The following is a 57671-nucleotide window of genomic DNA, read 5'->3' on the forward strand; positions in this document are numbered from 1 at the left end:
TGATGCAGTACCTTAATTTTACGACAGGGATTATGGCTACAGATGACAATACAACGATCACTGTTACAGGATATGATGCGGGTGTTCAGTTTACCAATGGTACAACAGGAGCTACTGTTCCCACGATGAACATCACTCTTAATAAAGGGCAGTCCTACATCATTGAAGGACAGATGAACAACGGAACCAATGCAGCCGGATTTATCGGTGCCAAAATAGAATCCAACAAACCGATTTCTGTCACCAACGGAAATTTCAATGGTCAGTTTGCCCTTCCGGCGACTTCCGCTCTTTCATCAGATATTGTGATGGACCAGTCTGTTCCCGCAGACCGATTAGGAAATGAATTCATCATGGTAATTGGAAATGGTGGAACCACTAAAGGAATAGAAGACGCACTTATTGTAGCCACAGAAAATAACACCGAAGTTTACCTGAACGGATCAACATCTCCTGTTCAGGTTCTTAATGAAGGACAGTGGATGAGAGCAGGGCAGGGTCCAAACGGCACATTTGTTAACCCTTATATCGATCAGGGAAGCGGGCACCTGAATATGCACATCAAAACGTCAAAAAATGTATACGTATACCAGATGCTTGCCGGGCTTCTCAATACTGAGGCAACGGTAGGATTCAATTATATTCCACCGTTAAACTGTTTCCTTCCAAGAAGAATTGATGAGATAGGAAAAATAGAAGAACTTCCGGAAACCAGCAGTAGCGGGGCTAAAAATGTAAAATTAAATATCCTGACTGAAGCGGGAGCTACCGTTACCGTTACAGCCAACGGAGCCCCTCCTACCAACCCAACAGCAGCACAGGGACCTTTCCCTGTAGCCGGAACTACAGCATGGGTATCTTACTCCATTCCTAATGTTACCGGAAATGTCACCGTTACTTCTACAAAAGCCGTTACTGCAGGGATTGCTGCAGGAAGTGGAGCTGTAGGATATGGAGGTTATTTTGCAGGATTCTCTTCAATTCCTGTTATTACAAAACGTTCCGGAGAATGTGCCCCGGGAATCATATTGGAAGTGGATGACAGCTATGAAGGATACCAGTGGTACCGAAATGGAAATATCATCGTTGGAGCAACAACCAACGTATATGCTCCAACGCTTTCAGGAAACTATACTGTAAGAGTAAGCATGGGAACATGTCCACCTCTTACCACCCCAATTTATAAAGTATTCAGCTGTTTAAAAGAAACTACACAGGCTCTTAATATTTGTGCAACCAGAGTGATTACTCCTGCATTCACAGCATCTTCACAAACTCCGGTGCCTGGTACTGTAGTGATTGTTACTCCGCCTACCAATGGTACTGCAGTTGTTAATCCTAACGGAACGATCACTTACACTCCTACAGCAAATTATAACGGACCGGATAAAATTGTTTATAAATTCTGTGGTAACGATACTGAATTTACAGATTGCGAACAGATCACTTTAAATCTTACTGTAGTTCCGTTCGTCGTAAAAGATGCAGAGATCAAAGCCTGCTGGTATGACGTAGCTCCTTATGCTTATTTTGATCTTACAAAAGCTGACATCACAGATTATACTTTAGCTATTAAAAAGTATTATCGTACAATGGCAGACCTTAATGCCGGAACCAATGAAATTACCCCTGCTGATAATTTCCCTGCTACCGGAGGTATCGTTTTTGTTAAGGTAACAACTCTTGAAGGATGTATGGCCATTTCAAAAATTACGCTTACCCCTCTTCCTATCAGAAAATCACCAATTCTGGTAGATCAATATATCTGTATCGATAGCAGAACCAACCTGGATGCAGGTCCTGGATATGATTCCTATTTATGGAACACCGGAGCAACAACATCATCTATTCAGGGTGTTGGAGTTGGAGAATATTCTGTAATACTGGGTAAAAACGGATGTTTCTTAACACAGATTGTAAGAGTTAGAAAAGCTGAAGATCCGGTGATCTCTCAGATAGAAATTTCGAATACCACTGTAACAGTAATAGCCAACGGAGGTAAAGCTCCTTATAAATATGCAGTAGACGGACAATCCAACTGGCAGGATTCTAATATATTCACAGGATTGACCAGAGGACAGCATACATTCTATGTAAAAGATGCTTACAACTGTAATCCTACTTCTGTAGAAATTACCGTTCCGAACCTGATCAATGCCATTACGCCAAACGGTGATAATAAAAATGATTATATTGACTACAGTGAATTATCTTACAAAGAAAATCTTTCTTTCATGATCTATGACCGATATGGAAATAAGGTATTCACCGGAGATAAATTCAACAACTACAAATGGAACGGAAGACACTTTGACAAGAAAATACTAACCGGAACGTACTGGTATCACATCAACTGGAATGAATCTAACAAAGAGAAGACTCCAATTAAGTATACCGGATGGGTTTTAGTGAAAAATATAGAGTAAACGAAACTTTACTATGAATTTCAACCACGATTATAAATCGTGGTTTTTTTATGTATTAAATGTAAACTCAATAATAAAAACAGACAGCCATAAAATATACAGGCTGAAGCTTGGCCAAAACAGGGAATAGCAGATAAACAGTAAAACTTTCAAAACCACGAACTTAAAATCGTGGTTTTTATTATTTTTTAAGGCATTAATACAATTTATTATTAAATTTGTGATAAACCTGTAATCTGAATGAAGAAAATTCTATCTTTTTTATTTATATTTTATATTTTCACCTCTATTTCCGGCCAGCTGGACAGAGAGCATTGGTTTGCCCCTATGGTTGACAGAACAGGTAATCCTGATCGATATCAGAAGCTCTATTTATCAACAAACAGAACTACCTCTTTTCCAGTCAGCATCTACAATAATAATATCCTGATAGGTACTGTAGATATCAGCAAAAATAATCCTCAGAAGTTCGACGTATTAAGGTCGTACATCATTACTACCCAACAGGCGGATTTGTTTACGCCTACCTCTAAAGGCCTCTATCTGAAAGCCGAATTTCCTTTTTATGTCAATTTAAGGTTTTCAGTTTATAATCATGCGGAAATCATTACCTCAAAAGGGATTCCGTCTACGGGAAAAAACTTCTATGTAACCACTGCTCCCATCTCCGTTTCCAATCCCATACTGAATTTTATGACCAGTATTCTTGCCACAGAAGACAATACCACAGTTACAGTAAACGGATATAAACCTACAGTACAATTTTCAAACGGAACAACCGGAACAACCAATCCTACGATGACTTTCACGCTGAACAAAGGGCAGTCCTATATTATAGATGGTCTCGGTACCGTAAATACGGATGGATTTATTGGTGCAAAGATTACTGCTAATAAACCCGTAAATGTCACCAATGGAAACTTTAACGGTCAATATTCCGGAAATATAACAACCAGCTCCGATATTTTAATGGATCAGTCGGTTCCTGTTGAAAGGCTGGGAAGTGAATTTGCTTTGGTAAAAGGAAACGGTGGTATAGGGGCTAATATGGAAGGTGCTATTATTGTTGCTACTGAAGATAACACGTTAGTATATGTCAATAATGAAATTCCGCCTGTAGCTACTTTAAATACCGGGCAGTATTTTGTTATTCCTGATACCAAATACCAAAACCAGGGAAACAACCATTATAACCTTTATATCAGAACGTCCAAAAATGCTTATGTTTATCAGATTCTTGCCGGAGACTCCACAACCGGAAATGAGTCAGCTACCGGAGGTTTCAATTTTATTCCGGCTCTGAACTGCTATCTACCCAAACAGATCAACGAGCTGGGTTTCATCAACGAAAATTATGTTCTTTCTAACAACAATCCTCTGGGTATTCTCAATATTCCTACCAAACTGAACCTTATCACTGAAAGAGGGGCCAGTGTTACAGTAAACGGAGGAGTTCCTCCCGCAACAACAGGACCATTCAACATGACTGGAACCACCAACTGGGTTACCTATGGCATTCCCAATGTTTCAGGAAATATTACCATTGTTTCGGACAAAGCTATTACTGCTGGGATTACAGCAGGAAGTGATGCTGTGGGATATGGAGGATTTTTTGCTGGTTTTCCCACACAGCCGGTTATTCTCAAATCCGGAGGTGATTGTGTTCCCGGTATTGTACTTACAATAGATCCTATTATTTATGACTCCTACCAGTGGTATGTCAACGGTGGGATTATTCCCGGCGCTACCGGATCATCCATTACGCCTACACAATCAGGATACTACACCTGTTCCGTAACGATGGGCAGCTGTGCACCTTTGATTACAGAACAATTTAAAGTACAGAATTGTACAAAACTGACTACCGTATCTTATAATGTCTGTACTCCACTGACAATAACTCCTACATTCAGCAGCTCGGCACAAACTCCTGTAGTCTCTACCATTGCTATTACTACAGCTCCTGCGCTAGGAACCGCAACAATAAACCCAACAACCGGAGCAATTACCTATACCCCTACCCCGGGAGCTTCCGGAACGGACACCTTCACGTACACGTTCTGCGGCAATGATCCTGTTTTTACAGATTGTGAAACGGTAACGGTTACCATTAATATAGAATCACTAACTGTTAGCAATGTACCCCTCAGAGCCTGTAATATCAACGGGCAGGGAACTTTTAACCTGACAACCGCGAATGTTACCAATAACTCACCAGTAACCATTACTTATTATCCAACTCTTATCGACGCGCAGACTGAAAATGCAGCCGCCCTTATTACAGCACCTAATACCTATACTGCACCTGACGGAACCATTGTATATGCCGTTGTAAAAAATTCGATAGGATGTAAAAGTATAGCACAGATCACTCTTTCATTATATAATCTGGCCATTGTTCAGGATAATTATACAGGGGTTTTCTGTGATGATAATTTCGATGGAACAGTTAATATCACCTTATCCGCTATCACTGCCATTGTATTGAATAACCCGACCTATTTTACCAATGTAAGGTATTATGCTTCATTGACTGATGCCAATGCGGGAAATAACAATACACTTCCGAATAACTGGAGCTACACCGCTGCTACAACGATTTATATAAGAGTGGATTCTCCCGATGGATGTGCTGCAGTGATTAAGCCGTTAAAATTCAGTATCGGAGCAAGGGTTCCACTGATTACTACAGCTGCATCTGTTACTCTCTGTGATGACGATCTGGATGGAGTAAAAACAGTCAGTTTAGCTTCACTTATTCCGTCATTTACATTAGACCCAAGTGTTACGTATACTTTCTATGCTACTTTAGCTGATGCACAGAATAACACCTCTCCGATAGCCGCATCGGTGACCGTTACCACAGCTGCCCAGACGTATTATATCCGGTTTGAAAAGAACGGAGTGTGCCCTGAAGTCGGCTCGATTAGAATTACTCTTAAAGTACCTAAAAAATCAGATATTTTAAAAGATAAGATCATTTGTCCTAAAGCCACCACGACTTTAGATGCAGGCCCCGGATTTGAAAGTTATCTGTGGAGCACAGGTGCTACTTCACCTTCCATTACCAATGTTCCTGCGGGAAGTTATTGGGTAGACCTTGGCTTCAATGGTTGTGTTTACCGTCAGAACGTTACGGTGTCAGAATCTCCACTGCCTATGATCACTTCAATTGAAATTAACGGATCTACTGTTACAGTAGGCGTAAGCGGAGGAACTCCTCCTTATGAATATTCTCTGGATGGAGTTAGCTGGCAGAGTTCAAATGTTTTCAATAATGTACCGAGAGGCAACCACACTGTTTTTGTAAAAGATTCCAACTACTGTGCGGAAGTTAAAAAAGAGTTCGCCTTGATCAACCTGATCAATACAATTACTCCAAACTATGACGGTCATAATGACCAGATTGATTATTCAGCCTTAATGGCCAATGATAATCTGGAATTCAGGATATTCGACCGGTATGGAGCAGAGATCTTCAGAGGAACTCCAAGCAACCGGTACATCTGGGACGGAAAACTGGGCGGAAGACCTGTACCTACGGCTACCTATTGGTACTTCATCAGCTGGACAGAATACGGATCCGCTATTTCGGTGAAATATTCAAGCTGGCTTTTGGTAAAACACAAATAGCCTGCATTCGATATAATGAAAATAAGATGAACGGACCGGAAGAAGGAAGAGAAAGATTAGAAATTATTGTTGGATATATACTTTCTGAAAGTTATCCTAAAAATGATACTATTCAATGGGGTTTTCTTCCCTCTTCAAACCCTTAATTTCAGCATCTGGCAGGTAAAACCGTCCTTCTTCTGTTAGTCATTTCTTCATTTGTAAAAGCTTATAACATTCATTAACAGTTTACTATAAAAGTTTAATATAACTTTAACCTGTAATCGTCATCTTATAAGGTATAAATTGCTGTATTTCTGCGTAATTTTGCCCCCATATATGAATAAGCTATTTACCCTTTTTCTGTTGATTTTTATAGTAAAGATCAATGCACAGATATACTCCGGAGAGGTGTTTTTAAAAGATAACTCGATTCTGTATCTCAACCAGGTCTACGTTACCAATCTGAATACCCAGAAAACCGTGCTTACCGATTATAACGGAAACTACAACATTCCTGCAGCGCCCGGAGATGTGATCCGTTTTACCTCTATTGTTACAGAACGGAAAGATGTAAAGCTTACTTCTCAAATGCTTCAGCAAAAAAATCTCATCGAACTGAAGATTGCTTATTATGAAATTCAGGAGATTGTGATCAGCAGATTCAAACCTACGGGAAATCTAAGATATGATGTTAATTCAATAAGAAAAGAAGATAAAGGACTGGCTCTTAAAAAAGTGATCGGGCTTCCTGAGCCTAAAGGAGACGGAACTTCTCCGGAACTTCCGGTTGCTGGGCTTAGAGACGGCGGACTTACCTTCAGCTTAGGCAGCATCTATGATCTTCTTTCAGGCGAAAGAAAGAAAAAACAACGTTATATGGCTTATGAAAGGATGAATAGTTCTGTAACCCAGATTAAAAATTACCTGGGAACAGACTACTTTCTTAAATTTAAAATTCCGGAAAACCTGATCGATAACTTCCTGCAGTTTGTATATACCTCTGAAAATATACAGGGCTATGTACTGGCAGGCAATTTTGAAGCCATAAAAGTTCCGATTGAAAAATACCTTCCGATCTATCAAAAAAGGCTTAAAAACTCTAATCTTCTGGAAGTTGTTAAATAAAAATAAGGCAGGTCACCCGATGGAATGACCTGCCTTTTCAATATTTTCATTGATTTTTTCAAATGCAAAAGCCATATCTGAAGATAGCAGGCTGACCAGGATTAGCTACCTCTGATTATTATGCATTTTAAAAATCCATAGTATATATTTTTAAATATTCAAAAATATGTTTATTTTTATCTCACGATAATGTGTTTAAAATAAACATAATTCTATTTCGTTATCATATTAAAAGCTAATTACCCCCAAACACAAATTAAGAGGAAAACATTTTTTTTAAATTTAAAATTTGTTAATGAAAAAATTACTTTTATTTTTTGGTTCGGTTCTCTTCATCAACCTGTCTGCCCAGAAAAAGGGAAAAGACTATGCGGATATTCTAAAAAGCAAAAATATCTATGAAATCAATGCTTTTTTAAGAGATGCTCACCCTGATGACCCTAAAAGATCCGTTCTGAAGCCGCGGGTAATGGAAATGATGAAAGAATACATTAAAAACGCTCATCCGGCAGACCAGAAAGTAAAAGATATGCAGGAAATGCTGGCTCTGCTCAGAAGAAGACCTTCTACCAAAATCAGTTTCGATGAGATGAATGCCATTATCAAGCAGAAACAGATTGCAAAATATAAAGCTGAACTTGCCGCCAAACAGCCGACAACGGTATATATCCCAAGTACTGCCCAAAATACGTATGTGGTAAATACAACAGCCAATACTGCCATACCTAATGCAGAAGCAGAAGAATTCAATATGCTGATGGCCGTAAACCCGGTAGAACATCAGAACCGTACTGTAAAAATATTAAATTCATTATTTGATAATGATCCGAATAGCAAAGAGAGCATTGTACTGATTCAAAATAAATCAGACTGTAATATCATCGTGAGAATGGAGGGCGTAGGAAACACCAAATACAGGCTTGCTGTTCCTGCTCATGGTGAAAGTTCCATTGTTATAGACAAAGGCCAATATCTCTTCACCAGTTTGGTATGCGGGGCACAATATGCTTCACAAAAGACGATTCAGAAAGCGATTATGGTGGCACTAGGAAGCTCAGGTACGCAATAAAATCATTATAAATAACCTGAGATTTCGGGTTAGGAAGTTTGAGCATAAAGGTTGGAAAATAGAAGTTACTTTTAGTTATAGATACTGAAAACCACTGTAAAATCAAATTAACTAAAAAAGGATAACCAAATATTATTGATAACCTTCAGAATTTCCTTCTTTCATCTCTCAGCTTCAAACCTGTATCAATCAGATATTCTTACCCCAAACTGAGGCTAAATACGCTCATTGCATGTCTTTTAAAGATAAAAGGCAAGGTATTCTGTGCAAATTTTGTTACTTTTGCAGGATTTTATAAATGACTCGATGGGCAAAAATAAATTAGCAAGATTCGCAGAAAACAAAATATTACCAAACGTTATTCAGCCAACAAGAGAAGAAGCTTTAGAAGGCTTCCCGCTTAAAGGAAAATGGAGAGATGATTTTTTTAAAAACGAGAACCCTATCGTTCTGGAGCTTGGCTGTGGAAAGGGAGAATATTCAGTAGGTCTGGCCAGAACATTTCCTGAAAAAAACTTTATCGGAATTGATATCAAAGGAGCAAGATTCTGGTTCGGCGCTAAGGAGGCTGTGGAAAACGGTATGAATAATGTAGCCTTCCTAAGATCACAGATTGAACTTGTAGATCATTTTTTTGCAGAAAACGAAGTAGACGAAATCTGGATTACGTTTCCCGATCCACAAATCAAATACAAGCGTACCAAGCACAGACTAACCCATCCTGATTTTCTTAACCGTTATAAAAAATTCCTAAAACCGGGAGGAATCATTCATTTAAAAACTGATTCCGAGTTCCTTCACGGCTATACATTGGGATATTTGCAAGGTGCAGGTTATGAGATTATCACTGCTCACCATGACATCTATGGCGCTCCGGAATACGATCCGAACACAGAACATTTAAGAGATATTAAAACCTATTATGAAGAATTGTTCTCTTCTAAAGGTAAAACAATAACTTATATAAAATTCCGTATAACCTGATGAAATAAAACATTGATGAAAAAAAAATTTCTGACCATCCTTCTCTTCACATTTCTAATCCCTAGCTTTGCTTACACACAGAAAAAAAGCAAAGAAATCCTCAAAAGCACAAATATCAAGGAAATAGAAGAGTACCTTAAAAACGCCCACCCTGATGATCCAAAAAGAAGTGTCCTGAAACCCAAACTCATTGCACTAAAGAATTCTGAATGGACCAAAGGGGCTAAAAATGCCAAACCTATGGAAGCCAGACCTGTCATTACGGATATTCCCAACAGGTTTATGAGAAATTCAAGCTCTGCAGATGCCGAAGAATTTAAAAAGCTCATCGCAGAAACCTCAGATCAGCACAAGGAAAAAACAGTAAAGCTTCTGAACGCGATGTTTGATGAGGACATTACCCGCAAAGAAGCCGTATTGCTCTTCAGAAATAATTCAGACTGCAATATTATCCTCAGAATTGAAGGAAAAGATTTTTACAACCTTGCTGTTCCTGCACATGGGGAAAACTTTATTGTTATCAATAAAGGCTCTTACAGCCTCAACAGTAATGTGTGTGATGTAAAATACACTTCACAGAAAGACATAAAAAAAAGTATATTTGTAGTGATTGAAAATCCGGGGGCACGCCAGCCTGAAGTTAATCAGAATCAGGAGACAAGCTCTAAGGAAAGCTCCCAGGCTAAACCTTCAAAAAAGAAAAAATCTAAAAAATAACCGGCATGAAAAAACTGTTCATACTTTCCGGAATCTCAATAATCCTTGCCAGCTGCAGTGTGAATTACGGCAGCTATCCAAACCGAAATCCTTATCCTTCTTCAGGGTCAGGAAACAGCAACAGTGCTGCCAATACCGAAAGAGAATACAATGAGCTTATCAAGACCTATAAGCCTGAGACTGCTGATGTTCTGAATGATTTACTTAATTCAGATTCTCCATCCAATCCTAAAACTTCAATTTCTGTACAAAATGGTTCACGATGTAATATGGTACTTACCGTAAGCAGCAACGGATTCTTTAAAAAGATCCCCATTGCTTCCGGGAAAATGGGCTATACAATGGTTCCCAAAAATCAGAATTATAAACTCTCCGGAATGCTGTGTAATTCGCCTTATCAATCAACAAAATACATAACGAGCTCTTATTCTATAAAGCTTTCCAACTAAAAATAAGCCCACATTGTTCTGTGGGTTTTTCTTTGTACTGATTTGCCCTACAAAAGATTAATCGAAATAAAATAACAAAAAAAACGCTGGACCTGAATCCAGCGTTTTTCCTATATTAAAGAAAATCCTTAATTATTCTGCATCAAAATCAGCATCTGTATCAGCAGATACTTTTTCTCCTTCTTCTTTAGATTTTTCTTTATCAGCTTTTCTTTGAGACTGACCTTCTTTGATAGAATCAGAAACAATACTCAAGATCATATCGATAGATTTAGAAGCATCATCGTTTCCTGGGATAACGAAATCTACTTTTCTAGGATCAGAGTTTGTATCAACGATACCGAAAACTGGAATACCAAGTTTCTTAGCTTCAGTTACCGCGATGTGTTCTCTTAAGATATCAACTACAAAAATGGCAGAAGGAAGTCTAACCATGTCAGAGATAGATCCTAAGTTCTTCTCTAAGTTAGCTCTTTGTCTGTCAACTTGTAATCTTTCTTTTTTAGATAAAGTTTCGAACGTACCGTCTTTTTTCATTTTGTCGATAGAGTTCATCTTCTTTACCGCCTTTCTGATAGTAACGAAGTTCGTTAACATACCTCCAGGCCATCTTTCTGTAATATAAGGCATATTAAGTTCAGAAGCGTGTTTTGCAACAACTTCTTTCGCTTGCTTTTTAGTTGCTACGAAAAGAACTTTTTTACCTGCAGAAGTTAATTTTTCTAAAGCGTTACAAGCTTCATCCAATTTAACTGCTGTTTTATGTAAGTCTACAATGTGAATACCGTTTTTCTCCATAAAAATGTATGGAGCCATATTTGGGTTCCACTTTCTGGTCATGTGACCGAAGTGTACGCCAGCCTCTAAAAGGTCTTTTACATTTGCTTTTGCCATGTTTTCTGTTTTTGTTAGTTTACTTTCCGTCTTTTAAACAATCAACAACTTCTTTAGATGGGAGAAGCGTTTGGATGCTAAACGTAACGGGCAATTTTTGCTTTAAGCTTCAGGCATTAAGCCGTAGGCTTTGAAGCGAATTAAAAATTTTAATAAGTTTTTCAAAAAGCTTATTGCATATTGCTTTAAGCTTACCGCAATTCTTAACGTTTTGAGAATTGGAATCTCTTTCTTGCTTTTTTCTGACCTGGCTTCTTTCTTTCCACCATTCTTGCGTCTCTTGTAAGTAAACCAGCTGGCTTTAATGCTAATCTGAACTCAGCGTTGATTTCGCATAAAGCTCTTGAAATACCTAATCTGATAGCTTCTGCCTGACCTGTATTACCACCACCGAATACGTTTACGGTAACGTCATACTGACCAACAGTCTCAGAAAGGATAAACGGTTGGTTTAATTTGTAAACCATCACGTCTGTAGAGAAATATTCTTTAGCATCTTTACCGTTTACTGTAATGTTTCCAGAACCTGGTCTTACATAAACTCTTGCTACAGAAGTTTTTCTTCTTCCGATTTTGTGAACTATAGACATAATTAATTATTTAAATTCGTTAACATTAATTGTTTTTGGCTGTTGAGCTTCATGTTTGTGCTCAGTTCCTTCATATAAATAAAGGTTCTTAAGGATAGCAGCTCCTAATCTGTTTTTAGGTAACATACCTTTTACAGACTTCTCTAATACCTTTAAAGAATCTTTCTTTTGAAGTTCAGCCGCAGTCATAGACTTCTGCCCACCAGGATATCCTGTATGCCAGATATAAGTCTTATCAGCCCACTTGTTTCCGGAAAGTGTAATTTTCCCAGCATTCAAAACGATTACATTATCACCACAATCTACGTGAGGTGTAAAATTCGTTTTGTGCTTACCTCTCAAAATCTTTGCAACCGTAGAAGCTAATCTACCTAACGGCTGTCCTTCAGCGTCTACCACAACCCATTCTTTATTCGCAGTAGCTTTGTTCGCTGAAACAGTTTTGTAACTTAATGTATTCACACGTTTTAGTTAAAGATTAAACATAATTTACCCCTAAAAGGGTGTGCAAAGGTACAAATAATTTTTGTAACAGAAAAACATATTTTATTTTATCTATATAATGTGGCCTAACTTACGGTATGTTAATCGCTTTTATCATAGAAAATACCTTTGGCATAAATCTTGTAAAATGATTGGGCGTTGAAAAAATGTTCCTAAGATTCTAAAAACACAGATTTAAAGCAAAGAGTTTCTTCCCTCAACTCTTTTTTATTGCTTTTTCTTTAAAGATTCCCTCAAAAACTTATCAATATAATTATTATATCCCTGAAATAATTATATTTGTTTCCACCATATTTCACTTTATGAGCCACGGAAAATTAAGAGAAGACAAAACCTGCCTGAACTGCGGACATCAGGTTGAAGAAAGGTTTTGCCCACATTGCGGACAGGAAAATATTGAACGCAGACAACCTTTTCATTTTCTCTTCACCCATTTCATTGAGGATTTCACACACTATGACGGACAGTTCTGGAAAACCATACAATACCTGTTTACCCGCCCCGGAAAACTTACCCAGGAATATCTGGCTGGTAAAAGACAGGTCTATGTAGCTCCTGTGAAATTGTATATATTTATAAGTTTCATCACATTTTTTCTACCCAATATCTTACCTCATCCAAAAGAGGAAAATGAAAAAGCCGATCTTATCGAAGTAGAAACAAAGTCAAAAAAAGAAAAACAGAAAGCTGCCACAAAAAACATTGTAAGTGAATTACAAAAGGAGGGTGTTATATCCCATGAGACGGCCAATGCAACTCAAAAAGCATTAGACACATTAAAGATAGAAGATGTTGAAGAAAAAAAGGACATGTATCACCTTACGTTCGATACCAAAGAGGAATCTATTATGAGTGCTTATACAATAGAACAATACGATTCCATTCTCGCTAAAGACAACTCAAACGCCCATAAACTGATAAGACCAATTGCAAAAAAGGTGTTTGAATTAAAGAAGGAAGGACTCAGCAAAAAACAGATATGGGAGAAATATAAAAAAAACTTTATCCATACAATACCTAAAGCCCTTTTCGCTTACCTTCCTGTATTTGCATTCTTTCTTTGGCTATTTCATAATAAGAAAAAATGGTGGTACTTTGACCATGGCATATTTACGCTTCACTATTTCTCTTTCCTGCTATTGACAATACTGATTTTAATAGTAATAGAAAGAATTATGAGTTTTTTACCGGACTATTCACTACTAAACATACTCGATGCATTAACAACCTTAGGTCTTCTTGCCTATATGACGGCTTATTTCTTTGTAGCCCATTACAGGGTATATGAAACGAAGAAAAGAGTAAGCATATTCAAAGGTTTCCTACTATTTCTTGTCAACAACATAGGGTTACTTCTCATGTTTTTAATCTTAACATATCTAAGCTTTGTAATGCTTCATTAAAATTAATTTTACTTTAAAGATATCCGTAAAAGCGTACTGATATAATTCATTTATTTCCTGAAATAATTATATTTGCGCCAAACTCAAAACTATGAGCCACGGAAAACTAAGAGAAGATAAGACATGCCTGAATTGCGGAAACCAGGTGGAAGAAAGATACTGCCCACACTGCGGACAGCAGAACATCGAAAGCCGGCAGCCTTTTTATTATCTTTTTACTCATTTTATAGAAGACTTCACTCATTATGACGGGCAGTTTTGGAGTACCGTAAAAAACCTCCTGTTCAAACCGGGAAAACTTACCACAACTTATCTCGAAGGAAAAAGACAAAAATTCGTTCCTCCGGTAAAGCTTTATATATTTGTCAGCTTTGTCACCTTCTTTATGTTTGCTATTTTCCCTCCTTTCAATCTCAAAGATTTTGATAAAGACAAAAAGGAAAATAAAACAACCCAGACAAGCCAGCCTCAAAAACTGGCCCTGCAGGAAGCTATTAAAGCCATTGAAGCGCAAAAACGGGAGCAAAAAGACTCTGCTAAAATTGCCCAGCTTACTGAAGGACAAAACTATCTTAAGGATTCTCTGAAGTTACAGAGTTTCCAGGAAGGCCTTGAAAGCACGATAGATACAGACAAGAAAATATCTGATAGCAGCAGTTTTTTGGGCTACAAGACCCAGGAAGAATATGATAAAGGAATGGCCGGTAAAAAACGCCCGTTCGGTTTTATAAATGATGCTTTTGCCCATAAGTTTTTCAGCCTGAAAAAAGAGGGGGTAAAAAAAGGAGATATTATAAGAAATCTGGCAGAGACCTCTTTTCATCATCTACCCAAAGCTTTATTTATCTATCTTCCGGTTTTCGCCTTCTTTTTATGGATATTCCACGGCAAGAAAAAATGGTGGTACTTTGATCATGGTATTTTTACCCTGCACTATTTTTCATTCTTATTGGTAAGCATCTTGATTTTTGCCATCTTAAACAGAATTACAAATGCATTGGATAATGCTTTTCTGACTACATTAATCCGAATAGTGATGATCGCAATTATAATTTATGGATGGGCCTATTTCTTTGTTGCTCACCACCGGGTATATAAATCCCACGGCGTTGTCAGCATTATCATCGGGGGAATTATATTCTTCCTCAATATGTTTGCATTCTTGTTTTTAGTGACCGGATTAGCCTTGATCAGCTTCCTGATGCTCCATTAAAAGGAAAATATTTTGTCTGAATCCAAAGGTTTACTGGCGAAGCGATTTGCTTCCTCTGAAACTGGCAATTAAATAATACGCTACAAAGACCGTAGAAAATTTCAGAATAGACGGAATAGCAAGCTGAAGATTAAAGAGCAGACTTCCTATCAGAACCAGAACTCCCATTGCCGCAAAAGACAATCCCAGTTTTTTAGGCAGCGAGAAATCGGGAGTATCCAGATAGTAAGCAAGCCCCCATGCACACCCGAAAGCAACAGCATAATAAGCGTCCACTGCCATATCCTGTGAGCTCAGAAAAAAATAATTAATAAGGAAACTCACAACGGTTCCCAACGCGAAATAAATCAAAGCTTTCTGCATATCCTTAAAATATGGTGCAAAAGTAGAGAATTTAATTTTGAGAAGATGAAAATACCGTGATTTTGAAAATAGAATCCAATAACCAGCTCTTATACCTGTCACTTTTCCGATCCCAAAACCTTAATTTGGAAAAAATTAATTAAATAGCATTATTTAATAATTTAAAAATCAATAAACTATAATCAAACATAGGTTCTTATTTTATTATTATATTTGAAAATTCAGAAAATTTTCTATTTTTTTATGGAAACCCAAAAATATACTCCAACCAACAAAGTCAGAATCGTAACAGCCGCATCTTTATTTGACGGCCACGATGCTGCGATCAATATCATGCGCCGTGTGATCCAGGGAACCGGATGCGAAGTTATTCACCTTGGCCACGACAAATCTGCAGAGGAAGTTGTTAATACAGCCATCCAGGAAGATGCTAACGCCATTGCCTTAACATCCTACCAAGGCGGGCACAATGAATATTTTAAATATATCTACGATCTTTTAAGAGAAAAGAATTCACCGCAGATCAAAATTTTTGGCGGCGGCGGTGGAGTAATCCTCCCGGAAGAAATCAAAGATCTGATGTCTTACGGAATCGACAGAATCTATTCACCGGATGACGGCCGTGAACTTGGTCTTCAGGGAATGATTGACGATCTTGTTCAGAGATCTGATTTTGCTACCGGAAAAGAGGTTACAGCGGCAGATCTTGAAACCATCAGCTTTGAAAACCCTACGAGTATTGCCCAGATCATCTCTGCTGTTGAAAACTTCTCAGAAGAAAAACCAGAATTAGTAAAAGCTATTGACGAGAAATCCAAAGATCTTATTATTCCGATTATCGGGATTACAGGAACCGGAGGAGCCGGAAAATCATCTTTAACAGACGAACTGGTAAGACGCTTCTTACGTTCCAATACCGATAAAAAAATTGCCATTATCTCAATTGACCCTTCGAAAAAGAAAACGGGTGGAGCATTACTGGGTGACAGAATCCGTATGAATGCCATCAACGATCCGAGAGTTTACATGAGATCCATGGCGACGAGAGAAAACAACGTTTCGGTATCGCCATTCATCCATTCTGCATTGAATGTTCTGAAACTGGCACACCCTGATGTCATTATTCTTGAAACTTCCGGTATCGGGCAATCCGGTTCAGAAGTATCTGATTTTGCAGATGTATCCATGTATGTAATGACTCCTGAATATGGAGCTTCTACCCAGCTTGAAAAGATCGACATGCTAGATTATGCAGATCTTGTGGCTTTAAATAAATCCGACAAGCGCGGAGCTCTGGACGCCCTTCAGGCTGTAAGAAAGCAGTTCCAGAGAAACCACCTTCTATGGGAAAGTCCATTGGAAGATATGCCGGTTTATGCTACCAAAGCATCCCAGTTCAATGATCACGGAACAACAGAACTTTACAATAGACTGGTTTCAAAAGTGAATGATAAATTTGCAGGACTTGATCTGAAAAATTTCGTTGAACAGGAAGTTACTGAAGAAGTAACGATCATTCCTCCAAAAAGAGTACGTTATCTTTCGGAAATCGTAGAAAATAACAAACAATATGATGCTGTAATCGAAAAGCAGGCTGAGCTTGCCAGAAAAATGTATCATATCGAGGGAGTGAAAAGCTTCCTTTCCAATGAAGTTCTGGAAGCGGAATATCAAAAGGCAGAAAAAGACCTTCAGCAGGAAAATATTGACTTCCTGAAGACATGGGAAGATACAAAAAAGGCTTTTCATGAGGAGTTTTATTCCTATTATGTTCGTGGAAAAGAAATTAAGGTGGAAACCTCAACAGAATCTTTATCCCATTTAAGAATTCCGAAAATTGCCCTTCCGAAATACAATGACTGGGGAGATCTCATTCAATGGAAAGGCCAGGAAAATCTTCCGGGAAGTTTCCCTTACACTGCAGGAATTTACCCATTCAAAAGAACCGGTGAAGATCCTACAAGAATGTTTGCGGGAGAAGGAGGTCCGGAAAGAACCAACAGAAGGTTCCATTATGTATCTGCAGAAATGCCTGCAAAACGTTTATCTACAGCTTTCGACTCAGTAACGTTATATGGCCAGGACCCTGCTCTACCACCGGATATTTATGGAAAAATCGGTAACGCGGGAGTGTCTATTGCCACGTTGGATGATGCAAAAAAACTGTATTCAGGGTTTGACCTTGTGAATGCGCTGACTTCTGTATCCATGACGATCAACGGACCTGCTCCAATGCTGCTTGCGTTCTTTATGAATGCTGCCATTGACCAGAATGTTGAAAAGTACATCAAAGAGAATGGCTTAGAAGCTAAAGTAGAAGCTAAGCTTAAGGAAAAGTTTGACGATAAAGGTTTGGAAAGACCTCAATATAACGGAGAGCTTCCACCATCCAATAACGGGCTGGGACTTCAGCTTTTAGGCTTAACAGGAGATGAAGTAATCCCTGCAGAGGTATATGCCGAAATTAAAGCCAAAACAATTGCTACTGTTCGAGGAACTGTTCAGGCTGATATTTTAAAAGAAGATCAGGCTCAGAATACCTGTATTTTCTCTACTGAATTTGCCCTAAGATTAATGGGTGACGTTCAGGAATATTTCATCACGGAAAAAGTAAGAAACTTCTACTCTGTTTCCATTTCAGGATACCACATTGCAGAAGCAGGTGCCAATCCGGTTTCCCAGCTGGCATTTACACTGGCTAACGGTTTCACGTATGTGGAATATTACCTGAGCCGTGGAATGGACATCAATGATTTTGCACCGAACTTATCCTTCTTCTTCTCCAATGGTATTGATCCTGAATATTCAGTGATCGGACGTGTGGCCAGAAGAATCTGGGCAAAAGCAATGAAACTGAAATACGGAGCAGATGAAAGAAGCCAGATGCTGAAATATCACATCCAGACTTCCGGACGTTCGCTTCACGCTCAGGAAATTGATTTCAACGATATCAGAACAACGCTTCAGGCATTATATGCAATCTACGACAACTGTAATTCTCTTCACACGAATGCCTATGATGAAGCGATTACTACTCCTACTGAGCAATCCGTAAGAAGAGCAATGGCAATCCAGTTGATTATCAACAAAGAATTAGGTTTAGCGAAAAATGAAAACCCACTTCAGGGATCGTTCATCATTGAAGAGCTGACTGATCTTGTAGAAGAAGCCGTTTATGCTGAGTTCGACAGAATTACAGAAAGAGGCGGTGTGCTGGGAGCTATGGAAACCATGTACCAACGTTCTAAAATCCAGGAAGAATCCATGCATTACGAATGGCTGAAACATACAGGTGAATATCCAATTATCGGGGTGAATACTTTCCTTGGAAAAGATGGTTCACCAACGGTGCTTCCGGGAGAGGTGATCCGTTCCACTGAAGAAGAAAAGCAGGCTCAGATTGAATCGCTTCATAACTTCCAGAAAGCGAATGATGATAGATCTGAAGAGGCATTAAAACAACTTCAGCACGCAGCGATTAACCAGCAGAACTTATTCGGAGTGATGATGGATGCTGTAAAATACTGTTCTCTGGGACAGATTACCAACGCTTTATTTGAAGTTGGGGGTAAATACAGAAGAAATATGTAACAGACCTCTGTAAAAATAATTTTAAGACCTCATCATTGTATGAGGTCTTTTTTTATGCCGTAAACCCTCTGGGAGAAACCCCAAACTGTTTTTTAAAATTCTTGCTGAATGATGAAAGATCTGCAAAGCCACAGGCAACAGCAATATCAGTAAGGGAAAATCCTTTATCTTTTAACAGTTGGAGCGCCAGGTTCAGTTTTTTCCGGGTGATGTACTGATAAGGGCTTTCGTTGAAAAGCTGCCTGAACAAACGGAAAAAATGATACTCCGAAACTGAAGATGCTCTTGCTACTTCTTCAATATTTTCTATCGAAATGAAATGTTCATCTATATAATTTCTGGCAGCAAGCATTTTCCGGTAAAGCATTTTCCGGGTCTGTATTTTAGAAACATTCAGCTTTTGCACCTTGTAAAAATCAGGAGCATAAACGGAAACAAGATTTTCCGCCAGCAGATAGTAAAACTCTTTGTTAAATTCAAACTGATGGTCTGTCTGATAGGAGATCTGTCCTGAAATCTGCTGCAGCTGCCTTCCGATACTATTATTAGAAAAATGACTTTTATTTTCCACAAAGCTCTCCGAAGTAAAAAAAGTAACCAGCTCCGGGTCTTGCTCTGTTATTTCCGGACAGCGGAAACCGTTAGCCACATCCGACATGATCTCCGGGGCAATATCGATACACAATCCTTTAACTGCTTTATCACTTTGAATCAGCAGTTTTCCGTTAGAAAAATGATTCCCTACAAGAAACTCTCCCTTAGATACTTTAAACAGGTTTCCGTCAATCAGGTACTGCTCACAGCCTTCCGTTACAAATTTCAGACTGAAACTCCGGAACAGGACATCCGTCTTCAGCTCACGAAAAGATGAAAAGTTGACCAGGCTGCTTTCCCTAGGCAGTTTAAGCTTCCTAAAATTATCCTCTGAAAGACGGTTGAACATATGATGTGTTTTTGTTCAGAATAAGTCGGATGGTATATTAGAAAAGTTACAGTTCCTTTATCTATTCCTACTGTCTTATTCTTTGCCACTAATACACAATTTTTTTATTTTTCAATCGCTCTCAGACTCTACAGATTGAGTTGATTTTTTGAATTTTTTATAAGATCTCAAAATAAAAGCCGGACATGAATGCCCGGCTTTGTTATCTGGTTTTAAAATTTAAATTTTCACACGTTCTTGTTCTGTTTCCGAACCTCCACTTTCACGTACTTTCAGGTTTTCTCCTTTACTGAAACGGTAGCTGAACGATAATGAGATCACCCGCGAATCAAAGGTGCTGTACCATGACGCATTAGCATTCTGAATATTCCGGATCTGCCCTTTAATCTGATTGGTATAAAAAATATCAGACACATTCAGCTTTAATGTTCCTTTATCCTTCAGAATTTTGGTGGATATCCCTGCTCTTACTGAACCTACCGGAGAAATCAGGAACTGTCCGGATAATGCTGCAGACTGGTACTGTCCTGATAGCTCTGCAGTCCATTTTTTACTGATTGCAAACTGATTGGTAGGCATGATCACCCAGTTCCATTTGGAATCATTCAGGCTTTCGGTATATACCTGGCTGCTGAAACGGTTGGAAGAAAGTGCGGTGTAACACTGCAATGTCCACCATTTTGTAACAGAAACGGTTCCGTTGAATGATACTCCGTAAGAAATCTGTTTGGCAAAATTTCCGGGACGGCTGTAATAAATATTGTTTCGCTGCTCATTGGTTTCCGAGATCAGATTATCAATATAGCTGTAGTTCAGTCCGAAAATATATTTTTTATTCCATGTGTAATTGAATTCTGCATTGTAAGAAAATGTAGGTTCCAGAAACGGATTTCCTCCATAGAACGTAAATTTATCCATAGGGTAAGTAAACGGATTCAGATCCTTATAATTCGGACGGTCTATTCTTCTTCCCAATGAAAGCCCGAATACATGATTCTGCAGGGAATCTGCTCTGTACTGCACATAAAATGTAGGGAAAAGGCTTGTGTATTTTTTACTGAACGCGGAATCCCTGACCATTGGATTTCCTTTCTGGTATCCTTTGATATCGGAGTATTCCATACGCAGCCCGGCCTGAACAGAAAACTTACTAAAGTCTTTTGAATAGTTGGTATATACGGCATGAATGTTCTCTTTATAGGTAAAATCATTAGAAAACTGATAGTTGGGTATTTTAATCCCGTTCATCACATCTCTGAAATCTGCCACATTATTCGTTTTCACAAAACTTGATTTTGCTCCGAAGCCTAAATTACCTCCTAATGCTTCTACTCCACTATAGTCTGCTTTGATCGCTTTGATTCTGATATCTGAAGGGAGCTCAGAATCCATTTGGGTCTGCTCTATGACACTTCTGTCCGGATTCAATATGGCATTGTACAGGTTCTGGGAAACCCTGGAGTGATAATTAATATGGTCGAAATTCACACTCAATTCCTGTTTATCGGTGAACTTATGGTTCATATTCAGGTTGATGGCATCATTTTTAAACCGGATCTTCATCGGGTTTTGGGCCTCCACCAGGCTTACCGTTTCATAATCCGCATTCTGAATAACTGCATTGTTCGCAATATTCCGGTCTGACGGATTGATAAAACCGCTCAGTACAATTCCGAGGGTAGTTTTGGGAGTTGCATAGAAATCTGCTCCGATTTTTGCGGAATGGGTTCTGCTACTCGGTGTGATATAGGAATTCTGGGTAAATGTTGAGCTTCTGTCTCCATTAGGGGTAAAGTATTCTCTTGTAATGGTAAGGTCCTGGTAGGTTTCATTTTTATTCAGGCTGAAATTGGAGAAAAAATTCCATTTTTTGATTCGATAATTGAAATTGGCGCTGTTGTTGGTCCTCATGTGCTTTCCTTGTCCATAGGCAAGATTTATCCCGCCATTGAACCCTTTTGCAGCATTTTTCTTAAGCCTGATATTGATAATTCCGGCATTTCCTGCGGCATCATATTTTGCAGGGGGATTGGCAATCACTTCAATGGTTTCTATACTGGAAGACGGGATGGAACGCAAATAATCAGCTAGATCTGAAGCAGAAAGGTAAGAAGGTTTATCATCAATAAAAACCTGTACTCCGGATTTGCTTTTCATCGAAATATTACCGTTCATATCTACACTTACGGATGGTGTTTTTTCCAGAACTTCTAGGGCTGTTGTTCCGGCATTGCTGATCAACGCATCGGGATTTACTACAATCCTGTCTATTTTCTGGGTAACAAAAGGTTTTTTGGATGTAATTGTCACTCCTTCTATTTCTTTTGTCCCCAGGTTGAGGCGGATTTCGGGAAAAGTAATTTTTCCTTCAGAAGAAGTGAGTGTTTCGGAAATAAATTTTTCATAGCCTGGTTGTTCAATCACCAGCTTCACCGGTTCTGAAACGAAATCTTCAAATTCAAAATTCCCGTTCTGATCGGTAATTGTTGTTTTCAGCACCTCATCCCGATCCGCTTTCATAAGCATCACTGTGACATTAGACATCGGCTGCCCGTTTTTCCCGTAGATACGGCTGCTTAAAGAAGATTTCCCCTGGCTGTAAAACCAGGAAAAGCTCAACAATAATAGTAAAATGCATATTTTTCTCATAGTGTTCAGATTAAAATTCAAGATTCATGGTTTATGGTTCAACGTTTAGAAACTCTGCAGCCACTGACCGAAACTGAACCCTTTTCTAAAAATAAACAATGCTGCTGCTACGATCATAATCCCCAGCAATATTTTCGCCGGTGTGGATTTCCAAAAATTCTGAGATTTCATAATGATTTATTTTATTCTCAAAGGTAATATGCGGGAAAGAATATGACTTGTCAAATTCTGCTAATTTTCCATATAAGAAAAACCCGCAAACATGATATGCGGGTTTATTTCTGAATTTAAGTATGCAATTTATTTCTTGTTAAAATCTCCTGCAAACACAGATGTAAGCTTATCTTCGCTGATATATTTTCTAAGTACATCATTTACCTGGCTTACTTTCAAGGCAGATACTTTTGCTTCTAAAGTATCATAATCCTCCAAAGGAATACCGTATTGAAGCTGGCTGTTAACAAGCCCCATTAAAGTATTGTCATTTCCTAATCCTGTTTTTCTTGAGGTCAACCAGGAATTCAGATTCGATTTCAGTTCTTCTTCGCTAAAACCTTCTTTTACAGCCTTATTAACTTCTTCTTTCAGAGCCTTGTTTACCGCATCTTTTTTCGTAGGATTAAAGAATGCGTACCATCCCCAGGATGAAACGTTATTATCCGAAGGTACATTCATATAAGATCCGGCTCCGTAACTGATCCCTTCTTTTTCACGAAGTCTTGTAGGAATTCTGGAGGTAAGGAATCCTCCGCTGCCCAACATTTCATTAGCAATGATTAACGCCGGATAGTCAGGGCTTTTTCTATCCATAGAGAAGCTGATTTTTCCTACAGCCGCTCCGTTCTCTTTATCCGGAGTCAAATATTCCTTATCCTGTTTTTTAGTGGCAAAGAGTTCAGGTTTGATTTGCTCATAATTGGATTTTGAATTCCATTTTGCAAACGTACTTTCAAGTAACGAAGATACCGTCTTGGAATCCAGGTCTCCAATCACAGTCCCTACTCCATTATTGCTTCCTAAAATCTTATTATAAAAATCTACAAGTTCTTGTCTTTTAATGGTTTTATTGGTTTCAATCTGCTCTTTAAAAGAAGGAGTATAGAAAATACTTTCTTTAGGATAGCTTGCTGTAATTTTTTCAATTTCGGTGAATGCCAGAGCCTGAGGATCATTTAAAGAGCCTTCCAGATAAGTATTATATTCATTGACTGTTTTAACGAGCTCTGCTTCAGGGAAGCTGGATTCTGTAAGAATTTCTTTCATTAATCCCATTACTTTTGGCAGATACTCTTTATACGTATTCACATTAGCATATAAAGTCTGTCCTCCAAATGAAAAATTGATGCTGGATTTCCACTGATCGAGCATATCCTGAATCTGTTCTTTTGTATGAGATTTTGTTCCTGTTTTCATGACCTGCGCCATTAAAGCACCAATCTGGGATTTTCCACTCAGATCTTTGGCGTTACTTACCGGGAAGCGGAAGCTTGCGGCTACTTTTCCGCCCTTAATTTCTTTCTTAATAACGCCGTATTTCATTCCGTTGCTTAATTTTCCTTCAGAAAGATTAGCCTTCAGGTTTTTAATACTGGCTTCAAAAGGAGCCACTTCTTTTTCAAGAGCTTTGCCTTTATAATCTTTCGTCAGTGTGGCGATCTGATCATCAGAATATTCCAGATTTTTAACCCTTACTTCGTCTTTGGTTGGGATGAATACCCCTACAGTCCGGTTATTGGTTTTAAAATATTTATTCGCCACCTTCTGGATATCTGCCAAGGTAAGTTTCTCAATATTATCACGGTACAGCATTCCCAATTTGTAGCTTCCCGCTCCTACAATCTCCGTTAAACCAATTGCAAAATTGATGGTATTGTTTTTATTATTCTCAATTTGCTTTAAAATTTTGGCTTTTGCCCTGTTGACATCCTGTTCTGTATATTTAATGGCAGCCACTTTATCCAGTTCAGCTCTGAAATCACTTTCCACCGTCTTCACATCTTTATCTGCCGGAACTTCCAGGCCGAAATACATAAAAGCAGCATCTCTCACGGTTGGCTGGTAAGAATATACTGAAGCTGCTTTATGGGAATCAATCATCGCTTTATACAAGTAGCCGGAAGGGTCTGCTGTCAAGATTTCTGACAACGCATCCAATGCTGCATAATCTTTATCTGCATAAGGTGCTGTATGGTATAGAGCTCCTACAATTTTACTGTCTCCCGAACGTTTCAATTCTACAAAACGCTCTCCATCCTGTGCCGGCTCAACCGTATAAGTCTGATCTAAAACTCTGGAAGGTCTCGGAATCACCGAAAAATATTGAGAAATATAGTTCAGAGCCTGCTTTTCATCAAATTTACCGGCTACAATAAGAGTGGCATTATCAGGCTGATAATGTTTTTCATAGAACCGCCTCAATGTTGGAGCTTTTACTCTTTCAATATCTTCTTTGCTCCCGATGGTGCTGTTTCCGTAATTATGCCACAGGTAGGCCGTTGATACAATCCTTTCCATCAGAACATCTCCGGGTCTGTTTTCTCCTATCTCGAATTCGTTCCTTACTACGGAGAACTCTTTGTCCAGATCAGTCTGCAGAATCGTAGCGTTCACCATCCTGTCCGCTTCCATTTCCAGGGCCCATTTCAAGTTGGCATCACTGGATGGAAAGATTTCGTAATAATTTGTTCGGTCATACCAGGTGGTCCCATTGGCGTCACCTCCTTTATCAGACAGCTGTTTTTTTATATCACCTAATTTTTTAGTGCTTTTAAATAACATATGCTCAAGCAAATGGGCCATTCCTTTTTCTCCGTATCCTTCATGTTTGGACCCGACATTATAAACAATATTTACCACCATATTACTCTGGGAAGGGTCTGGAATCAAAAGAACTTTCATTCCGTTAATGAGGGTATACTCTTTTACCCCTTCTGTATTGCTTATGAATTTTGGAGTTTCTCCTTTTTGTGAAAATACGGGATTTACCATTCCCGTAAAAAACAAGACCGCGGTCCCAATGAGCAGGTTTTTCATGTGTTCTTAATTTTAGTTCTGTTAAATTTAAAACAATTACATCTTCTAATCAAAAATAAACTCTGTAAATCAACAGAATATTCTATTTTTTATCATAAAATTGCAGGGTAAAACAGAATCAGCCTGTATGAATCCCAAAGCCATTTTCAACTGGAGCAGCGGAAAAGACTCCGGTCTTGCGTTATTTAAAATTATTCAGGAAAACAAATATGAAGTAACCGCTTTATTAACAAGCATTAATAAGGAGTTTCAGCGTATTTCCATGCATGGTGTTCATGTATCTCTATTAGAAAAGCAGGCAGAAAGTTTAGGATTTCCTTTAATTAAAATGGAACTTCCCAAAGAACCTTCCATGGAGGAATACAGCGCTATTATGGATAAGACCATGTCACGCGTAAAATCTATGGGAGTTACCGCTTCTATTTTCGGAGATATTTTTCTGGAAGATCTTCGCCAATACCGTGAAGACCAACTGAACGCTATCGGAATGGAAGCAGTCTTTCCGCTTTGGAAACAGAACACCACTGAGCTTATCCATGAATTTCTGAACCTTGGCTTTAAAACCATTGTAACCTGTGTCAACGGAAGTTATCTGGACAAAAGTTTCGCAGGACGGATTATAAATCAGCAGTTTCTTGATGATCTTCCTGAAAATGTTGATCCCTGTGGCGAAAACGGAGAGTTTCATACATTCACTTTCGATGGTCCGATTTTTAAGAAACCGATTCTTTTTGAAATCGGGGAAACGGTAAAGAAAACGTATCCCAAACCCAAAACAGACTCTGAAGAAGAAGGAGAATATGTTTTCTGGTTCTGTGATTTGAAATGAGAAAGGAAGCTCTTTTTTAAAATTTTTCTCAGGTAATGATCTTTTCTTAAAAATTCTTTTTTTGTGACAATCCGATACGCCAGAATTGCAGGCCGTAGATAATCTTTATCCATAAAACCACTTCTTTGATAAACCGGAAGTTCTGTGAAAGTTTTATCCACGGTTTTGATTTTTCTTTTCTATTCTTTTTGATTATTTTTAGCCTAAACTTCAATACAAATGCCGAAAATTTTCAATTCTCTTTTTTCCGTATTATTTCTTACTATTTTTATAACAGCCTGTAAGAGTTCTTCCGAACCCATCGAAAAGCCGGTTGATAAAAAGTTAGTTATCGACTCTACCATTGCCGTTTTTCAGAAAATAATTCTTGAACAGCAGATTGATTCTGTTTTTAAAAAGTATCATTTTAATGGAAGTGTTGCAGTATTTAAAGATTCTCTGCAGCTGTACAGAAAGGCCAATGGCTATTCGAATTTTAAAACCAAAGCTAAGATTGACAGCGGGACGGTATTCGCCATCGGTTCTGTAAGCAAGCAGTTCACGGCAGTTCTTATTCTTCTTCAGATGGAGCAGGGAAAACTGAACATTCATGATAAAGCCTCAAAATATCTGAAGGAATTCCAGCTTAAAGAATATGAAAACATTACGATCCAGCAGCTTTTGAACCATACTTCCGGGCTGAATACTTTCGGCGAAAAATTAATGTTTAAAAGCGGTTCTGATTTCTTCTATTCCAATGACGGATTTAATGCATTGGGAAAGATTGTTGAAGCCGTAACCGGAAAATCTTTTGATGAGAATGCCCGGGAACTTTTTCAAAAAGCGGGAATGAAACATTCTTCAACAGGAGCTGTTTTTAAAGGAAATAATTTTGCCAGCGCTTATCTGGGCAGCGGAAAAACATTTGAAGAAGTTCCTAATATGCCAAAAAGACTGGCAGGAAAAGACATAGGAACACCTGCGGGAGGTATCCTTTCTACCATCGATGATCTCCATATCTGGAATAACGCCCTTTACAGCGGTAAGATTCTGAAAACAGAAACGCTTAAACAGTTTGTTTCCAAAAGCGCAGAAAGACGGCATCAGATTTTTGGAAAAATGGGTTATGGTTATGGAATTATGCTGAATATTGGGCAACCTGAAAGTTATTTTCACAGCGGTTATGTAAAAGGTTCTCCTTCCCTGAATATCTATTATCCACAGACTAAAACTTCTGTACTTATTTTGTCTAATACGGCGGACGAAGAGAAAGGAAAAGGCTCAACCTTCAGACCTCATATTGAAATTAAAAAATTGACAGATGCTCTTGAAAATTCGGTGGTAAAGATGAAGCGTGATACTGCAAAAATTTAGTTAATCGTTTTATTCTCCTGAAGTTTCCAGGAAGTCCTGTATTTTGCAAGGGCTTTTTAATCAAAACAAATACTAACGTCATCAATGTAAAAATAACAGAAAATCTTTGCTTAAATCAAAACATTAATTCTTCGGGCGCTGTTATATAAAAGCTGGATATTGGTCAACATCCCATAGATGAAGAACGTTCTCATCACATCTGAATTGAATAAAGACGCCGTGTCATAAAGGGAAAACCGGTTAAAAAAGAAATATACACCGGCACAGACTATTGCCCCGATAAAGGTATTTCTCAACACCAGCGGATGAAAACTAAACTGAAGGTAGTGGTAAAGGGTCATTTTTCTCCAGATAAAATTGTAAAGCAAAAGGCCGACTGTTACCATCCACAATGTCATCTGCAGATAGATAAAAGCATCTGTACTGAAATAGAACAATGCAGAAAGTAGAAATGAGGCAATCACTGCATTTACTGCAATATTCCTGAACCTTGCCTGAACAGCAATCTTTTCAATTCTGGCTATTTTCCTGAATGAAAATCTATCTGCTCTTACCATTTCCAGCTCATGCTGCCAATTCATTTTGGTTGTAAGAAAAGCTTCCTGAAATCCGATATTCTTTTCTTCCATCAGATCTGAAATCTGAAGCATGAAATGGTCTTTAATTTCTAAAAGCAGTCCGTAGCTTAATTTTTTTGATGTGAGATATCGTACGATCTCATTCTCCTCTATAATGTTGATCATGTATTAAGATTAGTTTTTATTTTTTATTGTTCCGAATGTTCCGCTATTACTTCAAGCTTCTGCTGGGGATTCTAAAAAGCTCTTTATCCTGTTTAACGTTTTCTTATGCTCAAAAAAACTGAAAAGGGCAAAAATACAGCCTGTTTGTACCAGGAAAGGAATGATTAAAGTTATCAGAAGCATGAAAACATCAGAAGTAGTGTGCTCTCTGAAAAACTGATAGGCATAATGTCCGTTTTTCCCTGTAATCTGTACCATCGCAATCATACAGGTAATCATCAGCCCCATATTTTGCTGGTACATCGTGTAAAAACATTTCCCTTTGTATTTGAAATCTGTTCTCATGTATTTCCAAATCCTAATGTTCAAAAGCCATACACATCCCATGACCAGAAGGAACATTCCGTTCAATACTCTGAAAAGTATGCCGTATTCTTCCTGATTTCTTGACAGATAGACCAGCATCAGATTAATCCCAAAAAAGATCAGCCCGATAAGTAATGATTTTTTCAGGAAGCCATTATATTTTTCCTTTATTATTCTTTTGGCGATCATAGGAATTTTTACAGGGAAGAACATCCGGTAGTTCACTGTTTCAAATTCTCCCTTCCAGGATTCTTTTGCCTTTGAGAAAGCACTTTCAAAACTTAAATTTTCATTGAGCTGGATATCCTGAATCTGGGTGATCACGTGGTCTTTGATCTCCAGTAAAATATCAAGAGGGAGCTTTTGGGAAATCAGATACTCCATTACCAGAATCTCCTGTCTTTCAGTCATCATATATTAAAGATGGTGTTGAGGTTGAGCAGATAGTTTTTCATTTCATCTTCATAAACAGCCTGCTGTTTTTTCCCTTTTTCTGTCAGCAGATAATATTTACGGTCTCTTCCGTTTATTTTCTGGACTTCTGAAGTGATAATTCCATCACTTTCCAGTTTGTGAAGCAGTGGATAAAGTGCTCCTTCCGTCATTTCCAGCTCGCCCTGGGTAAGCTCCTTTGCTCTTTGAGTGATCTGATAGCCGTACATTTTCACTTCTTTTGAAAGCAGCTTCAAAATAATGTTCTGTAACGTTCCTTTATATAAACTGTTTTTTTTCAATGATTGTCGTTTTATACCTTACAAATTTATGCATAATTTTCTTATGCATATAGATTTTATGTAAAAAATTTTATCTTGCTTCATGCAAAAAATGTATTTCATAGCTGTTTATCCACCTCAGGAGATCATTGATGAGGTCAAGGTCTTTAAAACAGATCTTGCTCTTGATTACGGGAACTCAAAGGCACTGAACAATGATGCCCATATTACTTTATTCCCCCCTTTCTCAAGAGATCTGGAACTGGAAAGTGATATTCATACGGCTTTTCAGAAGATTGACACCCATATTCCCCCTTTTGAAATCATGTTAAACGGTTTCGGAAGTTTCCCGAATCCTAAAAATCCTGTTTTATATGTAAAACCGGAATTCAACGAGAATTTAAATCAGCTTCATCAGCATGTTATCCGGCAGTTCAGCTTTAATAAATATTCTTTTTCACCACATATGACAGTAGGATACAGGGATCTGACCTTTGAAAATTACCTAAAAGCATGGGAAATATACCAAGACAAGGAATACAAAACTAGTTTTTTAGTTGATAAAATTCTGTTACTCCGACATGATGGAAAATGGATGCCGGTTGCTGAAAAGTATCTGAGTGAAAAATAAATGTAACTGTTTTCTCAATTTCCGGATCTGAGCAAAAAATTCCCTGTAAAACCCTATCTTTGAACCAATGATTTCAGAGAAAATAATTTTAGGTATTGATCCGGGAACTGCCATCATGGGCTTCGGTATTATTTCCATTAAAAAAGGCAAAATGGAACTGGTCTCCATACACGAACTTATCCTCAAAAAATACCCCAATCACGAAACAAAACTGAAGTATATTTTTGATAAAACATTAGCGCTGATTGATGAATACCACCCCGATGAAGTAGCCCTTGAAGCTCCTTTCTACGGGAAAAATGTACAGAGTATGCTGAAACTGGGCCGTGCACAGGGCGTTGCCATGGCCGCAAGCCTTTACCGAAATATTCCCATCACCGAATATTCTCCTAAAAAGATTAAAATGGCGATCACCGGAAACGGAAATGCCAGCAAAGAGCAGGTAGCAGGAATGCTGCAGAATCTCCTGAAATTAAAAGAATTCCCCACCAAATACCTCGATGCTTCCGACGGTCTTGCCGTTGCCGTATGCCACCATTTTAACTCCGGAACTTTGACGGATACTAAATCATATAGTGGATGGGAAAGCTTTTTGAAGAAGAATCCGGATAGATTGAAGTAGGATAGGAAATATAAAGATTCAATTGATTTTCAATATTCATAAGATTTTACATTTCCGTTTCTATATAGATAGACATGGTCTCTACCTTTACGTTTGACAATGCTGCCTCCCTTTCGAAACTGATGATATTCATACATATTGAATTCTAATCTTTTCCCATTGTCAAGCATTAAAACGATAACTCCATGATTTGAATAATCTCTTTAAATACGGTCTATTTTCCTGAAAAATAATCATTTACATTTTGTGCTTTTCTGTTTTCAGACTCTTTCTTTTGGTATTCTTGATAAAGGAAAAAACAGCCAACCGCCAGGCCAAACAGAATAAGACCTGAAATATTGATAAGTTTCTGCGTGATTTTACAATTTCACGAATATTAGTTTTTATGAAGCTCATCAATTGACCTGAGATTTAATCATCTGATAATATCAGATTTCAATCTACAGATAATTTTTGAAACTTTACCAGTAAAAAAACAACAAATCATCAAACCCGGAATAAACAAATAAAATAAACTGACAATCAATATTTTAAATCAAACACCCGAATTACTTGGCAAAACATAATACTATCTTTTACATTGGTATGGTTTTTAGTACTACATTTGTATAAATTTTCAATTATGAAAACAAACCAACAAACTATAAATCAAGCGAATCACTCAATAAACTGGTTCCAGAAGTTTCTGATGGTATGTTCCGGAGGAAACATTCATATTTTAAGAAAAACACCAAGCGAGTGGAATAAGTTCTCAGGCATTGGGGGGATTGTTCTTTTCACCGCCGTATTTGCGACTTTATCGGCAGGATATGCTATGTATACGGTGTTCGATAACCTCTGGACTTCGGTGGGTTTTGGAATACTCTGGGGGCTGATGATTTTCAACCTAGACAGGTATATCGTTTCTTCCATTAAAAAAACAGGAACATGGTGGAATCAGATTTTAATGTCTATTCCCCGTCTGATCCTAGCTACTTTTTTAGGAATTATTATTTCCAAGCCACTTGAACTTAAAATTTTTGAAAAAGAGGTCAACAAACAGCTGAATACCATCATTCAGAGAAACAAAAAACAGCTTCAGGGTGAGATGAGCGGAAGAATCCTCCAGCAAAGCGGACCTTTTGAAACAGAGAAAAAACAGATTGCAGAAAAAACAGCACAATACCAGAAAGCATACGACTCTGCTGCTGTAGAGCTTGAAAAAGAAATTCTGGGAAAACAATCCGGGCTAACCAGTGGAAAAGAAGGATACGGGCCGAATGCCAAGCGTAAACAGGAACTGAAAGAACAAAGAAAGCAGGACCTTGAAAACTTCCAAAAACAAACGGCTCCAAGACTGGAATATTTAGACAAAGAAATTTCAAAAGTCTATACCAATCTGGAAACAGAAAGAAAGTCTACAGAAACTTTCGAGGATAAATTCAACGGGTTTGCAGCCAGGCTTCAGGCATTGGATGAACTTGGGAAAAATTCAGCCATTATCGGACTGGCAGCTGCCTTTATCATGGGGCTCTTCATCTGTCTTGAGATCTCCCCGGTTCTGGTAAAACTAATTTCCCATGTAGGACCTTATGATCACCTTCTGGAAAAAACAGAAAATGATTTCAGGTTATATGCCAGGGAAAAAATTGAAAAAGGAAACGCCCTTACCGATTTCCGCATTGATGATTTTAAAGATAATTTAAAAAAATAACGTATTTTTCATTCATGATTATTGATAAAGAAGAGATTCAGAAGAAAAAGAAAAAGCTGGACGACTGCAAAACATTCCTGAAAAAAGAATTCATCGGGATAGACAAAATTATTGATGATTTAATGGAATATATCCAGATCTGGTATCTGATTCCGGAAATCCTTACACGCCCTGTTGTGATCAATCTATGGGGTATGACCGGAGTTGGAAAAACAGATCTGGTGAGAAAAACCGTAAGTTATCTTGGATTTCAGAACCGTTTTGTGGAGATTGAGCTTAGCAATAATGATGAAACTTCCTGGAGCAAAAGCGTTTCTGATATTTTCCAGAGCAACCGCCTCAGTGATGAAAAACCAAGCATTGTACTCTTTGATGAGATCCAGCGTTTCAACACCATTGAAGCCGACGGAACCCCTGTTCCCCAAACACGATACACTGATTTCTGGGAACTTCTGAGTGACGGGCGCCTGAGCAAAAGAGAACGCGACGATCTGGAGCATTATCTGTTTTCCTACCTTCTCCGTAAAAAGGAAAATGAACGGCGGAAAGGAAACGGAGAAACAGAAGTGGAAGAAAATCCATATCTGAATCTATGGGACGCCAAAGAGCTTAAAAAATACCTCAGCATGGAAGATGATGTGATGAGCATCATCGATATGAAAGAGGAAGATATGATTAAGCTGATCCTAAAAAAGCAGAAAGAGAAAAAGATTTACGAACCTGTAGATTACAGTAAAATGCTGATCATTATCAGCGGAAATCTTGATGAAGCTTTTCAAATGTCCCGTGAAACCAGTGAAGCAGATATAGATGCTAACATTTTCCATGCTTTCACTAAGAAAATAACCGTAGTGGATATTAAAAATGCATTATCCAGAAAGTTTCGTCCTGAGCAGGTGGCAAGATTTGGAAATATTCACCTGATCTATTTTTCTTTACGAACAGAAGATTTTCAGAAGCTAATCCAAAGAGAAATCAATAATCTCAAACAAAAAACAAAGTCAAAGTTTGGAATCAGTTTAAAAATAAACAAAAGTATCAATGCCCTTATCTACAGAAACGGAGTATTCCCGGTACAGGGTGTACGTCCCGTTTTCAGCAGTGTTGTTGATATTCTGGATACCAACCTCAGCAAATTCCTTTTTGAAGCGATTACCCATGATGACAAAACCATAGAAATTAATTATCTGGATCAGCAGAAAGCTATTGCCGGAAAGGTTGGAAGCAAAATCATCGAAATTCCCTATACAGGAAGAATTGACAGTATTCGCCAGTCTAATCAGCCGGATACAGTGGCTAACATCAGCGTGCATGAATGTGGTCATGCTGTTTCCTATATTTTGTATACCGGTTTTGCTCCGTTACAGCTCAAAAGTAAGGTGGCCAGCAGCTATGCGGCCGGATTTACTTTTCCACACCAGATTCACGATACCAAAGAAAGTATTTTGAACAGGATAAAAATTTATCTGGCAGGAGGAATTGCAGAAGAAATTATTTTTGGGGAGAAAAATGCCAGTATAGGAAGAAGCCATGATCGGGAACAGGCAACAGCCCTTGCTGCAGATTATATCCGAAAATATGGTTTTGATGAAGAATACCAGGCATGTTATAGTCTTGAAGATTATCCGCATCGCATGCAACAACATCTCACTGATGCAAAAATTGAAAAGCTGATGCAGGAACTTGTACAAAAAACAAGGGAGGACCTTCTCATTCATCTTGATCTTTTAAAAGAAATGAGCCGAGAGCTCAGCCAGAAGGGAAGCATGCAGCCTAAAGAAATTTATGATACAGCTAAAAAATACAATCTGGACATCAGAATAAGAGAGGAAGGTTATCTTCATATTACGAATTATAACGCAATGCTTGACTCTCTATAAAAAATCTACAGTTTAATAGATATACATTAATAAAACATTACCTTTTAGTTAATTCTAAAAGGTTTTTTCTATATAATTAATTTATTGCAGAATATTCTATAACTTTACTATCACTAAACTGTTTGTCATGAAAAACTTTATTATTGCATGTACACTGCTAATCTGCAGTGCATTTAATTCTACTTTAAAAGCTCAGGTTGAACCTTATTTAGGACAAATTATTTTTGTTCCTTACAGCAGGGTTCCGAATGGATGGGCTGAATGCAACGGCCAACTGATGTCCATTAGTCAGAATACGGCACTTTTTTCTCTGTTAGGAACTACTTTCGGGGGTGACGGGGTTAATACTTTTGCTTTACCTGATATGAGGGGAAGATCCATGATTGGGCAAGGCCAGGGACCAGGGCTCAGTAATTATGTTGTAGGGCAAAATGGAGGCTCAGAGTCCGTAACCTTATTATCTTCTCAGATGCCTGCCCACTCACACACTATCAATGCAGTAACTTCAGAAGGTAACGAGAATACCCCTACTGGTAATCTTCCGGCAGACACTAAAATTCTGGATAAGGAATACTCCAGCGCGAATGCCAATACTACCATGAAAGCCACCATGGTAAACCCTACGGGAGGCAACCTGCCTCATGAAAACCGATCGCCTTTCCTTGCCATAAGATGCCTTATAGCATTACAGGGAATTTATCCATCTTTTAATTAATAAATGATGAAAAGTTTATACTTATTAGCCCTGGTTCTGGGTGGCTCAGTCTCTGCACAGACGATTACTTTCAATGGCTGTCATAATTTGTTTGACAATCAGAATTTCGTATTCACTAAAACCGGAGTTGATGCCCAAAATAAGAATATCTACATCACAACACCGGTGGATGGACAACCTTGCGGAGGATTAGGCTCCTGCGAATTTAAAATTCAATGGAATAATTCTTTATCAAGATGGGAATTCCTTGCGGATGACGGTGACGGAGATTTTGCAACTCCTAATCTGATCTACTATAATTCTACCGGGAACAATACCAGTCCGAGACCGCCAAGTAATACATTTGGATTGTGGGTTGAAAACACTGCCATTACCAGTGGACAATGCGGAGGAAATCTCAACGGAACCAATTCCACAATGACGGGTGATGTACACAGTACCTCATTGGGAACTTCAGAACTTACAGCCACGAAAATCCGAATTTTCCCGAACCCGACTTCAGATGTGATCTATATTTCCGGAATTAACGATGGTAAAGCCATACAAATCTATAATATAGACGGAAGGCTTGTAAACTCAGAAGGATTTGCTGAAAAAATTAATGTCTCAAAGCTTTCTACAGGAACCTATCTTTTAGTTGTTACTACTAAAAATTTCGAAAAACTTGAATTCAAATTTGTAAAGAAATAGAAACAGGAAGCTTTACAGCATTCATGATTATCAAACAGCCTTTAGATTTTTCTGAAGGCTGTTTTGTTATCCGTAAGGAATGGTTTTTGATGGAAATATCCTATGCCCTCAAGTGTTGTCAATAGTTTTATTTATTTCCCGGAAACTGAAATATTGAGAATTATATATCAGTCAGGAGCTGTATATGATTATTTTAAAGTTCCGTTCTCTATTTATAATAAATTCAGCGCTGCAAAATCTAAAGGGAAGTTCTTGAATACTGTAATAAAGCCCAGATTCAGGTATACTAAAAAAGCAAACTGAAATTACATCAATAAAAAATGCCTCCAAATAAATGGAGGCATTTCAGGGTATATTGAAAAAAATTATTTAATGATCAGTTTGGAAGTTTTGCTTTCTTTTCCATTGGAAATCTGTACCATATAAACTCCTTTTTCAAGTTGCTGGTCAATTTTGTAGATTCCGTTTCTTTCTTCAGTTACAGATGGACTTGCAACAAGTCTTCCTGACATATCAGAGATTGAAATTTTCAGGTTCTTGCCATTTTTAGCTTTAATGAATACCTTATCTCCTGTAGCTACCGGATTAGGATAAATCACTAGGTCATCATTATCAGCTTTTACTTCGCTTGTTCCAAGGGTTGTTACCAATTTTACAGAATAATCTTCAATCTGTCCATAGTTTAGCTGTCCACAAGGAGTATAAGAACCATTTACATCAGCTAAAACTCTCATACGAAGCGGCGTGTTCATTGTTGCAGTTGCCGGAGGAGTAAAGTTAGCTGTAAAAGTTCCCTCAAAATCAGCATTGGTTGGAACATTATTACCCGTAGCAACTAACTCAGTAGCTTCGAAAGTTCCATTATTGTTATAATCAATCCAAACTCTGATTGACTGGCTTACGCTAAGTCCTTGTATAAATCCTACCTCAATGGTCTGCTGTTGTCCCACTAATAAAGGAGTATAACCATTTGCAAGACAACCTTGAGAATAATCTATATAATATCTGATATCACCTGGCCAGGTAGGAGCAGATGCATTATTAATCTGTCCTAATTTTACAGATGTTGGACCTGCCAAGAAAATATCATCTCCTGAAGCCCCTCCATTACTAGGATTAGTAACACCTGTAGGATTACATGTAGCTGCAATAGGTGCAGTAGAAACAGATGTAGCAGGAAGTGCTGTTCCTCCCTTAGAGGTTGTTAAGCTGCTTCTGATCAACATGAATAAATCCTGTATTCTCTCTCCTTGTCCAGCTGTAAATTTCTGAGCAGTTGAGTTAGAATAATTCATCATATTATATTGTACACCCTGGTAGTTTGCCCCAGTACATGTATTCGTTGCAGAATTAGTAGGAACCGGCCACGCCCAATAACCACTTCCTGATCTTTCAGTGTCACACACTCCATCATCATCACTTTCACAGTTTGTTGTTGTTGGAGGACAATAATCTGGATCTCCTGGTATAGCATCATAAGTACCTCCTTGAAAAGTATGATATAATCCCATTGCATGACCAAATTCATGAGCAAACGTTGTATCATAAGCATTAGTTACTACTCCTGCCTTCATAAAAGACTCATAGTTACTATCCAAATTGTTCGGGAAGGCTGCAAATCCCATTAAACCCTCGTTAGGGCTAGGATCTCCATTAAACTGAGTAATCAGATAAATATTAAAATAAGAGGCTTCCGGCCAGTGGGGAGCTAATCCTTTAATAGCATTCCTGGATGCTCCAGTAGTTGTTTGGTATGCCATTCCGGATGCATTGTACCCAGGAAGAGAAGTTGCGTTATATCTTACAATACCTGTTGTAGCAGTACAGTTCGGACTTCTTTTTGCCAAAACTAATTTAATAGGAAATACTGCGGGAGTACCAAAATCAGCAGCTGGTGCACCAGGTGTTCCAGGAGCTGGCCAAGGATGGGTACCAGCATACATCTTATTAGCATTCTCTATCCAGGTCTGAATCTGAGCATCAGTTCTTGCAAACTGAGGATCATTCCCCTCAATCACGTGAACAACTACTGGAATTTCATAAACATCATTCACTTTTTTAGCAGATACAGATAGAGGATTTGCTTTTCTTTCTGCCTGAATCTTTTTAACCAACTGGTCAAAAACCTTTCTCATTCCAGGATTTTCTCTATCCTGAGATTTTAAAGTTTCTTCAAATCCACATATTCTCTGTTTCTGTTGTGCAGATAGAGAAAGTGAAAACAGCATAGTTCCATAAAGGAAAGTTTTCTTCATTTTACAAATATTTTTAGTTTTTAAGTTATTTAATAATAGATTGTTTAAGTGTCTGTTATCAACTCTTAAAAAGAATCTATTTTAAAAGATCAATATAGTTAGTAGAGAAAAATATACTTTTGTTACATAAATAACATTATTTTTTTACCACATTATTATGTTATTTATGATTTTAAAAATGAATTATCTCTTTTTTTATTAAAATTAAAAATACAATTAACGAAATATTTTTCTAGTAAAAAGATTAAGCCACGGATATAATAGATATCATCAAAAAAACCACATGTGATAGTGTGGTTTTTTTGATGATGCTGAAAATTTTATCTTATAAAGAATAATTCGGAGCTTCCTGCGTGATAATCACGTCATGAGGGTGGGATTCTTTTAATCCGCTTCCTGTGATCATGACCATTTTGGTATCTTTCTGTAATGCTTCAACATCTTTAGCACCACAGTATCCCATTCCTGCTCTTAAGCCTCCTGTCAGTTGGAAAATTACATCTTCCAGCTTTCCTTTGCTTGGAACTCTTCCTTCAATTCCTTCCGGAACGAATTTTTTAGCTTCACTCTGGAAATACCTTTCTTTTCCTCCTCTCTTCATTGCGGAAAGACTTCCCATTCCCTGGTATGTTTTGAATTTTCTTCCCTGGAAAATAATTTCTTCACCCGGTGCTTCGTCGGTTCCTGCTAACAGTGATCCTAGCATTACTGCTCCTGCTCCACTTGCAATAGCTTTTACAATATCTCCGGAAAGTTTAATTCCTCCGTCTGCGATTACTGCTACATTTTTAGTTTTAGCATATTCGTAAACGTTATAGATGGCAGATAACTGAGGTACTCCTACTCCTGCCACAACTCTCGTTGTACAAATAGAGCCAGGGCCTACTCCTACTTTTAAAACATTGGCTCCTGCTTTAATCAGATCTTCTGCAGCTTCAGCTGTTACAATATTTCCACCTACAATATCCAGATCCGGATATGCTTTTCTGATTTCTGAGATTTTATCCAAAACTCCTTTTGAATGTCCGTGAGCAGAATCAATACCGATAATATCAACACCTGCCTGAACCAGAGCTGCAATTCTGTCCAGAGTATCTTCTCCTACTCCTACACCGGCACCTACAATAAGACGACCGTTGTTATCTTTGTTTGCATTCGGGTATTCAAGTTGATTATCAATATCTTTGATGGTAATTAGGCCTACCAGTTTATTGTCTTTATCAACAATCGGAAGCTTTTCCACTCTGTTCTTAAGAAGGATTTCTTTTGCTTTCTCAAGGTTGGTATCTTTATCAGAAGTGATCAGATTATCTTTGGTCATGATCTCTTCTACTTTCATATCAAGATTCTCCTGATATTTTACATCTCTGTTGGTGATGATACCGATAAGAACATTATCTGTATCTACCACCGGAAGACCTGAAATTTTGAACTTCGCCATCATCTCTTTGGCCTGGCCAAGAGTATGATCTTTAGAAAGGGTTACTGGATCTGAGATCATCCCGTTTTCGGAGCGTTTTACTCTGTTTACCTGTGCTGCCTGCTCGGCAATCGGCATATTTTTATGGATAAATCCTAACCCTCCCACTCTTGCTAGAGCAATAGCAAGATCAGCTTCTGTAACGGTGTCCATTGCAGCGGAAACGATCGGAACATTCAGCGTAATTTTGTCGGTAAGTCTTGATTTTAATGATACCTGGTTAGGTAAAACTTCTGAATAAGCAGGGACTAGAAGAACGTCATCGAAAGTGATGGCTGTCTCTACAATTTTGTTATGAATAGACATCTTTACTTTCTTTGCAAAATTAGGTTATTTTGATGAGATATGAAAATCCTTTTTGATAGTTTAAATAAAATTTAATAATCAATAACTTAAATCAAAAAACCGTTCTTATGTGAACGGTCTTTTTGTACAAAATAAAATTAGTATTATATGAAACTACTTGTTTAAGTTTATTATTATTTTACAACCTGTCCGCTTTCATCCAGCTTGTCAATGTGCGTCTGATTATTCTTATCAATATATACTTTAAGGCGTATACGGCCATTGGTATCTTTTATAAAAAGTCCTACATCTCCGTTGGCAGCTTTTCCTGCAAAAAACCGCTCTGTAGTCAACTTTCCTTCTGTTCTTAATTTTGCATAGGCTCTTTTAGAAGCAGCAGGGTCATTGAGACGTTTTAATGAATCTTCAAATTTTATAATCTCTTCTAACGGGAAATCATCCGGACGATCCCATAATTTCAGGCCATAGGTTCGATTTTTTTTATCTCCTGTTCCTTCCGAATACTGAAGCTGCATGATCTGATCTGTTTTTTTCTGATCTACAGAATATACCATCCCGGATCCGTTTTCATCTGCTCCGTATACAAGCCCGCCACACTCATAGCCCAATTCATTGAAGAAAATGATACCGGCATTTCTTTCTCTTGGTTCCATACTTTTATTATTGACCATTCCGGGATGCTGGCGTTTCTGGTTGCTGAGTACCATTTTCAGCTTCCCGTCTTTTTCAACAATATTGATCCGTTCCACATCTATTTCTTCAAAGCGTTGTTTTGAATTCTGATCCTTAAATGCCAGAAAGAAAAATAGGATACATACTATAGTGAGAGATACTGCATAAATTTTAAGGATACGCACTTCTCTGATTAATTTTTCCATATTAAAAGTGTTTGGTTGGTATGAATAATTATTTATCAGAAGCAGCATTGATCATCTTTGAAATATCGTCAGGCGTAAAGTTTCCTTTAACATCTACAAAGACCAGATCTTTAGCTGAGTTGACCGTAATCAGCATATTCTTAATGGCATCACCGTTTTGTTTTACCCGGATATTTACATTATCGCCGTCATGTTTGATGGTGGCCCATTCTTCATAATTATTCCGGTTCAGGTAATCAGCATAGTCTTTCAGCATTGAACTGCTGCCATTTTCAACCGTCATCACCTTTATCTTGGAAATCTTTTTAACCAGGTTGATTACGTCTTCATTTTCACCATCTTCTCTCAATGCTTTTTTAATGTAAGGCTTGGCAAGAAACATAGGAACATTCACACTTAGAAACCGGGCTCCTTCAAAATCATAATCTTTATCTTTAAAGAAAGCCATATTCGGTTTTCCGGATACTGCACATGACTGAAGCATGATGATAGCCAGAATAGCACAAAAAATGTTTTTAAGAGTTTTCATGGTTTTAGTTCTTTATTTAACTTGTCTGAAACTGCCTCCGGAAACTTTATCAACCTTAACATCCAGCTCAGGATTTCCTTTTAATCTTACTGCAGCCCCAGAAGAAGCTCTTACCTTTAGTTTATCTGTAACAAACAGGGAAAGGCTTGCTCCTGATGTGGATTCTGCTGTAGCGGTACCAATTTTAAGATCATCAGCCTTACAGGAAGCACCACTGCTAATATCAATGGTAGCAGATCCTGCCTCACCAGATAAAACAGCACTTGCTCCACTTGAAGTGTCCAATGCTAATTTTGGGGTGTTAATATCCACACTCGCACTGGCTCCAGAATTAACATCTATATTGGCTGTTTCTCTGGCATTAAATTTACCTTTAATAACCCCACCCGATGACCCATTAATCTTTAATTTGTTTTCTGTTACAAGATTAACCGCTGTAAAAATAGCTCCGGTAGAAGTCGTTATTTCATTAATATGGGGCGCAGATACGTTGACGTTAAGATTTTTAAATCTCAGGTTTCGTACTCCTTTGTTATCTACATAAATCCTTAGAACTCCGTCTTCAACTTTGGTGATGACGTATTGGAGCTTATCTGCATCAGCAAGCACTTTTACACTTCTTGTATTTTCCTGCTTATAAATTACGTTTACTCCCAGACTGGCATCAATTTTAGAGAATTCTCCAACATTTCTGCTGTCACCATTAAGGTAAGACGAGGCATTGTCTGAAGCAAAAGAGTTTTTTGTAGAAGATTGTGAAGAACTTACGGTTGTTTCGCTGGAATTGATGATTTTATTCACATCAGACAATTTCATTTTACCGTTGAGAATAAAAATAATATTCTCTTCTTTGGAATCTACGTTGAAGACCAGATTTTCCAGATAATTGTCTTTTTCAGTTTCAGCCAGGAATTTCATAGAAACACCATCACTGTTCATAGACATCAGCTCATTGAATTTAAGGCTGTTTAATGCCCTGTTTACTTTATTGGTCTGCTGTTCATTCAGTTTGATATGTTCCAGGTTTTCATCTTTCAGATGATCAGGAAATGTAATTTTAGGAATAATCAGGAGCTTAAGGCCGTCTACCTCATTCAGAATGGGTTTGATCTTGCCAACATATTCGTCGTTAATATCAAGGGTATTCAGTAATTTGAACATGGGTTTCTTAATATTGATGGACGTTACACCACCGCTCTTCTCAAAATTCTGGAAAAGCTGGTTGAGCTGTTCAGTCTGTGCGGAAAAAGTCACAAAACTGCTTAAAAAAATGGTTAATATATATAATATCTTTTTCATGGGATTGATTGGGGTTTAGTATTCATTGTCAATGCTTTCATTTTTCTGGGAAGTGGCTACTGTTTTTTTAAACTCATTTCCCAATTTCATAAAGGAATATTTAGCAACATCTATTGCTTCTTTTTCACTGGTGATTCTTTTTCCGTTGACAATCACGTAGGAATCATCATATTGTGTAGAATCATTTACATCTTCAGCTTTTTGGACGGTAGAATTGCTTACATACCTTGGTTTTGATTCCTTTTTCAGGCGTCCTCTTTTTGGAAGGATCTCATCCATAACATCTTTCTCTGCCACTGGATTATCCTGAAAAATAGAATCTTTTTTAGCTCCGGAAATAGAATCTGTATGGTTTACTGCTACCTGCTCCTGATGATCATTATTCTCTTCGATAAATCCTGATTTCTGTTTCAGCACCTCATCTTTCACCAGCTTTTCTTTATCCTGAACACTGGAATTCAATCCGTTAAAGACAAAACCAATGCTGAGCAGGATAAGCAGTCCGGCAGCCAGCCAGCCCCATTTCGGAAAAGAAGGTTTCTTCTCCAGCGGAATGACCGGAGCTTCTTTTGTTTCGGGAGTTCCTTCTTCTGTCTGCTGAAGGAAATCATCGAAACTCCAGTCCATTTTTTCTTCTTTTATTTCCCGGAAGATTTCGTCGTATTTATTTTGAAATTGATCTTTGCTCATAGCTCATCAGTTGTGAAATTTGTTCTTTTACTTTTTGCCTGGCACGCATAAGATTTACTCTTACCGCATTTTCTTCCATTTCCAGCATTTCGGAAATTTCGGATACCTCATATTCTTCTACGTCTTTCAGATGGATTACCATTTTCTGTTTTTCAGGAAGCTGATTGATAAAACCAACAATATACTCCTTCAGGTTATTAATATCCATGCTGTACAATTCTGATCTGTGAAGTTGCAAATCTGCAAATCCCAGCTTCACATCATGATGCTTTAGGCGGTTCAGGCACTCATTCCGTACAGATTTCAAAGCATAGGAGCGGAAATTTCCAAAATGCTCCAGTTCATCTTTTTTCTGCCAGAACTTCATCATCAGGTCCTGTACTACGTCTTCGGCCTCATCACTGCTCATCACGAATCTTTTCGCAAAACGATACATCTCGTCTTTGAGAATAAACACCGTATTCTTAAAAGTTTCTTGGGTCATGAGTTTTGTTTCTATAGGTAAGACAACTGCCTTTTTATTTTTATTACATCATAAAATAAAAAAAACTTCATTTTTTGAAGTTTTTATTTTTTATCGAGAAGTTGCCGGAGATAAATGATCTCAGCATCTTTATCTTTAAGCCTTTGCTCGTACTGTTCTATCAGTTTTTCAGGAAGTTGATTTTGATAAATAAAACCATTATTTCCTCCATGTACATTATCATAATGAAAAGAGAGTCCATCATTACTCAGGAAATCCAGAACGCTTACTTCTAAAACTTTTGCAATATCCTCTACCTGAGAAAAAGCGGGCTTACTCTTATCATTTTCAAAATTAGAATAAGTCTTCTGAGAAACATTCAGCACCTCTGCCAGATATTCCTGAGTTAAATTTTTGCTGATCCTTGCCTTTTTCAGTTTTTCTCCTAGAGTCATAACACAATGTATTTTTACCAAAATTACATATTTTTTCCTTTAGAAAAATAATACGGAAATCAGTAATTTCTAACTATATTTTATTTATGTTTATTTCATAAGTTTGTGAGGTAATAAAAAAACAATTATATTTAGTTCACTAAAATTCAAATGTGTATGAGAAAAAAATTAAATCTAAAAAGATTGCTCCTTGTTCTTGGCAGCATTCTTTATCTGTTCATGTTCCCGTGAAGATCTTCTTCAGCAGGAAAATCCAAAAGAAACTGCATCTGTTTCTTCAGCCAAATATGCTTCCCGAAGTTTATGGAAAGAAGATGATGTATATATCGGGAAAGTACAGAAGGTTTTCCTGAAGCATGCCAATCTGGAACGCTTTAATACGGCATATGGTGAACTATACTGGAATTATGCGATGAGCTTTGGCCAGTTTGGTGAAAAATATCTGCTGGTTCCTATTGTGAAAAAAGATAAGGTTGTCCTTTTGATGGAAGCGGTAAGAAAAGGGGACAGGCTATATTTCTATGAAAAGAACGATACGGATCTTTTGACCTTCTTCCAGCACGTATTATATTCCAACATCATTAGCCACAGCGAAGTAATAGATGGTAATCAGGTTGCTGCTAAAGCAAAATATGTATGCTCTACAAGAACTATCGTGATAGGCTGCCTGAATGGACAAACAGACTGCGAACCGGTAAGCTATTCTCACATGGTTTGCGAATGGCAAGAAGACAGCGGCGGAGGTGTTCCACCTAAAAGCTTTCCTCCATTGGGAGATCCGTTTGGAGGTGGTGGGGGAGGTGGTGGTAGTGATGGATATGAATATCCTGACCCACCGGATCAAGATCTTTGCGGTAAAGTAAAAGCTCAAAATAATGACTCTAACTTTAAAGCTAAAACAGAATATCTAAAATCAAAGACAAGTAATTCTTATGAAAGCGGCTTCAGAGTTGGAAATCCAGCACCTGGATCTGGACAAACAGGAGCACAATACCAAGAATTAAGTAATAAACCTGGAACTACAGATCTTGATTTCAAAATTTTCAATACTACTTATGGAGTCATGCACTCTCATTACGATGGTTTAATACCAATATTTTCTCCTGGTGACATTAATTTATTTATACAATTGCTTAAGAACGCCAAAGCGAATAATATACCTTTAAGTGAAGTTTTTTTATCTGTAGTTACCAGCCAGGGAACATATCAATTGAGAGGAGATGATGTTAATGTTGATGGTTTAAGCTTGTATTCTTCTGCTCAGATTGAAGCTTTAAATATAGAATATTCAAAAATGATAGGAAATCCTAATATTTCGACAGAAGGTTTACAGAAAGGTTTTTTGGAGTTTATGGAAAAAAATATGAATATTGATGGAGCTAAACTTTATGAAACAAATAGTGACGGAAGCAGTAAACAATTGCAAATCACTGGTGGAAATTTCACAACATCTAATTGTCCATAATTTAAAAATAAAAAAATGAAAAAAATATTAGCCATTTTATTAATAACAAGTCTAAACTCTATTTCTGCACAACAAGTTTTTCCAATAAACACTCCAAAAATTAATATTCCTAATGGAGCTTATTATAAAGATTTAGAAGGAGAACTTAATCCTTATATTGGAATCTGGAAAGGAACTTGGGAAGGAAAAACTTTATATCTACAGTTGAAGAAAATCAAAGACAGATCTACAGCAAATGACGGAAGCTACTATGACTCTGATCAAATAGTAGGTGAACGTAAAATAATATCTTCAAATGGTGCTATAGAAGTTGACAGAATTACTAATTTTGATCAGAGCGCACCTGAATTTTATGGCATCTTCGGTCAATATAAAAATTTCGCGCAAAAGTACTTACTATTTCAACCTAAAGATATGTGTAACAAAACAGCCAATGTAAATATTTCTTTTACAGATGCTCAAAAAACACAAATGAACTTGAGTTTCCAATACAACCCTCTTGGAATAAACGAATCCTGCCAGTATTACAATCAAATTATGATAGAAGGAAAAGATTGGCCTTTCAATTTTCCTAAAAATATCACTCTAACAAAACAATAAGTTAAATTCAAAATAATTTCATCATAAACCTTGTTATTAGCAAGCCTTATGTTTAAAAAACCTCCGGAAAATACCGGAGGTTCTGTTTTTAATAGGTATCAAAAATATGCTTTAAAATAGCTTTGTCATCGTCTGTCAAAGGAACTTTTCTTCTGGCCATGGCTCTTTCAGCCACTTCATAAACTTTGTCCAGCCTGAACCTCTCATCATCTTTCAGTCCGCCCCATGAAAAGTTTTCTACAAGATTCGGCGGGAAGCCAGGTTTGAAGATATTAGAAGCCACTCCAATCACAGTTCCGGTATTTAATTGGGTATTAATAGCGGTTTTAGAATGATCTCCTACAATAAGTCCGGCAAACTGCAGCCCTGTATCTTCAAATGCTTTCGTACGATAGTTCCAGAGCTTCACCTGACTATAGTTGTTTTTAAGGTTGGAAGAATTAGTATCTGCCCCGAAATTACACCATTCCCCGATTACTGAGTTTCCTATAAAACCTTCATGGCCTTTACTTGAATAACCAAAGATAATAATGTTATTCACCTCACCACCCACTTTACAATGTGGTCCTATAGTAGTGGCACCGTAAATTTTAGATCCCAGATTGAATTTAGAATCCTCTCCCAATGCAATAGGACCGCGGAGATTACACCCTTCCATCACCTCAGCATTTTTCCCGATATAAATCTTTCCTGTTTTGGTATTTAACGTTGAAAATTCTATCTGGGCTCCTTCTTCAATAAAAAGATCTTTTTTATCTCCTAAAAAGCCGTTGGTTGAAGAAAGCTCTTGGGAAATTCGTCCTTTGGTAAGAAGATCAAAATCAAAATCGATGGCATGATGGTTATAGGTAAAAAGGTCGGCTGGTCTTTTGAAAAAAATCAGTTCTTCTTTAATATCTGTCATTTTTTCAATCTGGTTCAAAGAAAATCCTTTCATATTAATTCTGGCAGCGACTAATTCATCTTCATACACCAGAGCTTCCCCCTGCTTGAGCTCTTTGATCTGCTGAATCACGGTTTCAGTCGGCAAGAAATTGGTAACAAGGAAAAGGCTTTCATTATCTTCCGGCTCTTTGAATTTATGCTGAAGGTAGGTTTCTGTAAAGTAGGAAACTTCGGTATTTTCGAGGATCTTTTGCCATCTTTCAGAAAAAGTAAGGATACCACACCGCATGGCAGCAATGGGACGGGTAAAGGTAAGCGGAAGAAAATCTTCCCAGTATTGCGCGTCTGAAAATACTAATTGCATTGTTTGGATGTTAAAAGTTAGTGATCAGAAGCAAGTACTGAAAGATGCCGGATACATTTTGTATTTCGGGACCAATATTCAGTTTCTACTTCTGCCAAAGCAAAAATACGAAAACACAGGAATATAAAATGTTTTATATCATTGAGTTTATCCGTGATGTTATAGGTTTTGGCTAAAGCCAATGAATTTTTATTTATTTTTTTTAACAGGCTAAAGCCTTTTCCAATTGAATATCTTCAGCCTTATTCATATTTGTAGGTTTTACAAAAAAGATCGGCTTTTATCCACAAAAAAAGTCTCCCAAAACTGGAAGACTTTACTATTTTTAGATTCAAAAAATTACTTAGCGAATTTTTTGTATTTGTTCATGAACTTATCAACTCTACCTGCAGTGTCAACTAACTTCACTTTACCAGTGTAGAAAGGGTGAGAAGTTGAAGAGATTTCCATCTTGATTAGAGGATACTCCTGTCCTTCGTACTCGATAGTGTCTTTTGTTTCTGCAGTGGACTTGCAAAGAAACACCTCGTCGTTACTCATATCTTTGAAAACAACAAGTCTATAATTTTCTGGGTGAATTCCGTTTTTCATAATACAATTTTTAAAAAAATTAAAGTTTGCTTTCGAAATAGTAATGGATATTTCTCTGCTAATTTTAGGTTGCAAAAGTACAATATTTTTTCTAAATTCCAAATACCCTATTCATTTTTTTTTCTTGATAAGAAATTCAAAGTATTTTCGTTAAATTTGGAATCTATTTAAACTTTAATTTCGATGAAATTCAAATTATTACTGGCTTTTTCTTTCTGGATGCTTCTAGTAACGGTATCATGTAATAAAGACGATATTACGTTTGATGCTCCTTCACAGCTGTTAAGTTTTTCAAAAGACACGGTATTCTGTGATACGGTTTACCATCAGGTGCGTTCTGAAACCTATGCTGTAAAAGTATATAATAATGAAGATAAAGACGTTCTGATCCCAAGAATTAATCTGGAGAAAGGGGCTTCGTCTTTATACAGAATCAATGTAGACGGAAAACCGGGATATGATTTTAAAGATGTTCCGTTGAGAAAGAAAGACAGTATGTATATATTTGTCGAAATTGCTCCCGAGGCTACGGGGCCGGAAGCTATTGCTGAAGACAAAATTGTTTTCAACAGTGGTGCCGGGCAGCAGCATGTCACTTTATTTTCAGTTGTTCAGGATGCTGAATTTTTCATCCAGACTCCTACCAACCCTAATGTCATTTCCAATCATACAACCTGGAATAATAATAAAGCGAAGATCATCTATGGTGATCTGACAATTGATCCCAATATCACTCTGGATATCCAGGCCGGAACAAAAGTTTATTTCCATAAGAACAGTGGAATGAAAGTTTCAGCAGGAGCCTCTCTGAATATCAACGGGGCACTAAACAATGAAGTTATCCTTCGTGGTGACAGAAATGATCCGTATTATGATACCATTCCTAAAAACTGGAACTCTATCAGAATGGAAGCTACGGCCAATCTTAATATGAATTTTGCAAGACTTTTCGGAGGGACAAGAGGAATCGATATGAAACAGGCCAATGCCAATATCAGCAATTCCTTTATTCACACCTTTCTTGAATACGGAATTTATGCTGTAGGTTCTACCGTAAATGCAAAAAACCTGGTGATGAACAATTGTGGAGAATCCTGCATCGGAATTTTCAGAGGGGGAAACCACAGCTATATTCATTCTACGATTGCCAATTATTCTAAAACCATGGGCAGTTTCAACAGGCTTGGAATCTTTGCTACCAATGAATGGAAGAATGCTTCCGGACAAATGGAGCAGGGAGCGCTTCAGCGTCTTGATATCAAAAACTCTATTATTTTTTCAGACCGAGATAATTCCGTTAATTTTGAACCAACTCCCGGGCAGCAGTTTGAATACCTGCTTCAGAACACATCCATAAAATATTCCGGAGTATCAGAAGCCGGTTTCGCGTTTGATAATAATATGAATGTGGTGCAGAGCTTTAAAAATGAAGATCCTCAGTTCCTGAATTATTTTGCAGCAAAAATGAATCTGCGCGTTAAGCCTGCTTCTCCGGCAAGAGGAAAAGGAAATACCACCGTGGCAGGAACAGTACCACTCGACATTGTGAATGTATCAAGAACAACCAACCCTACTTTAGGAGCTTATCAATAATGGAAATTACACAGCTGCAGCAGCAGGTAGATGAATGGATCAAAACCATCGGGGTCCGTTATTTTAATGAACTGACCAATATGGCTATGCTTACCGAAGAAGTAGGCGAAGTCGCAAGGATCATTGCCAGAAGATATGGTGAACAGAGCGAAAAAGAAAGTGATAAAAGCAAAGATCTGGGAGAAGAACTTGCAGATGTACTGTTTGTTACTTTATGTTTAGCCAACCAAACCGGAGTGAATCTTCAGGAAGCTTTTGATAAAAAAATGAAGATCAAGACCGACCGGGATAAAGAAAGACATCAGAACAACGAGAAGCTGAAATAATATGAAGAGATCATTCAGATGATGAGCACAATCTGCCGCTTCTGGAGAAAAAAAAATTACGGTAAAGATGGCTTTCACCTCATTGAACTGTATGATCAGAACGGAAATTTATTCTGTTATGCCGATCAGGATGGGGTAAAATTTTATAAACAATGAAGCAACAATCAAAATGAAGTTAGAAAAATCAAAATTAATAGGAGATAAAACCATACAGATCAGCGGTTCGAAAAGTATTTCGAATCGTTTGTTGATTTTGGAAAGTTTATTTAAAAACATAAAAATCGGAAACCTTTCCAACTCGCAGGACACTCAGCTTTTAAAAAAGGCCTTATCTGAAAATACAGAAACAGTGGATATTCACCACGCCGGAACAGCCATGCGTTTCCTTACCTCTTATTATTCTATTATGGAAGGAAAGACTACAGTTCTTACCGGATCCAAGAGAATGAAAGAAAGACCGATCAAAAACCTGGTGAGCGCCCTCAAAGATCTGGGAGCAGAAATTGATTATTTAGAAAATGAAGGTTTCCCCCCATTAAAGATCACCGGAAAAAAGATCACTCAGAATAAAGTGAATGTTCCTGCTGACATTTCCAGCCAGTTCATCACTTCCCTTCTTCTGATTGCCGGGAAACTGGAAAACGGATTGGAAATTCATCTTGTCGGGCAGGTTACTTCAAGATCTTATATTGAAATGACCCTTGATATCCTGACAAGATTCGGAATCAAGAACAGCTTTGAAGGAAATACAATAAAGGTAGAACGTTTCGATGGAGAGGCAAAAACTGCTGACTATGAAGTGGAAAGCGACTGGAGCTCGGCTTCTTACTTCTACTCTATCTGTGCATTGGGAAGAAAAACCATCCATCTGAAAAGCTTCTACAAAGAATCTACTCAGGGAGATTCTGCTATTGCCGGAATTTATGAGAAATTTTTCGGAATTAAAACCATTTTTACCGAAGATGAACATAAAATCACCCTTCAGCCGGAACCCAATTTTACTTTCCCTGAAAAAATCGTTCTGGATATGAACAACTGTCCGGATATTGCACAAACCCTTTGTGTAACTGCTGCTGCTTTAAAAATCCCATTCGATATTTCCGGACTGGGAACTTTAAGAGTGAAGGAAACCGACAGACTTTTAGCTTTATACAATGAGCTGAAAAAACTGGGGACTGAGACGGAAATCACAGATCTGACAATCAAATCAGTCAGCTTCGGAGAACCGGAAGAAAACATTTCCATTAAAACGTATCAGGATCACAGAATGGCTATGAGTTTTGCCCCGTTCTGCCTGATCAAAGAACTGAATATTGAAGATGAAGAGGTGGTGGAAAAATCGTATCCGTTGTTCTGGGAAGACCTTGAAAGTGTAGTTACCCGTTAATTTAAAATTGAAAATACGGTCATTTGAAGTCATATTATTTCGAATTACCGTATTTTTATACATAATTCCAATCATGAAATACCTGATCTTATTCACATTGTTTCCTGCACTTCTTTGGGCACAATACTTACGGCCTAACGAAGAAATTGTCTATTCCTTTGAAACTAAAAACGGGAAGAAAATGACTTTGGTAAAGGATAAACAAAATGAGTATATCCAATACCGGTTTGGAAGTAAAAACAAGATTGAAATGGAATTTCCCGCGGAAAGAAACAAAGAAAGCTGGAAAAAATTCACTTATAATTCCTATTACAGAGGCGGAGGAAAGCAAAATGCCGGAATGGAACTTAATTATCTCTTATTTACCAACAACGACTACAGCTACAAACTTTACAGAACCTATCAGGCAGAAGACGAATCATTTTCTGCCGGAATCATCATTACAGACAGCAAAGGCAAGGAAACTGATATTGCCGGCAGCTATAAAACAGTGAAAGGACGTCTCAACAGCCTGGAAGATAACAAGCTGATCAAAAAAGAAGATTTCGGTCTATAACTTCAAACCCTGTCCATAATGAGAATCCCTTTCTTTACTGCCCTTCTGCTCAGTGTAAGTTTTCAGGCACAGAACCTGAAAGATTTCAATATCCCCAAAGGCTATCAGAAAATAACAGAGATTAAAGGAGATCTGGATAAAGACGGGAAAGATGAGACCGTATTTGTTTTCAATACCAATATAAAAAGTAATTCTAAGTTCGATGGCAATAACGGCGTTGTGAGAGTTCTGTATATTATAAAAAATAATAACGGAAAGCCTCAGATCTGGAAAGAGAACAAAACGCTTCTTTTTTCCAGTGGAACAGGATTCTATCCCAAGGACAATTCGCTGAACATTGAAATTAAAAACAATACTCTTATTGTGGAACAGCAGTTTTCTACCAATTCACGACACACTCAGACTTACCGCCATGTTTTCAGGTTCCAGAACGGAGATTTTTACCTCATCGGAGCCCATGATGAGTTTAATGATACCTGCGATTTTGAATTCCTGAATGAAATTAATTTCTCCACAGGCAAAGCCGTTATTGATAAGAAATATTCGTCCTGTGACGATGATGTCAAAATTCCTGATGATTACTATAAAGAATTTATCCATCCGTTTAAACCACTGATCAGGATGAATGATTTCAGAATTGGAGAAAATAAAATCAAAGTTCCCGACTCGGATGAGTATTTATACTTTTAGAATACCTGGCTGATTTCCATTTCAACCATTCCCTATCCCCCTTTAAATACAGAGACCTTCAGGTTATCCACATACTTATCCACAAAGTTATCCACATTAAAGAAATAGAATTTTATTAACCACAAGGATAAATAATAGCAGAGGATTTCCTGATTGGATCAACATATTTCATCACCCTTTATTTCCTTTAACCTTATCAAATTAGCTAAAAAAGATGCCAACCTATTATTGATAACCTTCAGACCTCCCTCTTCCATCTCCCAGCTTCCAAGCTCGATAAATCAAAAATTCTTATCCCGAACTAAGGTTAACTTTATACTTATCCACAGAGTTATCCACAACTGGAATAAACCATGAAATGAATTACTGTTTATCAATAGCCATACACATCAAAAACAATTAAACCGTCTGTAAATAGGGCAAATTGCTCATTTTTTAAAATACAATTTTTAATTTTAAAACGGATTTTATCCTTTAGCTTTATTCCCTCGACTGATATTTATCCACACAGTTATCCACAACTTCTTTATTTCCTGATTCCGTACGCTTCCATAATCTTATTAAAGATCTCCGTATTTTCGTATATACCGGTAAATTCCTTTGAATTGGATCCATAAGCAAACACACTGGAAGGAATAGCCGTATGATCATTCGTGCTGAAATTCCCGAATACCCAACCGTCTTTAAGACTTCCGTCAAGAAGGGTTAATCCTCCGGTTTCATGATCCCCGACAACAATCACCAGTGTTTCTTTATTTTCATCGGCAAACTTCATGGCTTTTCCCACTACTTGGTCAAAATCCAGTAATTCAGTCACCAACTGCTCCAGGTTGTTACTGTGCCCTCCTCCATCGGTTTGTGAAGCTTCTACCATCATGAAAAATCCTTTTCTATTATCCTTCAGGTCATTCAATACCATATCGAAAGCATCAGCCAGCCAGTTTCCTCTTCCTTCGGTTACTCTTTTTGAAGCCAGAGGATCTGCAATAATCATACGTCCGTTGATTTTATTGACCGATTTCAAATCATCATAAATCTCAACTGCAGCCTCTTTGAATTTCTGCCTGTATTCTATTGATAATCCAACAGATGGACCTCCAACTAAAATCTTAGTTTTAGAATTAATAAAATCCATCATAATATTTCCCGAGTTGTTTCTATTATCTGAATGAGCATAAAAATCCGCCGGTGTAGCATCTGTTATGTCTCCCGTAGAAATAAGTCCGGAAACCAACCCTTTTGCGGCAACAATATCAGGGATCTGAGCAAGTGCTTTCCCCATAGCATCTACTCCAACAAATGTATTTTTAGTTTTCACTCCCGTGGCAAAAGCTGTTGATCCCGGTGCCGAATCTGTGATATAAGCATTGTATGAACTGGTTTTGGACAGCCCGGTTGACTTCATATTAAAGACATTCAATTTTCCTTTATTGGCTGTAAATGCAGCATAATATTGGGAAAGAGAAGTTCCGTCCGGAATCAGAAGAATAACGTTTTTCACTTTTTTACTGATTCCGTCTGATTTATAGGAAGGAGTATACACAGGATAGTCTTTTGTATTCTTATAAAAATTCTTTGGGGCAGCATTCAGAAATTTCTTAAGATCAGGAATATGATCAGTATTGATAAAATCCACATTGCTGTTCATAAGATTTACCCAGGCATTCGGGAAATCCGGAGCTCCGTAAAAACGGATCTGCTTCTGTTGACGATGTGCCTTTTCTACCGCATCTTTTATTTTCTCCGTTTCCTCATCCCGGGGAATTCCTTTTCCATTCCATTGTATCAGATCTTTCAAATCTGCACTGAATATTCCTATCCTTTTCAATTGGTCCTCCCTATAGCTTTTATCAAGGTCACCATCAAAATAAAGATAATCCGGATAACTTTTAAAATCTTCAGGCTGCGGCCTTCCTCCTGTTATCACAATTTTAATTCCAGGACAGCTGGTAATCTCAGGATATTTTTTTAAGCTGGCCGTCAATATTTTCAAAGTCGTTTTATAATCGTTTTTAATATCAATCAGGAGCTGGAGCTTTTTATCAGCTTCAGGATAAATATTTCCTTTATTCTGTTTGATCTGTTTTGAAATGTTATTCAGATAAAGTGTCTCCAACGTTCTTTCCGGAGACAGCTCTTTTTCGGTATGCGCTACCAGAAGTTTTCCTTTCACAGGAAAAACGTCCGCTTCTATTGACCCGAATCCTGCATAATAGGCTTCCCAAAACGGGATTTCCTGTAAATAATCATTATTAGAGTGGGCATTATTTACATGGTATCTCAGGTAATTTTGTGCCTGGTTTTTTGAAAAAATGGCCAGCATCAGGAAAATGCTGATCTTTTTTGAAAGCTTTATCACAGAGGTCATCATGTTCAAGAAATTTATTTTTAATAATAGAATGTGCAAAAATAGAACAGTACGTTCTCCGGTGGGTTAAGGTATTTTTATGTTTTCATTAAAAAACAGTACCCGTCATTACTAAAATTCATGTTTACATTATAATAAATAGCAGATTCACTTTTCTTTTTTTACATTTGCTGGAAATACGGTTCAGGATTCTGAGAAAGATCAGGAACCGGAAAAGAATCAATACAAGTCTAAAATTCATATATCAATAAATGACCATCATCATCACAGGAACCTCATCAGGAATCGGTTTCGTACTGGCAGAATATTTTGGAAAAAAAGGCCATAAAGTATACGGTTTAAGCCGAAAGCATACAGAAAGCCAGTATTTCAGGTCTATCCCTACAGATGTTACCGATAATAATGCCGTACAAAGTGCCATTGAAGAAGTTCTGAAAACGGAATCCAGGATTGATGTTCTGATCAATAATGCAGGAATGGGAATGGTAGGAGCTGTAGAAGATTCTACGAAAGAAGATATTTTAAAACTTTTTAACCTGAATCTTGTGGGTGCTGTTCAGATGATGAGTGCTGTTCTTCCTGCAATGCGTAAACATCAATTCGGAAAAATCATTAATGTTTCAAGCATCGGAAGCGAAATGGGACTTCCTTTCCGTGGTTTTTATTCTGCTTCAAAATCTGCTCTGGACAAAGTAACAGAAGCCATAAGGTATGAAGTATATCCCTGGAATATCGATGTATGTTCTTTACATTTAGGGGACATCAAAACCAATATTGCAGAAAACCGGGTAAAAACGAAAGTTTCTGAACCTTATAAAAATATTTTCAATAAAGTATATGCCTTGATGAACGCTCATGTAGGTGAAGGAACAGAACCTTTGGAAGTAGCCGCTTATGTTGAAAACCTGTTGGGGAAAAAGAAATGGAAAGCCCATTATTATTTTGGTAAGTTCGGACAGAAGATCGGAGTTCCTTTAAAGTGGATTCTTCCACAGGGAACCTATGAAAATCTGATGAAAAAATATAATAAACTGGACTAATTTCAGTTTAAATATACGGTATCAGCCATGAAGAATATTATTTTTTTACTGCTTTCATCATTTGTCTTTGGCCAGAAAGCCACCTTATTTCCTGCAAAAAAAGGAGATCAATGGGGTTTTGTTGATCAGAATAATAAATTGGTGATTGCACCCCAATATGATCTTGCCTATCCTTTTAAAGAATATAAAGTATACAATCCTCAGAGCAAGAACTATACTCATGTGATGTCTGCCCATGTCCGCCTCAATAACCAATCTAAATGTATTGCAGAAAACAATACTGAAATAGACTGTAAAAAGCTTGAAGATCCTTCAGAGGTGACGGATGATTTTACGTCAGCTACAGAAACGGAAGTAAAAACAATGGAGAGAAAAGCCGAAAATGAAAAGCAGGACATCATTAGCCAGCTTCCTAAAGATATCCAGGAACAATATGAGAGAATTGATGTTTTTGCAAAATCAACACCTCTGTTTCTGGTAAAAAAGAATGGTAAAAGCGGAATCATCAACAATACCGGAAAATTAATAATCCCTGCTGATTACGATTATATTGAAGCACATGGTTATGAGACATCACCAGGTAAATTTGAACCCTATATCATCGCCGGGCCATATACCAGCACCGGAGTACATCAGTACTTTACTAAAGATGGCAAAATATTTTTAGAAAATTATCAGCGCTATTCCTCAATTCATCAGTTTGGAAAATTAACCATTGTTGCTGATAAAAATGGCAAGAGGAAAATATACAACTTGCCTGCCCGAAAGTACATCAATGATAAAACATATGATAAATTTTCCTGGTTTACAGATGGAATGATGCTGGTTGGAAGAGACGGAAAAGAGTTCTACATTGATGAATCCGGAAAAGAATATATAGCAAAGTAAAAATCATTATTTGATCCGTTTATTCACCATATTGCTTTTCTTATTCTGCACTTTCTTTAAAGCGCAGACCAAACAGTACTGGCTTATTGATACGGAAACCAATATCCGGAAAAAGGTAAAAGATTCTGCATCTGCGGTAAAGTTTCTGGACTCTCTTTCACAGAATAATTATTTCTTTACCCAGCTGAAAGAGGTAAAAGTAAAAGGCGACAGTACGGAAATCTTCTTTGATAAAGGAAAAAACTACAACGAAACCTATGTGGACCTTTCGGATGTGATTGTTGATAAACTGAAAATTCAGAAGGATTTTTTTACTAAAAATTTAGATTCTACCAAGAAAAGCATTAATAAAAAATATATTGATGACGGTTATTCTTTTAGCCGGATCAAATCAAAATATAAAGGCCAGAAAAACGGGTATCCCGTCATTGAGCTTGATATTAACAAAAATGATAAGCGAACCATTGACGGTTTTGTGGTAAAAGGCTACGAAAGAGTTCCTAAAAGGTTTATGAAAAATATTGAAAAGGAATTCAAAGGAAAAACCTACGACGATAAAAACCTTCTGGCCATCAGCAAAAATTTCCAGAGCCATGCTTTCGTTACGCTGGAACGGCCACCTCAAACTTTGTTTACGAAAGATTCCACGAATATTTATTTATTCATGGAAAAGAAAAAGACCAATACTTTTGACGGGGTCATCGGTTTCGGAAATGATAAAACGGAAAAGTTTACCCTGAACGGAACTTTGAATGTAAAT

51 protein-coding genes (2 of these 51 cut by a window edge) are annotated in these 57671 nt (G+C 37.6%); 29 read left to right on the forward strand and 22 right to left on the reverse strand.

From position 1 onward, the window contains the following. The 7 genes from J2Y40_RS15110 to J2Y40_RS15140 form a co-directional block, all read left to right on the forward strand. Positions 1-2426 carry the 3' portion of a gliding motility-associated C-terminal domain-containing protein gene (locus J2Y40_RS15110; protein WP_153396069.1) on the forward strand. The gene continues 460 nt to the left of window position 1, outside the view, so 2426 of the gene's 2886 nt are visible here — the last part of the coding sequence; its start codon lies off the left edge, out of view; the stop codon is at positions 2424-2426. 240 nt (positions 2427-2666) lie between these two features. Then, positions 2667-6059 (forward strand): T9SS type B sorting domain-containing protein, encoded by a 3393-nt coding sequence (locus J2Y40_RS15115; RefSeq protein WP_309999818.1) that lies wholly within the window; start codon positions 2667-2669, stop codon positions 6057-6059. A 318-nt stretch (positions 6060-6377) separates the two neighbouring features. Continuing rightward, positions 6378-7166, forward strand: coding sequence for a hypothetical protein (locus J2Y40_RS15120; RefSeq protein WP_309999820.1), 789 nt, complete (start codon positions 6378-6380; stop codon positions 7164-7166). A gap of 295 nt (positions 7167-7461) precedes the next feature. Beyond that, the gene (locus J2Y40_RS15125; RefSeq protein WP_153396073.1) at positions 7462-8235 is read left to right on the forward strand and encodes a DUF6759 domain-containing protein; all 774 of its coding nucleotides are present in this window, start codon (positions 7462-7464) and stop codon (positions 8233-8235) included. A 306-nt stretch (positions 8236-8541) separates the two neighbouring features. Continuing rightward, entirely contained in the window at positions 8542-9219 is a 678-nt protein-coding gene (trmB, locus tag J2Y40_RS15130) for a tRNA (guanosine(46)-N7)-methyltransferase TrmB (protein ID WP_153396075.1), read from the forward strand. A gap of 15 nt (positions 9220-9234) precedes the next feature. Beyond that, the gene (locus J2Y40_RS15135) at positions 9235-9936 is read left to right on the forward strand and encodes a DUF6759 domain-containing protein (RefSeq protein WP_231128683.1); all 702 of its coding nucleotides are present in this window, start codon (positions 9235-9237) and stop codon (positions 9934-9936) included. Between the two features lie 5 nt (positions 9937-9941). Beyond that, entirely contained in the window at positions 9942-10385 is a 444-nt protein-coding gene (locus tag J2Y40_RS15140) for a DUF6759 domain-containing protein (RefSeq protein ID WP_153396077.1), read from the forward strand. A gap of 132 nt (positions 10386-10517) precedes the next feature. Here J2Y40_RS15140 and rpsB read toward each other — a convergent pair whose 3' ends face one another. The 3 genes from rpsB to rplM all read right to left on the reverse strand — a co-directional run bounded on the left by rpsB (position 10518) and on the right by rplM (position 12331). Next, entirely contained in the window at positions 10518-11279 is a 762-nt protein-coding gene (rpsB, locus tag J2Y40_RS15145) for a 30S ribosomal protein S2 (protein WP_153396079.1), read from the reverse strand. 203 nt (positions 11280-11482) lie between these two features. After that, positions 11483-11869: a 30S ribosomal protein S9 gene (rpsI, locus tag J2Y40_RS15150; RefSeq protein WP_047373582.1), complete on the reverse strand. Its 387-nt coding sequence runs from the start codon at positions 11867-11869 to the stop codon at positions 11483-11485. Between the two features lie 6 nt (positions 11870-11875). Beyond that, the gene (rplM, locus tag J2Y40_RS15155) at positions 11876-12331 is read right to left on the reverse strand and encodes a 50S ribosomal protein L13 (RefSeq protein WP_027375420.1); all 456 of its coding nucleotides are present in this window, start codon (positions 12329-12331) and stop codon (positions 11876-11878) included. 344 nt (positions 12332-12675) lie between these two features. On the opposite strand from rplM, the gene J2Y40_RS15160 reads away from it, so the two are divergent. Together J2Y40_RS15160 and J2Y40_RS15165 are read left to right on the forward strand one after the other, a co-directional pair. Next, positions 12676-13776: a DUF3667 domain-containing protein gene (locus J2Y40_RS15160; protein ID WP_309999823.1), complete on the forward strand. Its 1101-nt coding sequence runs from the start codon at positions 12676-12678 to the stop codon at positions 13774-13776. 91 nt (positions 13777-13867) lie between these two features. Continuing rightward, positions 13868-14989, forward strand: a complete 1122-nt coding sequence (locus J2Y40_RS15165) for a DUF3667 domain-containing protein (RefSeq protein WP_153396083.1) — start codon at positions 13868-13870, stop codon at positions 14987-14989. 30 nt (positions 14990-15019) lie between these two features. On the opposite strand, the gene J2Y40_RS15170 is transcribed toward J2Y40_RS15165, so the two are convergent. Continuing rightward, positions 15020-15352, reverse strand: coding sequence for a hypothetical protein (locus J2Y40_RS15170; protein ID WP_309999826.1), 333 nt, complete (start codon positions 15350-15352; stop codon positions 15020-15022). A gap of 243 nt (positions 15353-15595) precedes the next feature. Here J2Y40_RS15170 and J2Y40_RS15175 point away from each other — a divergent pair, with 243 nt between their 5' ends. Then, entirely contained in the window at positions 15596-18943 is a 3348-nt protein-coding gene (locus J2Y40_RS15175) for a methylmalonyl-CoA mutase family protein (RefSeq protein WP_309999828.1), read from the forward strand. A 52-nt stretch (positions 18944-18995) separates the two neighbouring features. Here J2Y40_RS15175 and J2Y40_RS15180 read toward each other — a convergent pair whose 3' ends face one another. The 4 genes from J2Y40_RS15180 to J2Y40_RS15195 all read right to left on the reverse strand — a co-directional run bounded on the left by J2Y40_RS15180 (position 18996) and on the right by J2Y40_RS15195 (position 25568). Next, positions 18996-19886: an AraC family transcriptional regulator gene (locus J2Y40_RS15180; protein WP_153396088.1), complete on the reverse strand. Its 891-nt coding sequence runs from the start codon at positions 19884-19886 to the stop codon at positions 18996-18998. Between the two features lie 219 nt (positions 19887-20105). Continuing rightward, a complete protein-coding gene (locus tag J2Y40_RS15185) occupies positions 20106-22535 on the reverse strand; it encodes a TonB-dependent receptor (protein WP_309999831.1) in 2430 nt (809 codons plus the stop codon). A gap of 45 nt (positions 22536-22580) precedes the next feature. Next, entirely contained in the window at positions 22581-22706 is a 126-nt protein-coding gene (locus J2Y40_RS15190; RefSeq protein WP_262885781.1) for a hypothetical protein, read from the reverse strand. Positions 22707-22835: 129 nt separating this feature from the next. Then, complete coding sequence (locus tag J2Y40_RS15195) at positions 22836-25568, reverse strand: pitrilysin family protein (RefSeq protein WP_153396092.1); 2733 nt, start codon at positions 25566-25568, stop codon at positions 22836-22838. 127 nt (positions 25569-25695) lie between these two features. On the opposite strand from J2Y40_RS15195, the gene J2Y40_RS15200 reads away from it, so the two are divergent. Both J2Y40_RS15200 and J2Y40_RS15205 read left to right on the forward strand, forming a co-directional pair. Further along, positions 25696-26397 carry a diphthine--ammonia ligase gene (locus J2Y40_RS15200; RefSeq protein ID WP_309999834.1) on the forward strand — a complete coding sequence of 234 codons (702 nt, stop codon included), beginning with the start codon at positions 25696-25698 and terminating at the stop codon, positions 26395-26397. A 219-nt stretch (positions 26398-26616) separates the two neighbouring features. Next, entirely contained in the window at positions 26617-27750 is a 1134-nt protein-coding gene (locus J2Y40_RS15205; RefSeq protein WP_309999836.1) for a serine hydrolase domain-containing protein, read from the forward strand. A gap of 110 nt (positions 27751-27860) precedes the next feature. On the opposite strand, the gene J2Y40_RS15210 is transcribed toward J2Y40_RS15205, so the two are convergent. From J2Y40_RS15210 to J2Y40_RS15220, 3 genes are read right to left on the reverse strand one after another with little or no spacing between them, the layout of a single operon-like run. Continuing rightward, a complete protein-coding gene (locus J2Y40_RS15210; protein ID WP_309999839.1) occupies positions 27861-28493 on the reverse strand; it encodes a hypothetical protein in 633 nt (210 codons plus the stop codon). Between the two features lie 51 nt (positions 28494-28544). Beyond that, positions 28545-29273, reverse strand: coding sequence for a hypothetical protein (locus J2Y40_RS15215; protein ID WP_309999841.1), 729 nt, complete (start codon positions 29271-29273; stop codon positions 28545-28547). Beyond that, positions 29270-29593, reverse strand: coding sequence for a PadR family transcriptional regulator (locus J2Y40_RS15220; RefSeq protein WP_153396098.1), 324 nt, complete (start codon positions 29591-29593; stop codon positions 29270-29272). Before J2Y40_RS15220 ends, J2Y40_RS15215 begins: the two co-directional genes overlap by 4 nt. Positions 29594-29684: 91 nt before the next feature. Between J2Y40_RS15220 and J2Y40_RS15225 the strand changes: the two genes are divergently transcribed. From J2Y40_RS15225 to J2Y40_RS15255, 7 genes are all read left to right on the forward strand, one after another. Next, positions 29685-30203, forward strand: coding sequence for a 2'-5' RNA ligase family protein (locus J2Y40_RS15225; RefSeq protein ID WP_309999843.1), 519 nt, complete (start codon positions 29685-29687; stop codon positions 30201-30203). 67 nt (positions 30204-30270) lie between these two features. After that, the gene (ruvC, locus tag J2Y40_RS15230; protein ID WP_153396100.1) at positions 30271-30825 is read left to right on the forward strand and encodes a crossover junction endodeoxyribonuclease RuvC; all 555 of its coding nucleotides are present in this window, start codon (positions 30271-30273) and stop codon (positions 30823-30825) included. Between the two features lie 622 nt (positions 30826-31447). Then, positions 31448-32518 carry a DUF4407 domain-containing protein gene (locus J2Y40_RS15235; RefSeq protein ID WP_153396101.1) on the forward strand — a complete coding sequence of 357 codons (1071 nt, stop codon included), beginning with the start codon at positions 31448-31450 and terminating at the stop codon, positions 32516-32518. 14 nt (positions 32519-32532) lie between these two features. Next, positions 32533-34398 carry an AAA family ATPase gene (locus J2Y40_RS15240; protein ID WP_153396103.1) on the forward strand — a complete coding sequence of 622 codons (1866 nt, stop codon included), beginning with the start codon at positions 32533-32535 and terminating at the stop codon, positions 34396-34398. A gap of 127 nt (positions 34399-34525) precedes the next feature. Further along, positions 34526-35113: a phage tail protein gene (locus J2Y40_RS15245; RefSeq protein WP_153396105.1), complete on the forward strand. Its 588-nt coding sequence runs from the start codon at positions 34526-34528 to the stop codon at positions 35111-35113. A gap of 6 nt (positions 35114-35119) precedes the next feature. Next, on the forward strand, positions 35120-35803 hold the full coding sequence (locus tag J2Y40_RS15250; protein WP_153399900.1) for a T9SS type A sorting domain-containing protein: 684 nt from the start codon (positions 35120-35122) through the stop codon (positions 35801-35803). 102 nt (positions 35804-35905) lie between these two features. Continuing rightward, the gene (locus tag J2Y40_RS15255; RefSeq protein WP_153396107.1) at positions 35906-36106 is read left to right on the forward strand and encodes a KTSC domain-containing protein; all 201 of its coding nucleotides are present in this window, start codon (positions 35906-35908) and stop codon (positions 36104-36106) included. Between the two features lie 62 nt (positions 36107-36168). Here the strand turns inward: J2Y40_RS15255 and J2Y40_RS15260 are convergent, their stop codons facing one another. The 8 genes from J2Y40_RS15260 to J2Y40_RS15295 all read right to left on the reverse strand — a co-directional run bounded on the left by J2Y40_RS15260 (position 36169) and on the right by J2Y40_RS15295 (position 44158). Next, positions 36169-38058, reverse strand: coding sequence for a GEVED domain-containing protein (locus J2Y40_RS15260; protein ID WP_309999848.1), 1890 nt, complete (start codon positions 38056-38058; stop codon positions 36169-36171). A gap of 325 nt (positions 38059-38383) precedes the next feature. Further along, positions 38384-39844 (reverse strand): IMP dehydrogenase, encoded by a 1461-nt coding sequence (gene guaB, locus J2Y40_RS15265; protein ID WP_153396109.1) that lies wholly within the window; start codon positions 39842-39844, stop codon positions 38384-38386. Positions 39845-40017: 173 nt separating this feature from the next. Beyond that, positions 40018-40722 carry a hypothetical protein gene (locus tag J2Y40_RS15270; protein WP_153396110.1) on the reverse strand — a complete coding sequence of 235 codons (705 nt, stop codon included), beginning with the start codon at positions 40720-40722 and terminating at the stop codon, positions 40018-40020. A gap of 28 nt (positions 40723-40750) precedes the next feature. Then, complete coding sequence (locus tag J2Y40_RS15275) at positions 40751-41251, reverse strand: DUF4252 domain-containing protein (RefSeq protein ID WP_153396111.1); 501 nt, start codon at positions 41249-41251, stop codon at positions 40751-40753. Positions 41252-41263: 12 nt separating this feature from the next. Beyond that, complete coding sequence (locus J2Y40_RS15280; protein WP_153396112.1) at positions 41264-42550, reverse strand: DUF4252 domain-containing protein; 1287 nt, start codon at positions 42548-42550, stop codon at positions 41264-41266. 15 nt (positions 42551-42565) lie between these two features. Beyond that, entirely contained in the window at positions 42566-43240 is a 675-nt protein-coding gene (locus J2Y40_RS15285) for a hypothetical protein (protein WP_153396113.1), read from the reverse strand. Next, positions 43215-43724, reverse strand: a complete 510-nt coding sequence (locus J2Y40_RS15290; RefSeq protein WP_153396114.1) for an RNA polymerase sigma factor — start codon at positions 43722-43724, stop codon at positions 43215-43217. The genes J2Y40_RS15285 and J2Y40_RS15290 overlap by 26 nt, the downstream gene beginning before the upstream one ends. A gap of 83 nt (positions 43725-43807) precedes the next feature. After that, positions 43808-44158, reverse strand: a complete 351-nt coding sequence (locus J2Y40_RS15295; RefSeq protein ID WP_153396116.1) for a helix-turn-helix domain-containing protein — start codon at positions 44156-44158, stop codon at positions 43808-43810. Between the two features lie 190 nt (positions 44159-44348). Between J2Y40_RS15295 and J2Y40_RS15300 the strand changes: the two genes are divergently transcribed. Then, a complete protein-coding gene (locus J2Y40_RS15300; protein WP_153396118.1) occupies positions 44349-45623 on the forward strand; it encodes a hypothetical protein in 1275 nt (424 codons plus the stop codon). 15 nt (positions 45624-45638) lie between these two features. Next, positions 45639-46223: a DUF6705 family protein gene (locus J2Y40_RS15305; protein WP_062702551.1), complete on the forward strand. Its 585-nt coding sequence runs from the start codon at positions 45639-45641 to the stop codon at positions 46221-46223. 88 nt (positions 46224-46311) lie between these two features. Here the strand turns inward: J2Y40_RS15305 and J2Y40_RS15310 are convergent, their stop codons facing one another. Beyond that, a complete protein-coding gene (locus tag J2Y40_RS15310) occupies positions 46312-47472 on the reverse strand; it encodes a GlmU family protein (RefSeq protein ID WP_309999852.1) in 1161 nt (386 codons plus the stop codon). Positions 47473-47811: 339 nt separating this feature from the next. Continuing rightward, entirely contained in the window at positions 47812-48063 is a 252-nt protein-coding gene (locus tag J2Y40_RS15315) for a type B 50S ribosomal protein L31 (protein WP_002976190.1), read from the reverse strand. Positions 48064-48246: 183 nt separating this feature from the next. On the opposite strand from J2Y40_RS15315, the gene J2Y40_RS15320 reads away from it, so the two are divergent. The 5 genes from J2Y40_RS15320 (at position 48247) to J2Y40_RS15340 (ending at position 52615) form a co-directional block, all read left to right on the forward strand. Then, positions 48247-49656: a hypothetical protein gene (locus J2Y40_RS15320; RefSeq protein ID WP_153396122.1), complete on the forward strand. Its 1410-nt coding sequence runs from the start codon at positions 48247-48249 to the stop codon at positions 49654-49656. Beyond that, positions 49656-49982, forward strand: a complete 327-nt coding sequence (locus J2Y40_RS15325; protein ID WP_034731670.1) for a nucleotide pyrophosphohydrolase — start codon at positions 49656-49658, stop codon at positions 49980-49982. The genes J2Y40_RS15320 and J2Y40_RS15325 overlap by 1 nt, the downstream gene beginning before the upstream one ends. A gap of 169 nt (positions 49983-50151) precedes the next feature. Further along, positions 50152-51369 (forward strand): 3-phosphoshikimate 1-carboxyvinyltransferase, encoded by a 1218-nt coding sequence (locus J2Y40_RS15330; RefSeq protein ID WP_153396123.1) that lies wholly within the window; start codon positions 50152-50154, stop codon positions 51367-51369. Positions 51370-51442: 73 nt separating this feature from the next. After that, positions 51443-51925: a hypothetical protein gene (locus tag J2Y40_RS15335; protein WP_309999855.1), complete on the forward strand. Its 483-nt coding sequence runs from the start codon at positions 51443-51445 to the stop codon at positions 51923-51925. An 18-nt stretch (positions 51926-51943) separates the two neighbouring features. Next, entirely contained in the window at positions 51944-52615 is a 672-nt protein-coding gene (locus J2Y40_RS15340; protein WP_309999857.1) for a hypothetical protein, read from the forward strand. Positions 52616-53141: 526 nt separating this feature from the next. Here J2Y40_RS15340 and J2Y40_RS15345 read toward each other — a convergent pair. Then, positions 53142-54986 (reverse strand): alkaline phosphatase, encoded by a 1845-nt coding sequence (locus tag J2Y40_RS15345; protein WP_309999859.1) that lies wholly within the window; start codon positions 54984-54986, stop codon positions 53142-53144. A 248-nt stretch (positions 54987-55234) separates the two neighbouring features. Here J2Y40_RS15345 and J2Y40_RS15350 point away from each other — a divergent pair, with 248 nt between their 5' ends. The 3 genes in view from J2Y40_RS15350 to J2Y40_RS15360 are tightly spaced (at most 27 nt apart) and all read left to right on the forward strand, a layout consistent with a single transcriptional unit that may run on beyond the window. Next, positions 55235-56023 (forward strand): SDR family oxidoreductase, encoded by a 789-nt coding sequence (locus tag J2Y40_RS15350; protein WP_309999861.1) that lies wholly within the window; start codon positions 55235-55237, stop codon positions 56021-56023. A gap of 27 nt (positions 56024-56050) precedes the next feature. Beyond that, positions 56051-56911 (forward strand): WG repeat-containing protein, encoded by an 861-nt coding sequence (locus J2Y40_RS15355; RefSeq protein WP_309999863.1) that lies wholly within the window; start codon positions 56051-56053, stop codon positions 56909-56911. Between the two features lie 10 nt (positions 56912-56921). Beyond that, positions 56922-57671, forward strand: the 5' portion of a protein-coding gene (locus J2Y40_RS15360) for a hypothetical protein (protein ID WP_231128687.1). It continues 855 nt past the right edge of the window; 750 of the gene's 1605 nt are visible here — the first part of the coding sequence; the start codon lies at positions 56922-56924; the stop codon falls past the right edge of the window.

The sequence above is a fragment of the Chryseobacterium sp. 2987 genome, from assembly GCF_031456375.1.
GTDB lineage: Bacteria > Bacteroidota > Bacteroidia > Flavobacteriales > Weeksellaceae > Chryseobacterium > Chryseobacterium vaccae.

What these genes read in the sequence shown, in the direction of transcription:
- rpsI (WP_047373582.1), bottom strand. Translation starts at nt 11,869, where the DNA reads ATGTCTATAGTTCACAAAATCGGAAGAAGAAAAACTTCTGTAGCAAGA.
- J2Y40_RS15355 (WP_309999863.1), top strand. Translation starts at nt 56,051, where the DNA reads ATGAAGAATATTATTTTTTTACTGCTTTCATCATTTGTCTTTGGCCAG.
- J2Y40_RS15320 (WP_153396122.1), top strand. Translation starts at nt 48,247, where the DNA reads ATGAAATTCAAATTATTACTGGCTTTTTCTTTCTGGATGCTTCTAGTA.
- J2Y40_RS15200 (WP_309999834.1), top strand. Translation starts at nt 25,696, where the DNA reads ATGAATCCCAAAGCCATTTTCAACTGGAGCAGCGGAAAAGACTCCGGT.
- J2Y40_RS15255 (WP_153396107.1), top strand. Translation starts at nt 35,906, where the DNA reads ATGCCCTCAAGTGTTGTCAATAGTTTTATTTATTTCCCGGAAACTGAA.
- J2Y40_RS15345 (WP_309999859.1), bottom strand. Translation starts at nt 54,986, where the DNA reads ATGATGACCTCTGTGATAAAGCTTTCAAAAAAGATCAGCATTTTCCTG.
- J2Y40_RS15175 (WP_309999828.1), top strand. Translation starts at nt 15,596, where the DNA reads ATGGAAACCCAAAAATATACTCCAACCAACAAAGTCAGAATCGTAACA.
- J2Y40_RS15290 (WP_153396114.1), bottom strand. Translation starts at nt 43,724, where the DNA reads ATGACCCAAGAAACTTTTAAGAATACGGTGTTTATTCTCAAAGACGAG.
- J2Y40_RS15135 (WP_231128683.1), top strand. Translation starts at nt 9,235, where the DNA reads ATGAAAAAAAAATTTCTGACCATCCTTCTCTTCACATTTCTAATCCCT.
- J2Y40_RS15210 (WP_309999839.1), bottom strand. Translation starts at nt 28,493, where the DNA reads ATGATCAACATTATAGAGGAGAATGAGATCGTACGATATCTCACATCA.
- J2Y40_RS15330 (WP_153396123.1), top strand. Translation starts at nt 50,152, where the DNA reads ATGAAGTTAGAAAAATCAAAATTAATAGGAGATAAAACCATACAGATC.
- J2Y40_RS15250 (WP_153399900.1), top strand. Translation starts at nt 35,120, where the DNA reads ATGAAAAGTTTATACTTATTAGCCCTGGTTCTGGGTGGCTCAGTCTCT.
- J2Y40_RS15140 (WP_153396077.1), top strand. Translation starts at nt 9,942, where the DNA reads ATGAAAAAACTGTTCATACTTTCCGGAATCTCAATAATCCTTGCCAGC.
- J2Y40_RS15285 (WP_153396113.1), bottom strand. Translation starts at nt 43,240, where the DNA reads ATGAGCAAAGATCAATTTCAAAATAAATACGACGAAATCTTCCGGGAA.
- J2Y40_RS15215 (WP_309999841.1), bottom strand. Translation starts at nt 29,273, where the DNA reads ATGATGACTGAAAGACAGGAGATTCTGGTAATGGAGTATCTGATTTCC.
- J2Y40_RS15275 (WP_153396111.1), bottom strand. Translation starts at nt 41,251, where the DNA reads ATGAAAACTCTTAAAAACATTTTTTGTGCTATTCTGGCTATCATCATG.
- J2Y40_RS15235 (WP_153396101.1), top strand. Translation starts at nt 31,448, where the DNA reads ATGAAAACAAACCAACAAACTATAAATCAAGCGAATCACTCAATAAAC.
- J2Y40_RS15315 (WP_002976190.1), bottom strand. Translation starts at nt 48,063, where the DNA reads ATGAAAAACGGAATTCACCCAGAAAATTATAGACTTGTTGTTTTCAAA.
- J2Y40_RS15195 (WP_153396092.1), bottom strand. Translation starts at nt 25,568, where the DNA reads ATGAAAAACCTGCTCATTGGGACCGCGGTCTTGTTTTTTACGGGAATG.
- J2Y40_RS15280 (WP_153396112.1), bottom strand. Translation starts at nt 42,550, where the DNA reads ATGAAAAAGATATTATATATATTAACCATTTTTTTAAGCAGTTTTGTG.
- ruvC (WP_153396100.1), top strand. Translation starts at nt 30,271, where the DNA reads ATGATTTCAGAGAAAATAATTTTAGGTATTGATCCGGGAACTGCCATC.
- J2Y40_RS15325 (WP_034731670.1), top strand. Translation starts at nt 49,656, where the DNA reads ATGGAAATTACACAGCTGCAGCAGCAGGTAGATGAATGGATCAAAACC.
- J2Y40_RS15270 (WP_153396110.1), bottom strand. Translation starts at nt 40,722, where the DNA reads ATGGAAAAATTAATCAGAGAAGTGCGTATCCTTAAAATTTATGCAGTA.
- J2Y40_RS15120 (WP_309999820.1), top strand. Translation starts at nt 6,378, where the DNA reads ATGAATAAGCTATTTACCCTTTTTCTGTTGATTTTTATAGTAAAGATC.
- J2Y40_RS15305 (WP_062702551.1), top strand. Translation starts at nt 45,639, where the DNA reads ATGAAAAAAATATTAGCCATTTTATTAATAACAAGTCTAAACTCTATT.
- J2Y40_RS15170 (WP_309999826.1), bottom strand. Translation starts at nt 15,352, where the DNA reads ATGCAGAAAGCTTTGATTTATTTCGCGTTGGGAACCGTTGTGAGTTTC.
- J2Y40_RS15205 (WP_309999836.1), top strand. Translation starts at nt 26,617, where the DNA reads ATGCCGAAAATTTTCAATTCTCTTTTTTCCGTATTATTTCTTACTATT.
- J2Y40_RS15180 (WP_153396088.1), bottom strand. Translation starts at nt 19,886, where the DNA reads ATGTTCAACCGTCTTTCAGAGGATAATTTTAGGAAGCTTAAACTGCCT.
- guaB (WP_153396109.1), bottom strand. Translation starts at nt 39,844, where the DNA reads ATGTCTATTCATAACAAAATTGTAGAGACAGCCATCACTTTCGATGAC.
- J2Y40_RS15260 (WP_309999848.1), bottom strand. Translation starts at nt 38,058, where the DNA reads ATGAAGAAAACTTTCCTTTATGGAACTATGCTGTTTTCACTTTCTCTA.
- J2Y40_RS15115 (WP_309999818.1), top strand. Translation starts at nt 2,667, where the DNA reads ATGAAGAAAATTCTATCTTTTTTATTTATATTTTATATTTTCACCTCT.
- J2Y40_RS15350 (WP_309999861.1), top strand. Translation starts at nt 55,235, where the DNA reads ATGACCATCATCATCACAGGAACCTCATCAGGAATCGGTTTCGTACTG.
- J2Y40_RS15125 (WP_153396073.1), top strand. Translation starts at nt 7,462, where the DNA reads ATGAAAAAATTACTTTTATTTTTTGGTTCGGTTCTCTTCATCAACCTG.
- J2Y40_RS15190 (WP_262885781.1), bottom strand. Translation starts at nt 22,706, where the DNA reads ATGAAATCTCAGAATTTTTGGAAATCCACACCGGCGAAAATATTGCTG.
- J2Y40_RS15335 (WP_309999855.1), top strand. Translation starts at nt 51,443, where the DNA reads ATGAAATACCTGATCTTATTCACATTGTTTCCTGCACTTCTTTGGGCA.
- J2Y40_RS15160 (WP_309999823.1), top strand. Translation starts at nt 12,676, where the DNA reads ATGAGCCACGGAAAATTAAGAGAAGACAAAACCTGCCTGAACTGCGGA.
- J2Y40_RS15185 (WP_309999831.1), bottom strand. Translation starts at nt 22,535, where the DNA reads ATGAGAAAAATATGCATTTTACTATTATTGTTGAGCTTTTCCTGGTTT.
- J2Y40_RS15165 (WP_153396083.1), top strand. Translation starts at nt 13,868, where the DNA reads ATGAGCCACGGAAAACTAAGAGAAGATAAGACATGCCTGAATTGCGGA.
- J2Y40_RS15295 (WP_153396116.1), bottom strand. Translation starts at nt 44,158, where the DNA reads ATGACTCTAGGAGAAAAACTGAAAAAGGCAAGGATCAGCAAAAATTTA.
- trmB (WP_153396075.1), top strand. Translation starts at nt 8,542, where the DNA reads ATGGGCAAAAATAAATTAGCAAGATTCGCAGAAAACAAAATATTACCA.
- J2Y40_RS15245 (WP_153396105.1), top strand. Translation starts at nt 34,526, where the DNA reads ATGAAAAACTTTATTATTGCATGTACACTGCTAATCTGCAGTGCATTT.
- J2Y40_RS15240 (WP_153396103.1), top strand. Translation starts at nt 32,533, where the DNA reads ATGATTATTGATAAAGAAGAGATTCAGAAGAAAAAGAAAAAGCTGGAC.
- rpsB (WP_153396079.1), bottom strand. Translation starts at nt 11,279, where the DNA reads ATGGCAAAAGCAAATGTAAAAGACCTTTTAGAGGCTGGCGTACACTTC.
- J2Y40_RS15225 (WP_309999843.1), top strand. Translation starts at nt 29,685, where the DNA reads ATGTATTTCATAGCTGTTTATCCACCTCAGGAGATCATTGATGAGGTC.
- J2Y40_RS15310 (WP_309999852.1), bottom strand. Translation starts at nt 47,472, where the DNA reads ATGCAATTAGTATTTTCAGACGCGCAATACTGGGAAGATTTTCTTCCG.
- J2Y40_RS15340 (WP_309999857.1), top strand. Translation starts at nt 51,944, where the DNA reads ATGAGAATCCCTTTCTTTACTGCCCTTCTGCTCAGTGTAAGTTTTCAG.